Origin of the sequence: Streptomyces sp. NPDC086766 (genome assembly GCF_044746005.1) — a bacterium.
GTDB lineage: Bacteria > Actinomycetota > Actinomycetes > Streptomycetales > Streptomycetaceae > Streptomyces.
The window spans coordinates 1-54,011 of record NZ_JBIVBI010000015.1; the positions used below are offsets into that span (position 1 = coordinate 1).

56 protein-coding genes and 6 pseudogenes (1 of these 62 running past the window's edge) are annotated in these 54,011 nt (G+C 70.6%); 19 read left to right on the forward strand and 43 right to left on the reverse strand.

The genetic code is table 11. The annotated features are described in order from the left end of the window. A pseudogene (locus ACIPM1_RS25195) lies at positions 1–320 on the forward strand (hypothetical protein); the annotation flags it as partial. Positions 321–393: 73 nt separating this feature from the next. Then, positions 394–1,388: pseudogene (locus ACIPM1_RS25200) on the forward strand (IS5 family transposase). Between the two features lie 62 nt (positions 1,389–1,450). Here ACIPM1_RS25200 and ACIPM1_RS25205 read toward each other — a convergent pair. Continuing rightward, complete coding sequence (locus tag ACIPM1_RS25205) at positions 1,451–2,143, reverse strand: maleylpyruvate isomerase family mycothiol-dependent enzyme (RefSeq protein WP_402438398.1); 693 nt, start codon at positions 2,141–2,143, stop codon at positions 1,451–1,453. 55 nt (positions 2,144–2,198) lie between these two features. Further along, positions 2,199–2,759: a nitroreductase family protein gene (locus ACIPM1_RS25210; RefSeq protein WP_402438701.1), complete on the reverse strand. Its 561-nt coding sequence runs from the start codon at positions 2,757–2,759 to the stop codon at positions 2,199–2,201. A 229-nt stretch (positions 2,760–2,988) separates the two neighbouring features. Between ACIPM1_RS25210 and ACIPM1_RS25215 the strand changes: the two are divergent. Next, positions 2,989–4,085, forward strand: a pseudogene (locus ACIPM1_RS25215) (IS630 family transposase); the annotation flags it as partial. Here the strand turns inward: ACIPM1_RS25215 and ACIPM1_RS25220 are convergent. The 5 genes and pseudogenes from ACIPM1_RS25220 to tgmA all read right to left on the reverse strand — a co-directional run. Then, positions 4,086–4,237 (reverse strand): annotated as a pseudogene (locus ACIPM1_RS25220) (VOC family protein); the annotation flags it as partial. A 12-nt stretch (positions 4,238–4,249) separates the two neighbouring features. Next, on the reverse strand, positions 4,250–4,642 hold the full coding sequence (locus ACIPM1_RS25225; protein WP_402438716.1) for a hypothetical protein: 393 nt from the start codon (positions 4,640–4,642) through the stop codon (positions 4,250–4,252). Positions 4,643–4,750: 108 nt separating this feature from the next. Further along, positions 4,751–5,128 (reverse strand): VOC family protein, encoded by a 378-nt coding sequence (locus tag ACIPM1_RS25230; RefSeq protein WP_402438401.1) that lies wholly within the window; start codon positions 5,126–5,128, stop codon positions 4,751–4,753. Between the two features lie 163 nt (positions 5,129–5,291). Beyond that, positions 5,292–5,840 carry a hypothetical protein gene (locus ACIPM1_RS25235; RefSeq protein ID WP_402438404.1) on the reverse strand — a complete coding sequence of 183 codons (549 nt, stop codon included), beginning with the start codon at positions 5,838–5,840 and terminating at the stop codon, positions 5,292–5,294. 14 nt (positions 5,841–5,854) lie between these two features. After that, on the reverse strand, positions 5,855–6,046 hold the full coding sequence (gene tgmA, locus ACIPM1_RS25240) for a putative ATP-grasp-modified RiPP (RefSeq protein ID WP_402438407.1): 192 nt from the start codon (positions 6,044–6,046) through the stop codon (positions 5,855–5,857). A 492-nt stretch (positions 6,047–6,538) separates the two neighbouring features. Here tgmA and ACIPM1_RS25245 point away from each other — a divergent pair, with 492 nt between their 5' ends. Further along, complete coding sequence (locus tag ACIPM1_RS25245) at positions 6,539–7,423, forward strand: alkaline phosphatase family protein (RefSeq protein WP_402438408.1); 885 nt, start codon at positions 6,539–6,541, stop codon at positions 7,421–7,423. A gap of 288 nt (positions 7,424–7,711) precedes the next feature. Here the strand turns inward: ACIPM1_RS25245 and ACIPM1_RS25250 are convergent, their stop codons facing one another. Together ACIPM1_RS25250 and ACIPM1_RS25255 are read right to left on the reverse strand one after the other, a co-directional pair. Beyond that, the gene (locus tag ACIPM1_RS25250; protein WP_402438411.1) at positions 7,712–9,217 is read right to left on the reverse strand and encodes a carboxylesterase/lipase family protein; all 1,506 of its coding nucleotides are present in this window, start codon (positions 9,215–9,217) and stop codon (positions 7,712–7,714) included. Positions 9,218–9,305: 88 nt separating this feature from the next. Continuing rightward, positions 9,306–9,959, reverse strand: a complete 654-nt coding sequence (locus ACIPM1_RS25255; protein ID WP_402438414.1) for a TetR/AcrR family transcriptional regulator — start codon at positions 9,957–9,959, stop codon at positions 9,306–9,308. A 183-nt stretch (positions 9,960–10,142) separates the two neighbouring features. Here ACIPM1_RS25255 and ACIPM1_RS25260 point away from each other — a divergent pair, with 183 nt between their 5' ends. Next, positions 10,143–11,657 (forward strand): long-chain fatty acid--CoA ligase, encoded by a 1,515-nt coding sequence (locus ACIPM1_RS25260; protein WP_402438417.1) that lies wholly within the window; start codon positions 10,143–10,145, stop codon positions 11,655–11,657. Positions 11,658–11,991: 334 nt separating this feature from the next. Further along, positions 11,992–12,681 carry an esterase/lipase family protein gene (locus tag ACIPM1_RS25265; protein WP_402438419.1) on the forward strand — a complete coding sequence of 230 codons (690 nt, stop codon included), beginning with the start codon at positions 11,992–11,994 and terminating at the stop codon, positions 12,679–12,681. Between the two features lie 233 nt (positions 12,682–12,914). Here ACIPM1_RS25265 and ACIPM1_RS25270 read toward each other — a convergent pair whose 3' ends face one another. The 3 genes from ACIPM1_RS25270 to map form a co-directional block, all read right to left on the reverse strand. Beyond that, on the reverse strand, positions 12,915–13,448 hold the full coding sequence (locus ACIPM1_RS25270) for an SRPBCC family protein (RefSeq protein WP_402438422.1): 534 nt from the start codon (positions 13,446–13,448) through the stop codon (positions 12,915–12,917). A 132-nt stretch (positions 13,449–13,580) separates the two neighbouring features. Continuing rightward, a complete protein-coding gene (locus ACIPM1_RS25275; protein WP_402438425.1) occupies positions 13,581–14,432 on the reverse strand; it encodes a phosphotransferase enzyme family protein in 852 nt (283 codons plus the stop codon). 216 nt (positions 14,433–14,648) lie between these two features. After that, on the reverse strand, positions 14,649–15,416 hold the full coding sequence (gene map / locus ACIPM1_RS25280) for a type I methionyl aminopeptidase (RefSeq protein ID WP_402438428.1): 768 nt from the start codon (positions 15,414–15,416) through the stop codon (positions 14,649–14,651). 62 nt (positions 15,417–15,478) lie between these two features. On the opposite strand from map, the gene ACIPM1_RS25285 reads away from it, so the two are divergent. After that, positions 15,479–15,763, forward strand: a complete 285-nt coding sequence (locus ACIPM1_RS25285; RefSeq protein WP_402438431.1) for a helix-turn-helix domain-containing protein — start codon at positions 15,479–15,481, stop codon at positions 15,761–15,763. A gap of 102 nt (positions 15,764–15,865) precedes the next feature. On the opposite strand, the gene ACIPM1_RS25290 is transcribed toward ACIPM1_RS25285, so the two are convergent. From ACIPM1_RS25290 to ACIPM1_RS25305, 4 genes are all read right to left on the reverse strand, one after another. Next, the gene (locus ACIPM1_RS25290) at positions 15,866–16,258 is read right to left on the reverse strand and encodes a VOC family protein (protein WP_402438434.1); all 393 of its coding nucleotides are present in this window, start codon (positions 16,256–16,258) and stop codon (positions 15,866–15,868) included. Continuing rightward, entirely contained in the window at positions 16,255–16,557 is a 303-nt protein-coding gene (locus ACIPM1_RS25295) for an ArsR/SmtB family transcription factor (protein WP_402438437.1), read from the reverse strand. The genes ACIPM1_RS25290 and ACIPM1_RS25295 overlap by 4 nt, the downstream gene beginning before the upstream one ends. A 113-nt stretch (positions 16,558–16,670) precedes the next feature. Further along, entirely contained in the window at positions 16,671–17,537 is an 867-nt protein-coding gene (locus ACIPM1_RS25300) for an alpha/beta hydrolase family protein (RefSeq protein ID WP_402438439.1), read from the reverse strand. 180 nt (positions 17,538–17,717) lie between these two features. Next, on the reverse strand, positions 17,718–18,314 hold the full coding sequence (locus tag ACIPM1_RS25305) for a hypothetical protein (RefSeq protein ID WP_402438442.1): 597 nt from the start codon (positions 18,312–18,314) through the stop codon (positions 17,718–17,720). A gap of 271 nt (positions 18,315–18,585) precedes the next feature. Between ACIPM1_RS25305 and ACIPM1_RS25310 the strand changes: the two genes are divergently transcribed. After that, on the forward strand, positions 18,586–18,933 hold the full coding sequence (locus ACIPM1_RS25310) for a DUF1330 domain-containing protein (protein ID WP_402438703.1): 348 nt from the start codon (positions 18,586–18,588) through the stop codon (positions 18,931–18,933). Positions 18,934–19,092: 159 nt separating this feature from the next. Here ACIPM1_RS25310 and ACIPM1_RS25315 read toward each other — a convergent pair whose 3' ends face one another. After that, positions 19,093–19,806 (reverse strand): SDR family NAD(P)-dependent oxidoreductase, encoded by a 714-nt coding sequence (locus tag ACIPM1_RS25315; protein WP_402438445.1) that lies wholly within the window; start codon positions 19,804–19,806, stop codon positions 19,093–19,095. 101 nt (positions 19,807–19,907) lie between these two features. Between ACIPM1_RS25315 and ACIPM1_RS25320 the strand changes: the two genes are divergently transcribed. Further along, the gene (locus ACIPM1_RS25320) at positions 19,908–20,756 is read left to right on the forward strand and encodes a helix-turn-helix transcriptional regulator (protein ID WP_402438448.1); all 849 of its coding nucleotides are present in this window, start codon (positions 19,908–19,910) and stop codon (positions 20,754–20,756) included. A gap of 178 nt (positions 20,757–20,934) precedes the next feature. On the opposite strand, the pseudogene ACIPM1_RS25325 reads toward ACIPM1_RS25320, so the two are convergent. The 3 genes and pseudogenes from ACIPM1_RS25325 to ACIPM1_RS25335 all read right to left on the reverse strand — a co-directional run bounded on the left by ACIPM1_RS25325 (position 20,935) and on the right by ACIPM1_RS25335 (position 23,401). Next, positions 20,935–21,739 (reverse strand): annotated as a pseudogene (locus ACIPM1_RS25325) (ABC transporter permease). Continuing rightward, entirely contained in the window at positions 21,736–22,698 is a 963-nt protein-coding gene (locus tag ACIPM1_RS25330; RefSeq protein ID WP_402438451.1) for an ATP-binding cassette domain-containing protein, read from the reverse strand. Before ACIPM1_RS25330 ends, ACIPM1_RS25325 begins: the two are co-directional and overlap by 4 nt. A 37-nt stretch (positions 22,699–22,735) precedes the next feature. Next, on the reverse strand, positions 22,736–23,401 hold the full coding sequence (locus ACIPM1_RS25335) for a DUF4097 family beta strand repeat-containing protein (protein ID WP_402438454.1): 666 nt from the start codon (positions 23,399–23,401) through the stop codon (positions 22,736–22,738). Between the two features lie 246 nt (positions 23,402–23,647). Between ACIPM1_RS25335 and ACIPM1_RS25340 the strand changes: the two genes are divergently transcribed. Beyond that, positions 23,648–24,400, forward strand: a complete 753-nt coding sequence (locus ACIPM1_RS25340) for a helix-turn-helix domain-containing protein (RefSeq protein ID WP_356183549.1) — start codon at positions 23,648–23,650, stop codon at positions 24,398–24,400. Between the two features lie 27 nt (positions 24,401–24,427). On the opposite strand, the gene ACIPM1_RS25345 is transcribed toward ACIPM1_RS25340, so the two are convergent. Continuing rightward, positions 24,428–24,949, reverse strand: coding sequence for a TspO/MBR family protein (locus ACIPM1_RS25345; protein ID WP_402438457.1), 522 nt, complete (start codon positions 24,947–24,949; stop codon positions 24,428–24,430). Positions 24,950–25,061: 112 nt separating this feature from the next. Continuing rightward, complete coding sequence (locus tag ACIPM1_RS25350) at positions 25,062–25,295, reverse strand: hypothetical protein (protein ID WP_402438460.1); 234 nt, start codon at positions 25,293–25,295, stop codon at positions 25,062–25,064. A gap of 512 nt (positions 25,296–25,807) precedes the next feature. Between ACIPM1_RS25350 and ACIPM1_RS25355 the strand changes: the two genes are divergently transcribed. Both ACIPM1_RS25355 and ACIPM1_RS25360 read left to right on the forward strand, forming a co-directional pair. Continuing rightward, a complete protein-coding gene (locus ACIPM1_RS25355) occupies positions 25,808–26,938 on the forward strand; it encodes a hypothetical protein (RefSeq protein WP_402438463.1) in 1,131 nt (376 codons plus the stop codon). An 86-nt stretch (positions 26,939–27,024) separates the two neighbouring features. Then, positions 27,025–27,534, forward strand: coding sequence for a hypothetical protein (locus ACIPM1_RS25360; protein ID WP_402438466.1), 510 nt, complete (start codon positions 27,025–27,027; stop codon positions 27,532–27,534). Positions 27,535–27,558: 24 nt separating this feature from the next. Here ACIPM1_RS25360 and ACIPM1_RS25365 read toward each other — a convergent pair whose 3' ends face one another. From ACIPM1_RS25365 to ACIPM1_RS25385, 5 genes are all read right to left on the reverse strand, one after another. Beyond that, positions 27,559–28,056 (reverse strand): DUF3761 domain-containing protein, encoded by a 498-nt coding sequence (locus ACIPM1_RS25365; RefSeq protein WP_402438468.1) that lies wholly within the window; start codon positions 28,054–28,056, stop codon positions 27,559–27,561. Positions 28,057–28,320: 264 nt separating this feature from the next. Then, positions 28,321–29,031: a hypothetical protein gene (locus ACIPM1_RS25370; protein WP_402438471.1), complete on the reverse strand. Its 711-nt coding sequence runs from the start codon at positions 29,029–29,031 to the stop codon at positions 28,321–28,323. Between the two features lie 58 nt (positions 29,032–29,089). Continuing rightward, a complete protein-coding gene (locus ACIPM1_RS25375) occupies positions 29,090–30,520 on the reverse strand; it encodes a selenium-binding protein SBP56-related protein (protein ID WP_402438474.1) in 1,431 nt (476 codons plus the stop codon). A gap of 352 nt (positions 30,521–30,872) precedes the next feature. Then, positions 30,873–31,745, reverse strand: coding sequence for an SDR family oxidoreductase (locus ACIPM1_RS25380; RefSeq protein WP_402438477.1), 873 nt, complete (start codon positions 31,743–31,745; stop codon positions 30,873–30,875). Between the two features lie 35 nt (positions 31,746–31,780). After that, a complete protein-coding gene (locus ACIPM1_RS25385; RefSeq protein ID WP_402438479.1) occupies positions 31,781–32,923 on the reverse strand; it encodes a Vms1/Ankzf1 family peptidyl-tRNA hydrolase in 1,143 nt (380 codons plus the stop codon). A gap of 370 nt (positions 32,924–33,293) precedes the next feature. On the opposite strand from ACIPM1_RS25385, the gene ACIPM1_RS25390 reads away from it, so the two are divergent. Next, the gene (locus ACIPM1_RS25390) at positions 33,294–34,160 is read left to right on the forward strand and encodes a Rieske 2Fe-2S domain-containing protein (RefSeq protein ID WP_402438481.1); all 867 of its coding nucleotides are present in this window, start codon (positions 33,294–33,296) and stop codon (positions 34,158–34,160) included. Between the two features lie 97 nt (positions 34,161–34,257). Here ACIPM1_RS25390 and ACIPM1_RS25395 read toward each other — a convergent pair whose 3' ends face one another. The 3 genes from ACIPM1_RS25395 to ACIPM1_RS25405 all read right to left on the reverse strand — a co-directional run bounded on the left by ACIPM1_RS25395 (position 34,258) and on the right by ACIPM1_RS25405 (position 35,469). Beyond that, on the reverse strand, positions 34,258–34,536 hold the full coding sequence (locus ACIPM1_RS25395) for a DUF5133 domain-containing protein (protein WP_402438483.1): 279 nt from the start codon (positions 34,534–34,536) through the stop codon (positions 34,258–34,260). 376 nt (positions 34,537–34,912) lie between these two features. After that, positions 34,913–35,239 carry a plasmid stabilization protein gene (locus ACIPM1_RS25400; protein ID WP_356183524.1) on the reverse strand — a complete coding sequence of 109 codons (327 nt, stop codon included), beginning with the start codon at positions 35,237–35,239 and terminating at the stop codon, positions 34,913–34,915. A 53-nt stretch (positions 35,240–35,292) separates the two neighbouring features. Further along, complete coding sequence (locus tag ACIPM1_RS25405) at positions 35,293–35,469, reverse strand: hypothetical protein (protein ID WP_402438485.1); 177 nt, start codon at positions 35,467–35,469, stop codon at positions 35,293–35,295. 399 nt (positions 35,470–35,868) lie between these two features. Between ACIPM1_RS25405 and ctaD the strand changes: the two genes are divergently transcribed. Next, positions 35,869–37,539: a cytochrome c oxidase subunit I gene (ctaD, locus tag ACIPM1_RS25410; protein ID WP_402438487.1), complete on the forward strand. Its 1,671-nt coding sequence runs from the start codon at positions 35,869–35,871 to the stop codon at positions 37,537–37,539. After that, positions 37,536–37,940, forward strand: coding sequence for a cytochrome c oxidase subunit 4 (locus ACIPM1_RS25415; protein ID WP_402438489.1), 405 nt, complete (start codon positions 37,536–37,538; stop codon positions 37,938–37,940). The genes ctaD and ACIPM1_RS25415 overlap by 4 nt, the downstream gene beginning before the upstream one ends. On the opposite strand, the gene ACIPM1_RS25420 is transcribed toward ACIPM1_RS25415, so the two are convergent. Further along, positions 37,858–39,405: a cytochrome bc complex cytochrome b subunit gene (locus tag ACIPM1_RS25420; RefSeq protein ID WP_402438491.1), complete on the reverse strand. Its 1,548-nt coding sequence runs from the start codon at positions 39,403–39,405 to the stop codon at positions 37,858–37,860. The genes ACIPM1_RS25415 and ACIPM1_RS25420 overlap by 83 nt on opposite strands. A 436-nt stretch (positions 39,406–39,841) precedes the next feature. Between ACIPM1_RS25420 and ACIPM1_RS25425 the strand changes: the two genes are divergently transcribed. Together ACIPM1_RS25425 and ACIPM1_RS25430 are read left to right on the forward strand one after the other, a co-directional pair. Continuing rightward, positions 39,842–40,261 carry a YciI family protein gene (locus ACIPM1_RS25425; RefSeq protein ID WP_356183513.1) on the forward strand — a complete coding sequence of 140 codons (420 nt, stop codon included), beginning with the start codon at positions 39,842–39,844 and terminating at the stop codon, positions 40,259–40,261. Further along, positions 40,258–41,403 carry an RNA polymerase sigma factor gene (locus tag ACIPM1_RS25430; protein WP_402438705.1) on the forward strand — a complete coding sequence of 382 codons (1,146 nt, stop codon included), beginning with the start codon at positions 40,258–40,260 and terminating at the stop codon, positions 41,401–41,403. The genes ACIPM1_RS25425 and ACIPM1_RS25430 overlap by 4 nt, the downstream gene beginning before the upstream one ends. Before the next feature lie 139 nt (positions 41,404–41,542). On the opposite strand, the pseudogene ACIPM1_RS25435 reads toward ACIPM1_RS25430, so the two are convergent. After that, a pseudogene (locus ACIPM1_RS25435) lies at positions 41,543–41,698 on the reverse strand (IMP dehydrogenase); the annotation flags it as partial. Between the two features lie 187 nt (positions 41,699–41,885). Between ACIPM1_RS25435 and ACIPM1_RS25440 the strand changes: the two are divergent. After that, on the forward strand, positions 41,886–42,815 hold the full coding sequence (locus tag ACIPM1_RS25440) for an SDR family oxidoreductase (RefSeq protein ID WP_402438493.1): 930 nt from the start codon (positions 41,886–41,888) through the stop codon (positions 42,813–42,815). A 2-nt stretch (positions 42,816–42,817) separates the two neighbouring features. On the opposite strand, the gene ACIPM1_RS25445 is transcribed toward ACIPM1_RS25440, so the two are convergent. After that, the gene (locus tag ACIPM1_RS25445) at positions 42,818–43,285 is read right to left on the reverse strand and encodes a MerR family transcriptional regulator (protein WP_402438495.1); all 468 of its coding nucleotides are present in this window, start codon (positions 43,283–43,285) and stop codon (positions 42,818–42,820) included. Between the two features lie 457 nt (positions 43,286–43,742). Here ACIPM1_RS25445 and ACIPM1_RS25450 point away from each other — a divergent pair, with 457 nt between their 5' ends. Beyond that, on the forward strand, positions 43,743–45,233 hold the full coding sequence (locus tag ACIPM1_RS25450; protein ID WP_402438707.1) for a SulP family inorganic anion transporter: 1,491 nt from the start codon (positions 43,743–43,745) through the stop codon (positions 45,231–45,233). 60 nt (positions 45,234–45,293) lie between these two features. Here the strand turns inward: ACIPM1_RS25450 and ACIPM1_RS25455 are convergent, their stop codons facing one another. The 10 genes from ACIPM1_RS25455 to ACIPM1_RS25500 all read right to left on the reverse strand — a co-directional run. Beyond that, complete coding sequence (locus ACIPM1_RS25455) at positions 45,294–46,031, reverse strand: VOC family protein (protein WP_402438497.1); 738 nt, start codon at positions 46,029–46,031, stop codon at positions 45,294–45,296. A gap of 195 nt (positions 46,032–46,226) precedes the next feature. After that, positions 46,227–46,571, reverse strand: coding sequence for a hypothetical protein (locus ACIPM1_RS25460; RefSeq protein WP_402438499.1), 345 nt, complete (start codon positions 46,569–46,571; stop codon positions 46,227–46,229). Between the two features lie 57 nt (positions 46,572–46,628). Next, on the reverse strand, positions 46,629–48,401 hold the full coding sequence (locus ACIPM1_RS25465) for a DUF2207 domain-containing protein (RefSeq protein WP_402438500.1): 1,773 nt from the start codon (positions 48,399–48,401) through the stop codon (positions 46,629–46,631). 192 nt (positions 48,402–48,593) lie between these two features. After that, complete coding sequence (locus tag ACIPM1_RS25470; protein ID WP_402438502.1) at positions 48,594–48,971, reverse strand: VOC family protein; 378 nt, start codon at positions 48,969–48,971, stop codon at positions 48,594–48,596. A 143-nt stretch (positions 48,972–49,114) separates the two neighbouring features. After that, a complete protein-coding gene (locus tag ACIPM1_RS25475) occupies positions 49,115–49,555 on the reverse strand; it encodes a GNAT family N-acetyltransferase (RefSeq protein ID WP_402438504.1) in 441 nt (146 codons plus the stop codon). A gap of 110 nt (positions 49,556–49,665) precedes the next feature. Further along, the gene (locus tag ACIPM1_RS25480) at positions 49,666–50,178 is read right to left on the reverse strand and encodes a GNAT family N-acetyltransferase (RefSeq protein ID WP_402438506.1); all 513 of its coding nucleotides are present in this window, start codon (positions 50,176–50,178) and stop codon (positions 49,666–49,668) included. Positions 50,179–50,262: 84 nt separating this feature from the next. Beyond that, entirely contained in the window at positions 50,263–50,814 is a 552-nt protein-coding gene (locus ACIPM1_RS25485) for a hypothetical protein (RefSeq protein ID WP_402438508.1), read from the reverse strand. A 136-nt stretch (positions 50,815–50,950) separates the two neighbouring features. Next, positions 50,951–51,997, reverse strand: coding sequence for an NAD(P)-dependent alcohol dehydrogenase (locus ACIPM1_RS25490; RefSeq protein ID WP_402438510.1), 1,047 nt, complete (start codon positions 51,995–51,997; stop codon positions 50,951–50,953). Between the two features lie 239 nt (positions 51,998–52,236). Beyond that, on the reverse strand, positions 52,237–53,157 hold the full coding sequence (locus ACIPM1_RS25495) for an NADP-dependent oxidoreductase (RefSeq protein ID WP_402438512.1): 921 nt from the start codon (positions 53,155–53,157) through the stop codon (positions 52,237–52,239). Positions 53,158–53,265: 108 nt separating this feature from the next. After that, positions 53,266–54,011, reverse strand: partial view of an alpha-galactosidase gene (locus ACIPM1_RS25500; RefSeq protein ID WP_402438514.1) — the end only. Its footprint extends 1,405 nt past the window's final position; 746 of the gene's 2,151 nt are visible here — the last part of the coding sequence; its start codon lies off the right edge, out of view; its stop codon occupies positions 53,266–53,268.

Genomic DNA, 54,011 nt, shown 5'->3' on the forward strand with positions numbered 1-54,011 from the left:
CGGTCAGGCCCCCACCCTCCGGATACCTCACCCCACCGGCATACCGCAGGGATCATGAACCGTCACCACCCGACGACAACCCGAAAACCTCAGTACCCGCCTACGCTCCCGAGCTGAACCCGGTGGAACTGCTGTGGTCCTCGCTCAAGAAGCGTGAACTCGCCAACCTCGCCGGCGACCACCTCGCCGATGTCGCCGACGCCACCGAGCAAGGCATCCACCGCATCAACGCCAACCCCCGACTGCCATGGTCATTCCTCGCCCATACCGGCCTGACCCTCCACCCACCACACCCACCGAACTTACGAAAAGATCAGTAGGGGCTGTATCGGGTCGTGATCAGTTTGCGGGATCCGCACTCCTGGCGAGGGCGGACCCGGTAGTCCGGAACGCATGACGCGTGCGCAACTGAGCGACGAGGAGTGGGAGTACGTCGAGTCGTACCTGCCGATCGGCGAGTACGGCCCATATCCCGCCAGGCTGCGGCAGCAGTTCGAGGGCGTAATCTGGAAGTTCCGCTCAGGAGCGCAGTGGCGGGAGATGCCAGCCGAGTTCGGCGCCTGGTCAACCGTGCACAACCGCTTCAGGCAGTGGCGGGACGCCAGTGTCTTCGAGGCCCTGCTGGAGGGCCTGATCGCCGAAGCCGCCAAGCGCGACAGGGTGGACCTGTCGCTGGTCAGCGTGGATTCCACCACCGCCCGTGCCCATCACGACACGGCCGGGATGCACATGGACTACGAGGTCCTGACCGCCCTGGAGGAGGCCGCCGCAGAGCAGGAGAAGGCCCCGCAAAAAGGGGTGGCTCGGACGGACAAGGCGGACAGGACGCCGACCCTCGACGCGAAGAGCGAAGACGCATCCGGCGCCGGCACCGACTCCGGCTGAAGGCAGCCCTTCTGGGGCGCTCGCGGGGCGGCCAGACCAGCAAGGTCCACCTCGCAGCCGACCGCCGCTGCCGCCCGCTCGCGATCATCCTGACCGCCGGGCAGGCAGCCGACAGCCACCAGTTCATCCCCGTATTGAACAAAATACGGGTCCGCGGCCCGGTCGGACGTCCGCGCACCTGCCCCGACGCCGTGGCGGGCGACAAGGCATACTCCTCCCGCGCCAACCGCGCCCACCTGCGCAATCGCGGCATCAAGGCGGTCGTCCCGGAGAAAAGGGACCAGGCCGCCAACCGGAAGAAGAAGGGCCGCCGGGGCGGCCGCCCCATCACCCACGACGCCGAGCTGTACAAGGAGCGCAACACCGTCGAGCGCCTGATCAACCAACTCAAGGCGTGGCGGGGCATCGCCACCCGCTTCGACAAGACCCCCGAGAGCTACCAGGCCGGACTCCACCTGCGCGCCTCCATGATCTGGATCAAGGACCTCACCCGGACCGTATGATGACGACCCGATACAGGTCCTGGATCGCCACAATCCGCCTCTGGCTACGCTCCTGAACAGTGTCAGGGCGTCAAGGTGCCGGCCAGGATGCGCAGCCCCGCCTCCTGGTCGCCGGTCCAGCCAAAGGCGGCATCCGCGCTGCGCATCCGCCCCCACAGGAGCAGTACCAGCTGTTCCGCCGTCGCCGTGAGCGTGGCCACGGCAGCACCGGAGCCGTACACCCAGGATGCCCCGGTGTCCGTCGCGTGCAGTCGCAGGGCGTGCTGCGGATACTGAGCTCGTCCCCGGGCTATCTGCCTGGGCGCCATCGTGTCGAAGACCTCGGCCACGCCTTCGCAGGCCAGGACCGGGTCGAACGGTCGACCATTGCCCAGTGCGTTCTCGGCATCCCAGCGGTGAATGAGCGCCTCCAGCGCACGGCGCCGCTGCCAGAAACCCACCGTGTGCGGCGGATGGAAAGTCCAGGCGCTCGCACTCGGGTCGGTGTCGAGGGCCTTGAGCAGAGTCCCTGAACTCTCCTCGAACCACCGCAGAAACTCATCGGGATCACGCGGAGCCGAGGTGGCCTCGTGCTCGCCGTGCTGCTCGGTTACTGCGGCCGCCGCCCACAGATTTGAGCTGCCCAGGTGCTCGGCCAAGTCGCGGAGCGTCCACTCGCCGCAGTGTTCGACGGGTACAGACAGATCACCATCGAGGCATGCGCGGAACGCGTCGAGTTCGTTGCTCAGGTGCTGCAGCAGAGATTCCGATTCCATGACCAGCGAACCTAATCCAGCCCACTGACATCGCGACCTGGGCCGGCCCCGTCGCCTACTCGTCTGGTGACCAGGGAGCGGAGCGCAAGTGCGCGATGCTACGCCGGCCGCGGACCTCTGACGGTCCATCCGCTGCCTTGCCCACCGCGACCATGGATACGATCACCCAGCCCGGGTTCGGGTCCAGCTCCTTGGTGAGTCCGTCCAGGTCGAAGGCCCGGAATTGGTGCGCGGCGAGTCCCATGGCCTGGGCCTGAACAGTCATGTGGGCGATGGCTTGGCCGAGGTCGTAGTCTGCAAACTCGGAGTAGATCAACTGTGTGTCATCGACGTATCGGCGCGTCAGCGTGACGACGAGCAGGCTCGCATTCGTCGCCCAGCGAGCCGAGCTCGGCGCAAGGTGAGGGAGCACCCGGTCATGCTCCGGCTCACCGGGCCTGCCAATGAAGAAGCCCCACGGCTGGGAGTTCCCTGCCGACGGTGCCCACCGCGCGGCTTCCAGCAGCAGTCCGAGGGCATGGTCGTCGACCACCGCCGACGGATCGAACCGGTAAGGGCTGAAGCGCCCGGCAAGCAGTGGGTGTATGCCGCTGGGCGGCTCCTGAGGATGGTGCACGTTCCGCTGCAACCGGCGACCGTGAGTGCGTATTCCGGCCGGTGCAAGCACAGACACCGGCCACGCCAGACGATCTTCCAGAACGAGGAGCAACGAGGGGAAAGCCCACACATTGATCACGACTCGATACGCGCCCTAGTGCTGTGACCGCATAGGTTCGCCGGGGTGTGTTCGTGGTCCTCGGGCCAGTTGGATGTGACGACACGTCCGATCAGCGCGGGGAGACGGGATGGCAGGGCCGGTCAGGGTCCGCAGGCTGACCCAGCACGAGGGGCAGAAGCTGCAACGGATCGTGCGCCGAGGCAGCACCAGCACGGTGCGGTTCCGACGGGCAATGATGCTGCTGGCCTCGGCGGGCGGCAACGGCGTTCCGGTCATCGCGAGGCTTGTTCAGGCGGACGAGGGCACCGTCCGCGACGTGATCCACAAGTTCAACGAGATCGGGCTGGCCTGCCTGGACCCTCGGTGGGCGGGAGGCCGTCCCCGCCTGCTCAGCGATGACGACGAGGAGTTCGTCATCCAGACGGCCACCACCCGCCCCGCCAAGCTCGGCGAGTCCTTCACCCTGGTCGATCCGGGAAACTCGCCGACCACCTACGGCGCAACGTCGCCCGTCCGATACGCATCGGACGCGAGGACCTGCGGACGCTGCTGATCCGGCGCGGGATCACCTTCCAGCGAACCAAGACATGGAAGGAGTCCACCGACCCGGACGTCGATGCCAAGCTCGACCGGATCGAGTACGCGATCAACGAGCGCCCTGACCGTACCTTCGCCTTCGACGAGTTCGGCCCGCTGGGCATCCGCCCGACCGCCGGATCCTGCTGGGCCAGGCAGGGCCGTCCCAACCGGCTGCCGGCGACCTTCCACCGCACCCTCGGGATCACCTATTTCCACGGCTGCTATTCGGTCGGCGACGACCCCCTGTGGGGCGTAGTCCGGCTCCGGAAGGGCATCGCACCGGTCTGGGCCGCGTTGAAGTCGATCCGTGCTGCGCGTCCGGACGGCGTTCCGATCTACGTGATCCTGGACAACCTGTCCGCCCACAAGAACCGGCGCATCCGCCGCTGGGCGGCCAGGAACAAGGTCGAGCTGTGCTTCACCCGGACGAACGCCTCCTGGGCGAATCCGATCGAGGCGCACTTCGGGCCGCTGCGGCAGTTCACCCTCGCCAACTCGGATCATCCCAACCACACCGTCCAGACCCGGAAGTTGCACCGTTACCTGCGCTGGCGCAACGCCAACGCCCGCCACCCCGACGTCCTGGCCGCCCAGCGCAGGGAACGCGCCCGCATCCGCAGCGAGAAAGGCGTCCGGTGGGGTGGCAGCGACGTCGAGGCAGATCGCGACGAGGCCGGAGTCGGCGAGCACGCCGGGATGACCGGGACGCGGCACGCAGAACTCGTTGCCCCCTCCGGATCGGCCAGCACGTCCCACGGGACGTCCCCCTGGCCGATGTCGAGCCGCGTCGCATCGAGTTCGCGGACACATCATCTCGAGACGGCGTCCTCGCAGCTCTCCGAGACTCTCACCACCTCGAAGACCACCGGGTAATCGGTGATCTGCTGGTTCGGGCCCGGCTGCGAGTCGCAGATCTTCCACGCATCCGGGTCGTCCACCGGACGGCCCTGTCCGCTCGCGTCCTTGAAGGTCAGGTCGATTTCGGAGCTCATCTGCTCGTGCGCGCGCCCGGCGTTGCCGCCGATGACATCGGGCATGACGGCGGCGACCGGCTCACGGTCTGCCGAACGACGCGTCTTCGCGGCCTCGGGGCCGGTCGTGGTGCTCGCCGAATCGTCCCGGACCGACGACGCCGCGCAGGCGGTGACCGAGGTCAGGAGCAAGAGGGAAAGGACGGGTCGCAGAAACTTGGTGACGGTCATGTTCCCCCCAGGTGACGGCAGTCCGGACAGTATTCAGGCTGAGACAAGCGGAAGCACCGCCTTATTGATCAACCCGCACCACCCAATGGCCCCCTGCGGTGCTGCCCGTCAGTCCCGGACCAGACAGAACGGGTGTCCTGCCGGATCCGCGAAGATGCGCCAACTCCGCCTTTCGTCACCCGCGTCCACCAGGGTGGCGCCCAACTCGAGGACGTCTTCCTGTGCCTGGTCCAGGTCGTTGACCCCCAGGTCGAGGTGAAGCTGCTGGGGCCGAGCGGGATCCGACCACCGCGGCGGCTGATGGTCTTCCACCCGCTGGAAGCACAACACGAACCCACCGACGGTGTGGAGCGTGGCCCAGCCGTCGCCGAGCGACCACCGGGGATCCGGCTGGTTCACCTCGCCGCCGAGAAGCGACTGGTAGAACTGGGACAGTTCAACGACGTCGGCACAATCCAGCACCACACACTGCAGGTTGGCGATCATGAGGGGCAGGGTAGGACACCCTCGCGCGTCTGCTCCAGAACGAGCCTGATCAAGATCTCCTCCTGTGGTGCTCACACCGCGCACGCCTCAAGGCGTGAAACCATAACGCCGCCATCGAGCGACCGTGGCTCTGAGACGCCGCACAGCGAGGGAAGCGGCCGAGTCATAGGTGGATCTCCGGTCTACGGCCGGCTGCTGGGTGCTGTGACAGCCAGAGGGCGACCGCCTCCGACACCGGCTGCCCGGTCTCCAGCTCGACGAAGCCGAACTGGCCACCCTGATTGCACTCCAGGAACCACCAGGCGCCCTCCTCGTCCACGGCGAAGTCGAAGGCGGCGTAAGCCAGTCCGGCGCGGGCGAGGTACTCCTGCACCGACCGGCCGATGCGTTCGGGTACCGGGGTCGCCTCCCAGGTGTGCGGGGTGTCGCCGTAGCGCCCGTCGATCTGGCCCGGCTCTGCGGTCTTCTGCGCGGCGAACAGCCGATTGCCGACACAGGTCAGACGGATGTCGGCGCGCTTGGGTATGTACCGCTGCAGCAACGCGGGGCCGGCCGCGACAGCGTCGCCGTGGGCGTAGTGAGCGGACAGCACTACCTTGTCAGGCAGGTCGGCAGGGTCCAGCCGCACGACGGGCGTCCCCATCCGGTGCAGCTTGGCCACCACCATGTCGGCGGTCACGTCCTCCTCGGACGTGAGGATCAGTACGGTCATTCGATTACGGAGCGTCAGTCGTCGAAGTGCGTCTGGGAGCCGGCGGTGGACGTGGTCGTACCGACGGCGAGCAGCAGGTCCGGGTCACTGACGGCGGCGCGGCCATCGGGGAGCACGTTCAACTGACGCGACTCGTCGAAACGATACGGGGTCATCGAGGTCGGAAACGCTTTCGGCAAGGCGTAGTTGAGGGTGAACGGTCGCACTCGGAACCTCCACGGGTGCAGTTGGGCTGTACGCAGTGCTCATGTGTCCCTACGTAAGGACCTTCTGCTTTCTGTTGCATGAGGGACAGGGTCGTCACATATCAGCCGCATGATTCGCATCATCTGCATCACTGCGCTCACCTTGCCCACAAGTCACACATCGGATGGCGCATCAGATCTGTCACACCGTTACGCACAGTGACTACACTTTCACGTGGCCACTGTCTGATGCTTCGGCCGTTCATGAGGTACAGGAGCCTGCCAATCCGGCTTGATGCGGGGCGCGGGACCGGCGGCGACCAGCCCGCATACGGCGTACAGCGCGCCCCCACTCGGCAGCAGAGCACGCAGCCGCCGCTTACAGTTCGACGACCCTTCACCCGCAGACACCTGAGGGCACCCGGAGCGCGCCTCTACGCTGCTACCGCCTGATCAGAACGGGCCCGATCAGTGGGCAACCTCCCCGCTCACCGCTTACACAGGAGGTCCACCATGTCCATGCTGTCCCGCATCAAGCGCTCGGGCCGGGCGCTCTCCCTCGTCGCCACCCTCCCCACCGCCCTCGTCGGAACGTGGGCCGCTGCCCCGGCTGCCCAGGCCGCCGCTCTCCCCGCCCCCGACCATGTGGTCGTCGTGGTGTTCGAGAACCACGCCTACGAACAGATCATCGGCAGCGCGAGCGCCCCTTACCTCAACAACACGCTGAAGGCCGGAGGCGGCAACCTCACCAACTCCTACGCCGTCACTCACCCGAGCCAGCCGAACTACCTGGATCTGTACTCCGGCGGCAACCAGGGCATCACCACCGACAACTGCTACACCCCACAGTTCAGCAGCGCCGCGAACCTCGGCTCGGAGCTCATCGCCGCCGGTAGGACCTGGGGCAGCTACAACGAGGGTCTTCCCTCCGAGGGCTCCACTGTGTGCACCAACTCCGCCACCAAGTACGCCCGCAAGCACAACCCCTGGTTCGCCTTCAACAACGTCCCGCTGAACACGGCGCACACCTTCTCGCAGTTCCCGGCGGACTACACGACCCTGCCCAAGGTCTCGTTCGTCATCCCGAACCTGTGCAACGACATGCACGACTGCTCCATCAAGACGGGTGACGACTGGCTGAAGAACAACCTCGGCGCCTACGCCACCTGGGCTCAGTCGCACAACAGCATCCTGGCCGTCACCTTCGACGAGGACGACAGCTCGCACAGCAACCACATCGCCACCGTGTTCTACGGCGCACACGTCGCGCCGGGCAGCTCCGTGTCAACCCACTACAACCACTACGACACGCTGCGCACCCTCGAGGACCTGGCCGGGCTGACCACCCACGCAGGGGCCGCGGCCAGTGCCTCCGACATCACCGGCATCTGGAACTGATTCTGAGCAGGCTTCCCGCCGCACCGCCCACACGGGTGAGAACAGGCAGCGGAGCAGCGCAGCCCCCCGACCGGTGCCCTCCGGCCGGGGGGCTTATGCGCGTACGGCAGCAGGCCGACCGCGACCGCACGCTTCATCCGCACCGGCGGGTTGGCCGAGGATTTCGAGAACTTCGCCCCACTGATGAGCGCCCCTACCGCTACAGGGCGAACTGGCTGATGAAGAGCCACTCTGTTCCCCTCACCGGGCGAAGGAGCTCTGCCGCAGGTTGGTGGTCGGTGACGAGGTTCAGCGACGGCCCTGCCAGAGTTCGCGTCGCTCGCTGTGCGGGTCGTGGAGGACCTCGGACGTGGTGTCGAAGTGCATGGTGGTGCGGTGGTGGGGTTCGTACGCGGGCCAGCCCGGGTCGCCGGTGGTGGCGAAGGCGGTCCAGGCGGCGTGCATGGTGTCGGCCAGCTGTCGCGGGGGCTCGGTGCCGATGAGGCCGGTGAAGCCCTGGTCGTGGAGGTTGCGGAGGTTGTCGAAGACGAAGGGGAGCTCGATGGCGTGGCAGGCGCCGAGCCGTCCGTCGTAGGTGGGCGGCTGCCAGGCGAACTCGTAGAGGTGCGTCGCCCCGGCGGCGTGGCGGGCGTGGGCCTCGGCGAGGCGGATGGCGGGGATGCGGTAGAACCAGTCGGTGGCGATCGCGGCCAGGACGTCGCCGGGGCCGGCCTCGGGGTGTTGAGCGCGGTAGACGGAGAGGAGGGCTTGAGTGTCCGGTTCGAGGCCGTAAGCCGTCGCGGCCCTGTGCAGTGCCTGTTCCGGGATCAGATCCAGTGCGCCGGTGGGAACGAGGAACAGCCGGAACTCGTCGGTGTTGGTGCCGATGAGCACATCCACGTCGGCTCCCGCCCCGGCGGTGATCGCGTCGATGGGCGGAGCGGGGAGGACGTCCCCGTCCACCACGGGCTCGAAGGGCATCAGGTTGAGGGCGGCCTCGCCCCAGCGGGCAGGGTCGGGGTCGGCGGAGATGGCGGCGCGCAGCTGCTGCTGGGCCTGGAGCAGCGCCTGTGTGGGCACCTCGGCGATGGCCGGACGGGTGGGCGGGACGTCGAGCACCTCGGCCAGCCGCTTGCCGACCAGCTGCGCGGTGGCGGGGGCAAGGGTGTGGTGGGCGGCGCCGCTCTGCAGGATGGCGCGGCGGAAGAGGCCGGTGGCGCGCGGGGCGGCCAGGAGTGCGCCGATGCTCATCGCGCCCGCGGACTCGCCGAAGACGGTGACCGTGCCGGGGTCGCCACCGAAGGCGGCGATGTTGTCGCGGACCCACTCCAGGGCCGAGATCTGGTCCAGCAGGCCGAGGTTGGAGATGCCGTCGCCCAGGTACAGGAAGCCGTCCGCGCCGAGCCGGTAGTTGAGGGTGACCAGGACGACGCCGTCCTGGGCGAAGCGGGTGCCGTCGTAGCCGGGGACCGAGCCGGAGCCGTTGGCGAAGGCTCCGCCGTGGATGAAGACCATGACCGGCCGGGACCCGGTGGGGTCCGGGGTCCAGATGTTCAGGTTCAGGTAGTCGTCGCCGGGGTTGTCGACTTCCGGGATGAGCTGGTCGAACGGCGCGGCGTAAGGGGCCTTGGGCGCGGTGGGGCCGTAGCCGCCGGCGTCCCGTATGCCGTCCCACGGCGTAACGGGATGCGGCGGCTGAAAGCGCGAAGGGCCGACGGGGGGCGCGGCGTAGGGGATGCCTTTGAACGAGGCGACGCCGCCTTCGTCTCGCCGGCCGCGTACCGATCCCTGGCGGGTGTGGACGACGGGGTGCAAGGGCGTGCTCCTTTGTCGACGGGGCAAGGTCGGCGGGCGGGGTGGGCCACAACGCGCCGGTGCGGGCGTGGCCGGGCAGGGCGGGGGGTCAGGGGGCGGTCGCACCCGCGAGGCGCAGGGCGAACTGCGCGTAGGAGTCGGCCACCTGCTCGCGGGGGTAGGGCTGGTCGGGGCCGAACCAGTGGGCGACCTGCATGCCCATGCTTCCGATCGCGGTCGCGGCGAGCGGAAGATCAGGGACGTGGAAGTCACCGTCTTTGACGCCGTTTTCGAGAATGTCGAGAAGCAAACGACGGCAGATGCCGCGCAGTTCCAGCGACGGGGCAGCCAACTCTGCTGACAGCGCGTGCAGTTCCGAGTTGGTCACGACGGCCAGCAGGGGGAAGTCGGTGTGCACGAGCACGTGGGCCCGGACCAGGGCGGTGAGCCGGGCGGCCGCTCCCCGCGCGGCGGGTACGGAGGCCACGGCTTCGGACAGGCGGGTGTGCAACTCCTCGTGGCCGATGCGCACCAGTTCCGCCAGCACGTGCCCCTTGGACGGGTAGTGCGCGTACAGGGTGGCGGAGTTGATGCCGACCCTGTCGGCGATCTTGCGGATCGAGGTGCCGTGGAACCCCGACTCCGCGTACAGGCCGAGGGCCTCGCGCAGGATCCGCCCGCGCGTGCCGTCAGGGGTGACCCCCCGGGGCAGGACGATGTCCACGACGGCCACCCGCCGCGGCTCCCAGACCGGCACGTCCACAGGTTCCTCCTCGCGCCATGACACCGGCGACGCGATGGCAACCAATCGATTGGTTGACACCGTGGCGCTGAGGGCCGATCGTACTGCGCAACAGCACGAAAGCAACCAATCGATTGGTTGGAAATCTTTCGGGTGGTCGGTCCCCCTGCCGCTCTCGCCCGGGCAGCGTCGAAGGAGACGTGCGTGACCAGCCCCAACGCCAACCTGGCAACCCTCCTGGCAGACTCTGCCGCCCGCTTCCCCAGGCGTCCGGCGGTCCGCCTCGACGACGCGGTGCTCGAGTACGCCGAACTGGAGGAGGCGAGCGCACGCGCGGCTCGCCTGCTCCACGGGGCGGGCGTGCGGGTGGGAGACCGGGTCGGGCTGATGCTGCCCAACACGCCCGCTTTCGCCGTGTTCTACTACGGCATCCTGCGGGCCGGCGCGGTCGTGGTGCCGATGAACCCGCTGCTCAAGGCGCGCGAGGTGGAGTACTACCTCGCCGACAGCGAAGCCTCACTGCTGCTGGCCGACGCCGCGACGGCTCAGGAGGCGGTCAAGGGCGCGCTCGCCGCGGGCACGCCGTGCATCGACGTCCCCGCCGACGGCACGGACCGACTGCTGGTGGACGGCGAGCCGCTCCCGGGCGTGGTGGCTCGCGAGCCCTCCGACACGGCCGTCATCCTCTACACCTCGGGCACCACCGGCCGCCCCAAGGGTGCCGAGCTCACCCACGCCAACCTGCGGGCGAACACCGACACCACCCGACGCACCCTGCTGGAATCGACCGAGCAGGACGTCGTCTTCGGCGGCCTCCCCTTGTTCCACACCTTCGGCCAACTGGTCGGTCTGAACTGCGCGGTGGCGGCCGGGGCCTGCCTGACGCTGCTGCCCCGCTTCACCCCGGCCAGGGCACTGGAGATCATCGAACGGGACCGGGTCACCGTCTTCGTGGGCGTGCCCACCATGTACGCCACGCTGCTGACGGCCCCCGAACGCGAGAACCACGACGTCGGCTCGCTCCGGATCTGCGTCTCCGGCGGCGCCGCGCTCCCGGTGGAGGTCCTGCGCGACTTCGAAAGGGCCTTCGGCTGCGTGATCCTGGAAGGCTACGGGCTGTCCGAGACCTCCCCGGTGGCCTGCTTCAACCACCCCGGCCGCCCGCGCCGGCCCGGCACCATCGGCACGCCGATCGACGGGGTCGAGATGCGCGTCATCGACAAGGACGGCACCGACCTGCCGGACGGCGAGCCGGGAGAGGTCGCGGTCCGCGGCCACAACGTCATGAAGGGCTACTGGCGCCGCCCCGACGCGACCGCCGAGGCCGTCGTCGACGGCTGGCTGCGCACCGGGGACATCGGAGTGAAGGATCCCGACGGCCACTTCCGGATCGTGGACCGCAAGAAGGAGATGATCATCCGCGGGGGCTTCAACGTCTACCCGCGCGAGATCGAAGAGGTGCTGTACGAGCACCCCGCCGTCGCCGAAGCGGCAGTGATCGGAGTGCCGCATCCGACCCACGGCGAGGAGGTCGTCGCCGTCGTCGCGCTCAAGCCCGGCGCCGAGGCGGAGCCGGACGGACTGAAGCAATTCGTCAGGACGCAGGTCACCGCGTACAAGTACCCCCGCCAGGTGTGGATCGTCGACGCGCTGCCCAAGGGGCCCACGGGAAAGATCCTCAAGCGGGAGATCAAGCCACCCGCAGCGAACAGGGCCTGACGACACATCACGTTGGCAGCTTCGGAACGCCCTGATCCCGGGGACTGTCGGCGGGCCTTCGGCCCGAACCACGCGCATCACCCGATGTCCCCAAGGGCACCCCCCTGCCCGGCAGATGACATGGAAGCCGACGAACAAATACTCCTCGCACGTGTCTTGACGCCCCATACCAACCGGTCAGTACGATCACGCCACCCCTCGAACGACACCGGTGCCCTCCCCATGAAGGGGCGAGCCGTCCCTACGACGCGCCCCCACCGCGCCCAGCGCGGGCCTTCCCTCCCCGTCTGACCCACCCCGAGTTCCTTCCGAACCCCACCCTGGGAGACTCCCCATGAAGAGATCCGTCGTGATCTCGGCCGTCGCCGCGGCCGGTGCCCTCCTCGCCATGCAGGCCTCCGTGCCCGCCGAAGCGTCAAGCGCCTCCACCTTCAGCTCTTCCAGCAACCCGGTCCTGTTCGTGCACGGCTACACCGGGGACGGCAGCAGTTGGAACACCATGGCCGGCCGCTTCAAGACCGACGGCTGGCCGTCCTCCTACCTGGACCAATGGTCGTATGACTGGCACCAGTCGAACGCCACCACTGCCCAGCAACTCGCCTCGGAGGTCGACAAGCTCCTCACCGCCACCGGTGCCTCCAAGGTCGACATCGTCAGCCACTCCATGGGCGGACTCTCCTCGCGCTACTACCTGAAGAACCTCGGCGGGACGTCCAAGGTGGACGCCTGGGTGTCGCTGGGCGGCCCGAACCACGGGACCGACAGCGCCAACGCCTGCTTCGACACCTCCTGCACCGAGATGCGCGTCGGATCCGATTTCCTGAACGCCCTCAACGCGAGCGACGAAACCCCTGGCTCATCCCGCTACGCCACCTGGTGGTCGCCGTGCGACACGGTGATCAATCCGGACAGTTCCGTGTCCCTGTCCGGGGCGTCCAACACCAAGACCGCCTGCCTCAGCCACACCGCCCTGCTCACCGACACGACGGTGTACGCACAGACCCGCGACATGATCAACAGCTGACCTGGCGGATCACCTGGCAGGGACCTCGAACCCCACACCCGCTCACCGCAGGTCCCTGCCGGGGCAGAACAGTGCGGCCGGCGTTCCCCAGTCAGGGCTCGCTCCCAGACGCTATGGCGCAGTCTCAGCCGATAAGCACAGGAGGCGGGGTTCTCAGGCGCTGGTGCGGCGTATGTGCAGGTGGCCGTCGCGGGGAAAGGAGGGCGGCGTCGCGGGCACGCCCCCGCGGCAGGTCATGCGCGGCCGCTCTCCGCAAGCGTCTTGATGCCGCGAAGGGTGGCCTCGATCCCCGCGCGCAGTTCCTTCATCCGGAGGGCGACGATCTCCTCCTCCCGGTCCGGCCGGCGCTCGATGGCCAGAGTGACCCCGCTGCGGCCCGGCCCGACGAGGGCCGACTGCCGCAAGCGGGTTCCCCCGCCCTCGGCCTGGAGTTCGTAGCGCCAGGACGCCAGGGACTTCGCCGGATCCAGCGTCGGTTCGCCGTACCGGCCATCCGCATCCGTCACCGCCCAGGCGAAGACCCGTTGCTCGTCCAGTTCGAGCACGTGGGAGACGGTGCGCCATTCGCCGAGCTGCGGATGATGGTTGAAGCCCTCGAAGCGCGCCCCCGGCACGGGACGGTCCGCGCCGTCGAGCCACGCCACGCGCTGCAGCTCCGGGCTGAGCCGGGCGGGCAGGCGAATGTCCGTCACCAGCTCCCAGACCCGCGACGGGTCTGCGTCTATGTGCACATCACAGTGCACGCTGGGACCCTCGGCAAATCGCATGTCGCCCCCTCGGTCTCGGACTGCTGTGTGATCATCCACAGCTTTGCTCCGCTTGCGCAACTCACCTTTCATGGTGGATCCCGAGATCGACAGTCGGCCGGCCACTACCTCGAAGGTCCGCGGTCAGCCGGATCAGCCATGCGTGTCGAAGCCGTTGCGGTCCAGTGCCGCTCGGATCCGGCCGAGCCACTCCGTCCCCAGCCGACGCCCGCCGGGGAGTCGGTCGTCTCGATCCCAGCGCCACGATGTGACCATCGCCAGCACGAGGATCCGGCACTCGCGCAGCAAGTCCTGGTCGACACCCGGATAGTGCTCGCTGACTTCCTCGGGGGCATGGGCCAGGTCGAATTCGACGGGCCCACGGCAGCACGTCTCGAAGTCTATGAACAGCAGCCCGTCCTTCGTCATGAGTACGTTGCCCGGGTGCGGCTCGCCGTGGAGCAGTTGCTCGGCGCCGCCGCGCTCGCCGATCGCTCGCCCCAGGGTTCGTAACGTGTCGCCGAGCAGCTCCCGGTCCGCGTCGGCGAGCGCCGGAGTGCGGTCGCGGTTCGTCACGAGGTCTTGGGCCTGCTCGACTCGCTCCGTGAATCGCGGCGTCGGGACATCGAGCTTGCGCATACCGGCGTGCAGCCGCTCCAGCGCATGGGCGTAGTCGGCTGGTGAGACCTCTCGGGGTGTCGCAGGTTCGTAGTAGGTCCAGAGCGTGACCACGAAGCCGTCACGCTCATGGACGCGTGGCTCGACTCGGGGGTCGAGAGCCGCTACAGGGCACCCCGATGCGGCCAGCCGCTGAGCAATGTCGACTTCGAACTGGGCGACCTGATGCGCTACGGGTGCCACCCGGGCCAGGACGTCGCACGGCAGCAGCCGCAGAGTGAGTTTGTTCGAGTCATGAAGAACGATCACGTCGTCGGCTGTGAGACCGAGTGAGGAGGCGGTCGACACGGCCGCGGCCGTCGCACGCGGGACCATGGACGCCTGCATCGTCGCCTGGCCCCTCTCCCCTTGAGATCCGCCGCCACTCTCCCAGCAGTGAACCCACGCACCGTACCAAGGCGTTCGGTTGACAGCCGCGGGGACGCGAGGGCCGGGCGCGACGGAATCGGCGGTCTGCCCCCTTCGGCTGCTCGGCCGACAACCATCAAAGAGGGCGAACGTGGGGCCGATGTGTCTGGCTGCCGGGTGCGAGCGGATTCGAGGTCAGGGCAGGGTGAGGATGCGGGGGCCGTCCTCGGTGACGGCGATGGTGTGTTCGATGTGGGCGGCTCGGCTGCCGTCGATCGTGCGCAGGGTCCATCCGTCGGGGTCGGTGCGGTACTCGTTGCGGCCTCCGGCCATGAGCATGGGTTCGATGGCGAGGGCGAGACCGTGGCGCAGGGGGAAGCCGCGGCCGGGTCGCCCGTGGTTGGGGACATGGGGGTCTTCGTGCATCCGGCGGCCGATGCCGTGGCCGCCGAAGTCGGCCGGCATGCCGCAGGCGGCCCTGCGGGCGACCGTGCTGATGGCATGGGCGATGTCGCCGATGCGGTTGCCGACGGTGGCGGCGGCGATGCCGGCGTCCAGGGCCTGCCGGGTGGCCGCGATGAGTTCCAGGTCCGCGGGACGGGGGGTGCCGACGGTGAAGCTGATCGCGGCGTCGCCGGTCCAGCCGTCGAGTTCGGCTCCGCAGTCGATGCTGACGAGGTCGCCGTCGCGCAGGCGGTAGTCGCCGGGGATGCCGTGCACCACGGCGTCGTTCACGGAGGCGCAGATCACGGCGGGGAAGGGGATCGGGGCGAAGGCGGGCCGGTAGCCCAGGAACGGAGAACGCGCTCCCGCCTCGGTGAGGACGGTGCGGGCGGCTTCGTCGAGTTCGCGCAGACGTGCTCCCACGGATGCCGCTGCCCGGGCGGCTGCGAGTGCGTGGGCCACGACACGTCCGGCTTCTCGCATCGCCTCCAGTGCCGTGTCGGTCTTGATCTCCACCATGTGTCGGGACTCCCTGCCCTGCGACGCTGCCCAATACTTATACCGGTATTAGTATCACGGACATGGTGAGAGTTCCTTTGAGTCCGCAGGAGCGGCAGCGCGGAGAGCGCTTCGGGATCCTGCTCCGTCAGGCCCGCGGGGACCGCAGCATGGTCGACGTGGCGGCAGCCGCCGGGGTGTCCGCCGAGACACTCCGCAAGATCGAAACGGGCCGGGCCCCGACCCCGGCCTTCTTCACCGTGGCGGCCCTGGCCCAGGCGCTGCACCTGTCCCTCGACGACCTCGCCGCCGCCTGCGCGGAGGACGCCGAGGGCGGCGAGGGCGGCGAGCAGGCCATGTCGGCGTGAGCGTCGGGTCCGGGCCCGCGCCAGGCGGCTGAGAGCCGGATGTTCCCGAGCAGGGCGCGGACCCGTCGCCACAGCGGCCGGACCGCGCCCGCCGGCAGCGGCCTACCGCGGCGTGGTCGCGATCTGGATCAGGTTGCCGCAGGTGTCCTCGAAGACCGCGGTGGTGACGGGTCCCATCTCCACGGGTTCCTGGGTGAAGCGGACGCCGAGGCCGGTCAGGCGCTCGTACTCCGCCTTCACGTCGTCGACCGCGAACTGGGCGAGCGGGATGCCGTCCTGCACGAGCGCGTCACGGTAGGGCTTGACGGCCGGGTGGCCGGCGGGTTCCAGGAGGAGTTCGGTGCCGTCGGGCTCGTCGGGTGAGACCACGGTCAGCCATCGAGCCTCCTCGCCCAACGGGACGTCGTGCTTCTTCACGAAGCCGAGGATCTCGGTGTAGAAGTGCTCGGCCTTGGCCTGGTCGTCGACGAAGACGCTGGTCAGGTGGATCTTCATGGGCTGCTCTCCTCCGGTCCGGACGGGTCGGGCACGGGCCACCGCTCGGTGATCTGCCGCAGCGGGGCTGTGTTCAGGTCGTGGAACTTGTAGCGGCCCTCCCGCCTGCTCTCGACGAGCCCTGCGGCCTCCAGGATGGCGAGGTGCTGGGAGACCGCCTGGCGCGACATGCCGAGCTGGTGCTTCATGCTCAGTCGGGAGCAGATCTCGAACAGCGTCTGGCCGGATTTCTCCGTGAGCTCGTCGAGGATGGTACGGCGGGTGGGGTCGGCCAAGGCTTTGAAGAGGTCGTCGGCCACCACCACAGAATAGGCAACCAATCACTTGCCTATCAAGGAAGGGCGCGCCGGGTCCCGAGTCCACCCTCCAGGGCGCAGGTCAGGCGTTCCTGACCCCGAGGCAGCCGAGGGGTTCAGTCGAGGTGGTGCCGGAAGAAGGTGGCCGCCTCCCTGCCCACCCGGACACGGACAGCGGAGTTCGCGGGTTCCGGCGCGAAGAAGTCCTCGTGGCGGACGTCGGCCCCGGCCGAGCAGCCGGTCGCTCCGGGGATGTGTTCCAGGTACGGCCGGGTGTCGACGTCGTAGGGGTTGACCGAGTCCGCTCCGCCCCAGCGGATGTCCACGGGTACCTGGACGGCTGCCAGGCTCTCCGGGGTCACGAGAGCACCCACTCCGGGGGCCACCTGGAAGACCGCCCGCACCCGGGGATCCGAGAGGTCCGCCCCGGCGGTGTCCAGCGCACGCCGTGACGACTCGTCCAGCGCGTACTTCTTCCGCAGAACCTCCAGCGCGCCGGGGAATTCGGGGATCTCGGGTAACGGGACAGCCCCCGTCATCACCGCCCGGACGATCCGCGGATCGACACGAGCACCGGCGAGGGCCACCGCCGTGTAGCCGCCCAGGGAGAACCCCGCCGCGCCGACAGGGCCGAGGGGCCGCTCACGAGCGAGCGCGTCGAGGACGAAGGAGACGTCTCGGGGCCGCTCCCACACGTGCAGGAAGCCCTCCGGCTCGTAGCCGTCGACGAAGTTGTTGCCGTGGTGGTCCAGGGCCACGACGCGGAAACCCGCCTCGCGCAGCGGTCCTGCCAACCACCCCATGCCGCTGCCGGAACCCCCGGTGCCGTGCGAGACGACGATCAGCGGGGCGGAGAGAGCGAGCGGTGGGTCCGGCTCCCACAGGTAGAGCCGGATGGGGCGTGGGCGAGCCGGATCCCGGAGGTCACCGCGGGACTCGTCGTGCACCACGCGTATCAGCGGCTGTGGCCCGCAGATCGTCATGGCGCCATCGTAGGGAGGCGATGCCCGCGCGTACGGCGGTTCTGGTCCCCCGCCCGGCAGCCGGCGACCGGTCGGTTGCTCCGCGGTGAGCAGTCGGAGAAGAACTCTTTCGACGCCGTCCGCCGACGAGGTCGCCGAGGCAGAGGGGGCCCGTCCGTCGGCTGGAGGCCGATCAGGGCCTCAGCCGAACGGGGAGGCGCTTCCCGGTCTGCATCCACGGGGGACGCTGTTTCCGCTGATGTCGAAATCCCCGCAGGTCAGGAAAACGTGGTTCAGTCTGCCGAGCGTGAAGGCGAGTACTCCGACAGCCAAGATCGCACCGACGACTCTTCTCTGCTGACTCGCGGAGAGCTCGGATCCCCCGAACAGCAGGATCTGGAGGAGCAGCCAGGTCAACAGCGGTGCGCCGATGATGCTGAGGATCCCTCCGGCCAGGAACAGCACCTCTCGCGACAGCCCGCCGTCGCGGGGCACGACGGCCGCGAGGGCGAGCCAGCCGCTGGGCATCGCCAGACAGGCCAGGTACACCCATCCGTGCCGCGGCAGGCGTTCACGGAGCAGCAGGGCGCTGATCAGCACACCGGTCGACACCGCCCAGAGGGTGAGCACCTGGTAGTAGAAGACGACGTGGTAGGCGCCGAGCGTGAAGGCCGGCTCCCAGACCGTGAGCGCTCCGCCGCCCGCGACGACGGCCGCCGTTGCTTCCCAGCGTTCGCTGTCCGGCCCGCGCCGACTACTCGCGGACGCTCGATCCGGGGGGCGGTGCTCCTCATCCATGACGGTCCGTATCCGATGTGGCGGGATGTTACGGACATCGTAGGATCAAGTGCTCCGGGGCCTGGGGCTGATGGCCCGTATGTTCCCCCGTTTTGCAGTCGATGGGCGTATGCGCGCACTGTGCCGCCGGGCCAGGAGCCGAAACGGCCACGCAGGCTCTTGGCTCGTACTCGCCCTCTGGGGCGGGCGCTTACCTGTCAGGTCATCGACCGCGGCACGGCCGCCTGCCATGATCGCAGGCATACGCAGCCCCGTCGGCCGAGAGGACACCATGCCCGCCTACGCCATCGCGCATCTGCAGGAGGCCGCTCCGCACCCGGAGATCGCCGAGTACATCGAGCGCATCCCCGCCACCTTCGAGCCGTACGGCGGCCGTTTCCTCGTGCACGCCACACCGCACGAGGTCAAGGAAGGCAGTTGGCCCGGGCACGTCGTGGTGATCTCCTTCCCCGGTATCGCCGAGGCACGGGCCTGGTGGGACTCCCCCGCCTACCAGGCGATCGCACCGCTGCGCTCACGGCACATCGACGGCGACATCATCCTGGTCCCGGGGGTCCCCGACGACTACGACCCGGTCGCCACCGCGAAGGCGATGCGGGAAGCGCTGCCTGCCGAATAGGGGTCGCGCTCTGCCCTGTGTGATCAGGGCCCCGGAAACATCCTGGACAGCGCCTCTGTCCGGCACGAACCGCGTGCCTTCAGGAAGCCGGGCATCGCCTTGCGGTGACGCCACGTCAAGTGCCACGTCACAGTGGCATCACACCGACGGTTCCGCCGCTCACCAAGGCAGCGGCCCCGTCACGTCGAAGTACCCGCCACTGGGGCCGTCCGGGCCCGGCTCTGCCATGCGGACGATGATCTCGGCGCCCTCCTCGACCGTCTGGATCCCGGTATTGCCGTTGAGGTCCGTCTTGGTGAAGCCGGGTTCCACCGCGTTGACGCGCATGGCCGGGAACGCCTTCGCGTACTGCATGGTGATCATGTTGACCGCGGTCTTCGAGGCCGGGTAGGCGACGCCTGGGTAGGCGGCGGCCGGGTGGTCCGGGTCGGCCATGTGCGCGAGCGAGGCCAGGCCGCTGCTGACGTTGACCACGACCGGCGACGCGGATCGCCGCAGCAGCGGCAGGAACGCGTGGGTGACGCGTACCGTGCCGAAGACGTTGGTCTCGAACACCTCCCGCATCATGGCGGCGGTGACGTCCGCCGCGCCGATCACCTCGTTGTTCGGGCCGCGCCCTTCGATGCCGGCGTTGTTGATCAGTACATCGAGGCCGCCGTCGGCCTCGATCACCTTCACCGCGGCCGCGACGGAGGCGTCGTCGGTGACGTCGAGCTGCACGGCCCGCGCGCTCCCGCCGAGTCGTTCGGCCGCCTGGCGGCCCCGGTCCGCGTCCCTGCTGCCGATGTAGACGGTGTGACCCGCGGCGATCAGGCGGCGGGCGGTCTCGTAGCCGAGACCCTTGTTCGCTCCGGTGATGAGTGTGTTCGTCATGCCTTCACGATCCGTCCCGCACACCCGGACAGCCAGGCGTCCCGTCTTCCTGGGACCAGCGGTACCAGGCTGACAGGCGGGGGGCGGGACACACTGGTCGCATGGCAACAGCGGAGTTCGGCAAGGCGGTGCGCCGCTGGCGAGACCGGGTCCCTCCCGAGGCGGCAGGTCTGCCAGCGGGCGGGCAGCGGCGTGCGGCCGGGCTGCGCCGCGAGGAGCTGGCCCTGCTGGCCGGGATCTCCGTCGACTACGTCACCCGGCTCGAGCAGGGCCGCGCCACCAGCCCCTCGAGCCAGGTCGTCGAGGCGCTGGCCCGGGCGCTGCGGCTGTCGCGGGAGGAGCGTGCGCACCTGTTCCGGCTGGCCGGGCTCGCGCCGCCGGGCCCGGAGACGGTGCCGGCGTACATCACCCCGAGCGTCCAGCGGCTGCTGGACCGGCTGACGGAGACGCCCGTCGCCGTCTTCGACGCCTCCTGGACCCTGCTCGTGGCCAACGCTCCCTACGCGGCCCTGATGGGCGATCCGTCCGGTCGGCGCGGCAACGAACGCAACGGTGTGTGGCGCCATTTCCTCGGCCCGGGAAGCGGGGCCCGGCGCACGCCGCAGGCACAGCGCGATCACGAGGCCGCGCTCGTCGCAGACCTGCGCGCGGCCGCCGAACGCTACCCCGCCGACCAGCGGTTGCAACGGCTGATCGCCGAACTGCGTGCGGGCAGCGATCGGTTCGCCGAGCTCTGGGACACGAGCGCTGCCGGCCGCCACGAGGCCTCGCCGAAGACCATCGACCATCCCCGGGTCGGGGCCGTGACGCTGGACTGCGACATCCTCACCGTGTCGGGCAGCGACCTGCGGATCATGGTCTACACGGCCGAGCCGGGCACGGATGACGCCGAGCGTCTCGCCCTCCTCACCGTTCTCGGGACCCAGAACCTGGGCAGCCCCACCGCCTGACACACCCCGCCCGGGCAGCCGCACTCGTAGCAGGGCGAGGGTGACCAGGCCCGAGGGTGGCGTGGCCTCCGTGCGCGCCCCCTTGCACACGGACGGGGCGGCGTGCGCCGACGGAGTGCCGGTGTACGCCGCCCCGGGTGGGACGGGTTGCGGGAGCGGGCCCGCGTGGTCATGGGCGCTACTTCGGGTCGTGGTCGAACTTCGAGGTCGACCAGAGGTGGCCGAGCACCGCGAGGCCCAGGCACCAGGCGACGGCGATCCATCCGTTGTCGCCGATCCCGGTGCCGAGCAGCAGGCCGCGCAGGGTCTCGATGGCGGGGGTGAAGGGCTGGTACTGGGCGATGGGCTGGAACCAGCCGGGCATGGAGTGCAGCGGGACGAAGGCGCTGGAGAGCAGTGGCAGCAGGATCAACGGCATGGCGTTGTTGCTGGCGGCCTCGGCGTTCGGGCTGACCAGCCCCATGCCGACCGCGATCCAGGTGAGCGCCAGGGCGAACAGGACGATCAGTCCGGACGCCGCGAGCCATTCCAGGACGGTGGCGTCGGTGGAGCGGAAGCCGATGGCCACGCCGACGGCGCCGACGAGGACCACGCTCATGACCGACTGTCAGGACGCTGCCGATGACGTGCCCGATGAGGATGGAGCTGCGGTGGATGGCCATGGTGCGGAAGCGGGCGATGATGCCCTCGCTCATGTCGGTGGAGACGGACACCGCGGTGCCGATCACGGTGGAGCCGATGGTCATCAGCAGGATGCCGGGCACGATGTAGGCGATGTAGGCCGATCGTCCCGCGCCGCCGCTCATCGCGTCGCCGAAGATGTAGACGAACAGCAGTAGCAGCATGACCGGGGTGAGCAGCAGGTTCAGGGTCAGGGACGGGTAGCGCCGGGCGTGCAGGAGATTGCGGCGCAGCATCGTGGACGAGTCGCGTACGGCGAGGGACACCCGGGACGGGCGGGTGGCGGCGAGAGGGGTGCTCATCGCAGGCTCTCCTTGGGCTGGTGGGGGACGCCGCCGCCACCGGTGAGGGCGAAGAAGACGTCGTCGAGGTCGGGGGTGTGCACGGTCAGCCCGTCGGCCTCCACGCCGGCCGAGTCCAGCCGGTCGAGGAGGGAGCGCAGGTCGCGCTGGCTGCCGTCGCCGGGAATCCGCAGCGCGAGGGATTCGTCGTCCCGCGAGGCCTCCCGCAGGGCGGAGGCGGCGCTCCGGTACGCGGCCGGGTCGGTGAAGCGAAGCCGGACGTGCCCGCCGGGGATGAGGCGCTTGAGCTCGTCGGCGGTGCCCTGGGCGGCGATCCGGCCGTCGTGGAGGACGGCGATGCGGTCGGCGAGTTCGTCGGCCTCCTCCAGGTACTGGGTGGTGAGGAAGACGGTGACGCCGTCGGCGACGAGCTCGCGGATGATCTGCCACATGGTGTGACGGGAGCGCGGGTCGAGGCCGGTGGTCGGCTCGTCGAGGAAGATGATCCGCGGGTCTCCGACCAGGGTCATGGCGATGTCGAGGCGGCGCTTCATGCCGCCGGAGTAGGTGGAGGCGGGCTTCTTCGCGGCCTCGGTGAGGTCGAAGCGCTCCAGCAGCTCGGCGGTGACCCGCCGCCCCTCGCGCTGGGAGAGGTGGTGCAGGTCCGCCATGAGGAGCATGTTCTCCTCGCCGGTGATCAGGCCGTCGACGGCGGAGAACTGTCCGGTGACGCCGATCGAGGCGCGCACGGCCTGCGGGTCGGCGGCGAGGTCGTGGCCGCCGACGCGGATCCGGCCACTGGCAGGGTCGGGGGAGACGAGGGTGGAGAGGATCTTGACGGCGGTGGTCTTGCCGGCGCCGTTGGGGCCGAGCAGGGCGAAGACGGTTCCTTCCGGGACGGCCAGGTCGACGCCGTCGAGGACGGTGTGGTCGCCGTAGGACTTGCGCAGCCCGTGCGCCGCGATGGCCAGGTCGGTCATGAGGATGCTTCTCCTTGTGTACGCGGGGGCCGCGGGTTCACAGGCTGCGCGCGGTGATGTCGCCGTGGGAGGTGGTGGCGCGGATGTCGAGTTCGGCCGTGCCGTCGTTCTTGAGGGCGTTGCTGACACGGCCGTGGGCGGTGCCGGCGTCCAGGGATGCGGAGACCCCGTGGGCGGCGGCGACCGAGATGTCGCCGGACTGGGTGCTGAGCGCGACCGTGCCGCGCACGGCCTCGCCGATCCGGATGTCGCCCCGTGCGGTGCTGATCTCCGCGGGGCCGCCCAGCCGGCCGACCTCGACGTCGCCGTCGACCGCGGTGAGGCGGACGCCGGCGGCCTCGTCGATCTTGATCTGACGGTACGCACCGTCGACGGCGACGTCGCCGAGGCGGCCGACGCCGCGCAGTTCGGAGGCCGAGGCCTTGACCTCGACGCGGGAGCCGGCGGGCAGTTGGACGGTGACCTCCACGGCTCCGGAAGAACCGAAGAGGTGGTTCTCGGGCTCGGGGGTCTGGATCCGCAGGACGCCCTCGGCGTAGGCGACGGTGGTCTGTTCCGCGGTCTGGACGTCACGGCTCTTGGACGGGTTGGCGGGCAGGACTTCGACGGCGGTGTCGGCGCGGTCGGCGGCGATCAACTGGACGCGTCCGGCGGGGATGTCCAGGACGGCGGCGATCGGGGCGGGGGTCTCGAACTTCTGCATCGTGCTCTCCTTCATCCACAGGGCGCGCCCCCATCGGGCCCACCCCTTTCCGACGACGGAAAAGCTACGTTGCATTCATAGATATGGCAACGAGTTCATTGCACATCAAAGACATCAGTGCAGTTCAAGTGCATTAAATCGTTGCAACATCCTGACGCCTAACGCAACGACCTCGATCCCGCACGTTGCAATGAACTGCGGGTGAACGCTATGCTGGAGCTACCACGGACCACGAAGGAGAGCGCGATGCCGGGAGGCAGACTCACCCAGCAGGAACGCCAGCAGATCGCGCTGGGACTGGCCGACGGACTCGCCTACGCGGAGATCGCCAGACGCCTCGACCGCCCGACCTCGACCATCACGCGTGAGGTCATGCGCAACGGCGGGCCCACCGCCTACCGAGCCGACCTCGCCCACCGCGCCACCGAACACCGCGCCCACCGGCGCAGACAGGCCGCGCCCCGAGGGCCTCAGGCGCCCCCGCAGGCCCCCGGACGCGACGCCGAGGCCGTACGCGCGTACGAGGAGACACTCACCACGGTCATCATGGCTTCGGGCACGCCCACGATGATGGCCCGTGTGCTGGCCTGCCTCCTCGTCAGCGACTCGGGCAGCCTCACCGCGTCCGAACTCGTCCAGCGCCTCCAGGTGAGTCCGGCGTCCGTCTCCAAGGCGATCGCGTTCCTCGAGAGCCAGGGACTCGTCCGCCGGGAGCGCGACGACCGCCGCCGCGAACGCTACGTCGTCGACGACGACATCATGTACCAGTCCATGTTGGCCAGCGCCCGCGGCACCGCCCACGTCGCCGAGACCGCACGACAGGGCACCACCGTCCTCGGCCCCCACACCCCCGCCGCCACCCGCCTCGAGAACATCGCCCGCTTCCTCGACTTCGTTTCCGAGAGCATCACCCGCGCCGCGGAACAGGCCCGCGACGTCCTCTACAGGAAACCCGAAACGGCGCCGGACGGCGCCGCCGAGCCGGGTCCGGACCGCTGACGGACAGCCGCCTTCACGGCCTGCCCCTCAGCGGGACAGGCCGTGGCCGGGACCGCGATTGCGCCGGGCCAGCGAGCCGTTCAGAGCCGTGGCGAACAGACACCAGGCGGTGTACGGGGCCAGTGCCGCGGCGGCCGGACGGTCGGTGCGGGCCATCTGCCGCATGAGCTGAGCGTTGCTCAGATCCAGCGCGACGGTGCCGAGCAGGCCCGCCCCCGGGCTGCGGCGGCCGAAGAAGAGATGGTTCCAGGCGGCGTTCAGCCCCAGATTGACCGCCAGGCCGGCCGCCAGCGCCGTTCGTTCGCGGCCGCGGGCCCGGCTCAGCGCCCGCCCGGCGGACCAGGCGATCGTCGCGTACAGCGGCGTCCACACGACGCCGAACGCCCAGGACGGGGGCTGCCACGCCGGCTTGTCCAACGCCCGGTACCAGCCGCTGTCGGCGTCGACCGCCCGAGCCCCCGCCACGGCGGTCGCCGCGACGGCGGCAGCCGCTCCCACCGTCCACCCACCGCGCCTGCCGGGCCGCTCATACTCACTGGTCGTCTTCACGGGAACACCTATACCCGCACCTGTCCCGATACGCTCCTTCCCTCCCCCAGGGAGCCCCGTCACGGCTCCGGGCGCCTCCGCCGCGGCTCCGCGGACAGGCCGCGCATCCCGATCACGGTCCGGAACCGGCGGACACGCGTGGATCGGTCGTGTCGAAGTAGACCGTGTCCGTGCCCGGATCGAGAAAAAACGCACCCGGGTACCTCCCGCCCGTCATGTCACGGTCGAAGGCATCGCTGCGCACCCACCTGGCGCCGGCGGGCACGAACCCGACCAGTTCCTCGGGAACCCGGCTCGGCGTCCCCGGCTGAAAACTCCGGTGCGGTGCGGCCGTGAGGGCGGCCACGGCACCCGCTCGCAGCCGGGCCGTTCCCACGACCCGGACGTCAGTGGGCCCCGGAACGGACCCCCTCGAATCCGTGCCCAGCGCGGTGCCGAGCCAGTGCGCGCGGGAGAGCGGGCCGAGCGCGGGGAACCGACGCTCCAACGGCTTCACCTCCGTGCGGACCTCGCCGCCACCGTCCGCGCCTTTCGTCGTCGACGTGCATGCCGCGAGCACCACCGCCACACCGAGCGAGAGCACCCCTCGCCGTCCGAGACCCGCCATTCCGCCCCCCAAGCACTCCTCGAACCCCCACACCTGAGCCAGACCATAACGCTCCACCCGCGCCCCCCTGCGCTCCGGCGCCGAGGACGCGTCGCCGGAGTGCAAGACCGGCTTCCGGATAGGTGGGAGGTGTGTGAACTACGCACCCATACAAGCCAGTTGAGCAAGAAGCGATTGACCTGTGGGTGGTCGGGTGGTCGGCTTGCGGGGTTCGCGTCCAACCCCGACTGAGGAGAGGAAGCAACACCGCCATGCGCAAAGGATCATTACGGGGGCGGGTCCTGCCGGCCGCGATCGGCGCGGCCCTGCTGATACCCGTCAGCTTCGTCGGCCAGGCGCACGCCGACAGCCACCAGCCCGTCACGGGCAAGCAGTCCGGAACGCGGATCGTGCTCGGCACACCGGATACGCCGAAAACCGTCGAAGCACCGGGGGCCAAGGCCGTCGACTGCGCCGAGGGCACGTCCGTCCACGACCGCACATCGTCCTGCTCCCACTACCGCATCCCGGTGCAGTTCCTGGTCGACGGCCAGCCCGCCGGGTCCGCCGTCCTGCACAGCAAGGCGACCGCGCAGCTCGACACCCGCGACCGCTACCAGTGGAAGCAGCGGGTCGAGCTGAAGCTCACCGATCCGACCACACCATCGGCCGCCGAGGTGTCCGCCACGGTCAAGTACCAGACTGGACACGCCACCGCGTCGACGGCACCCACCCGCATCCTGATCCCGTACGTCACCCAGACGTTCGACTTCACCCTGTCGTCGCCGGGCCGCGACCTGGTCAACGAGAACATCGTGCCCTACGGCGATTTCTCCGCACCGGGCTTCGACGACGGCAGCGCGTTCCTGGGCGACACCTTCCGCCCGCGCTGCGACAGCACCCCGCGCGTCACCCCCGTCGTCTCCGGCGGCTGTGTCTACCCCGACGTCCCGGGCCTGTGGCAGATCGACGTCACCGACTGGCGTGTGGACAGCGTGGGCTGGCACGTGCTGTGGGCGCAGAAGAACCTGGCCCATCCGTGGGGTGTCAAGGGCACCCGGTATCCGCTGCACCGCACGTTCGACCAGTCGCTGATAGCGGACAACCGGCGGACCGCCTGCGGTCCTGACGTGCCCCGCCCGCCAAGGCCGGGACTGGCCTGCGACGAGTACCCTTTCGCCCAGTCCCACGAGGGCGCCAGTCGCAACTCCGACTACTCCTGCGAGTTCCTGAACGGCCGTGACAACAGCCGTGAGGGCAGCTACCGCAAGGCATCGCTGAACGGGCAACGCGTTCTGGAGAACGACCCGTTCTACGTCCAGGTGACCAACGTCCCGGCGACGCTGACCCCGCAGAAGCTGGACCGGCTGCGCGGCCCCGTCGGCTGCGGCGTCGAATCCTGAACCACGCCCGGTCCGTGACACCGGCGTGCCCGGCCTCCCATCATGGAGGCCGGGCACGCACCCGTGTGACGAGAGGAAGCAACCGCATGACCGGCCTCGTACGCGAGACGTCCAGCCGGGTCCACATCGACGCCGCCACCGTGGACCTCCTGGGCGCCGACCTGTGCACCGACTACCAGCCCGAAAAATGGGTCGGCGGACTGGTCGCCGCCGACCCCTCCGGGGAGGCGGTTCGCATCGTCTGCGGGCAGGAGGTCGCCGTCATCGACGTCACCGCCCAGCTGTGGGAAGGGCCTCCCCCGCTCACCGGTCCGGAGGCCTGGCAGGACATCGCCGAAGTGTCCGTCGGCTGGCGTTCCCCGACGCTGGACTTCGGCACGACCGGGGACGGGGAGGACCTGACGCAGCAGCTGGTGCTGCCCGGCCCCGGCGGCTACCGGATTCGGGTGTCCGCCCGCAACCGGGACGACGGCGATCCGCGTGAGGACGGCGACCCGCTCGAGGCCCTGCTGATCCAGGTCTGGCGGGCGCCCGCGGAGGCGGACCGGGTGATCAAGCGGTCCAGCCGCACCGGGCGGTTGTGGACCGAGCCATGACCGCCGACTTCTGACACGGCGGGCCTACCGGTAGAAGACGGCCACGCCTCCGTGGTGCGAGCAGGCGCCCTGGTGGTGGGCCGCGTAGGAGTAGGTGCCGTCGTTGCACCGCGCGGTGGCGCCGCTCGCGGCGCCGCCGGACCCTCCGGAGGAGCTGGAGCCGCCGCTGCCGGTGCTGAGGCCGGTGCTCCCCGAGGACCCGCCGCTGCTTCCCGAGCCGGCGGCCGCGGCCCTCGCGGTGACGGTGACCTTCACCTTGACCGTCTTCGTGGCCGTCACCGTCGGCGCGGGCCTGGGTGTCGCGGTCGCCGTCGCCGTCGCCGTGGATGTCGCGGTGACCGTCGCGGTCGGCTGGACCTTGTCGGCCACCGCTTTCGCGTGGGTCCCGTTCCCCTGGTCGCCGGCGCCCGCGCCGATCCCGAGGAAGAAGGCGAGTCCCATCGCCGGCAGGACGTAACGCTTCCGCGCCCATCTGGGAGCGGGCCGGGGCGACTGCGGCGGCATCGTGTACGGGTTGCTCATGTGTCCCCCCAGGGCATGGTGGCAGCGCGGACCGGGGCGTCGGCCGGCAAAGGGTCCGCCCCGATCGCGGCAGCCATGCTCGTGCCGCGGGTCCGTCACGAAGTGTGCGTACTACATTCACATAGTTCACCGCGTCTTCACAACAGGGAGTGCTGTCACCGCCGTTGGAAGGACCAGGACGAGCCCAGGCCCGACTCGCACCATCGCGCGGCATCGGTCGGCCGGCCGGGCAGGAATGGCGGATGGCCAGGACGGCCGCGAGAGTCACGGCCGTGGCTGCCGGGGCCGCCACGCGGGGCCGCGGTCCACGGGCCGTAGCCGGTGGGCGAGTCGGAGCGCCACCCACGCCGCCTGCGCGAGGACGCCCCCGGCGCAGGCGAGCAGCAGCGGCATGAGGGCGTCCGGAATGGACAGCGCGCCCGTCACGAGGGCTCCCGCGACCGGGCTCAGGCAGGCCAGTCCGATCCAGGGAGCGACGCGCCGCCCCGGTCGCACCGCCAGCAGAGCGGCCAGCGCCAGCCCCTCACCCGCCGCGTGCACCAGGAGTGCCGTCACCACCGCGGCCGAAGCGGTCAGCGCAAGGGTCGCCCCCTCCAGAAAGCGGTGCGCGGCGAGCGCCGACACCGCACCGATGCCGCCCGCGCGACCCGGTGCGCACGGGCAGCCGGCCCGGACGACGGCACCCATCGCCCCGTACGCGAGGAGCGCGGTGAGAGGCACCGCCCACTGCGGCACGCCCGCCTCTTGTGCCTCCTCCCACGCGTCGGGCAGAAGATCGAAAACCGCGGTGACCAGCAAGATCCCCGACGCGGCGGCCGGCAGCAGCGCCGAGCGGCCGGATCCGCGCCGCGCCAGCCAGGCGCCCACCGCCGTGGCCGCGGCCACCAGGGCCACGGCCACCAGCGTCTGGGTGGAGGGCGCCTGCCACCCGGCCCCGGGAGTGTGCGTTCCTGCTGCGGGGAGCACGGAGAGCATGTCCCCTCCCTGCGAGGGTGGCGGACCGGTGTGCGGTCACCCGGGCGAGCCGGCTGCGTCAGCGGCGGTAGCAGTACGAGTCCGAGGAGGCGTCGCCGCCCTGCAGGCGCGTCTGGTGCACGCGCAGGCCGAGGAAGTCCGGACCGTGCGGGAAGAAGCGACTGTCGACCTGGAGGCCGCCGTGCGTGGTGTCGGCGTCGAGTTTGACCATCCACGGGTCGATGCCCGCGGGATAGAACTGCGCGTCCCAGGCGGCGTACAAGGAGTTCGTCAGGTAGACGCGCCGGCCGTCGCGGCTGAGCTCGACCATCTGCGCTCCGCCGGTCAGCGGGACGTCCGGCTCGGCGGGGTGCGGCTGCCGGCTGACGATGCCGCCGAGGCGCACGGAGGCGGTCTGCCGGGGATGGAACGGGTCGCTCACGTCGTACTGGAGCAGGTCCCCGGTCCCCCACGCGGACACGTACAGCCACTGGTCGTCCACCGTCAGATCGATGTCGGTGATCAAGGGAGGCACGGCGCCGAACGGCTGCAGCGCCGGGGGCAGGTCCTCGGCCCGCGCGGGCTCGGCGGGGACGGTGATCACCTTGCGGACGACGAAGTCCTCGCCCTCCCGGTTCCACAGCCACACCGAGGCCGACAGGTCCTCGACACTGACCACGGTGTTCGTGAAGCCCCACGTCGCCTCGGGGTCGTGCGCGGGGCGCAGTTCCAGCACCATCTGGTTCTCGTCCCCCAGATCTACGCGCTGCAGGTGCCGGCCGGAGTCCAGCTCCCAGAAGTGCAGTGCGTGGCCGTACTGGCGCCCCAGCAGCAGCTCGGGGACCAGTCCGTCCTCGATCATCGAGGGCGTCCCCCACTCGCTGGTGACGGCGATGTTCTGCCGCAGATGCCACCAGACGTCGTAGGCCAGCCGCTGCGGCCCGTGGTCGCTCTCCCAGGGCCGCAGGACCTCGAAGCTCTCGTGGTCCAGCAGGGCCACGCCGCCCGGGCCGTCCGCGCCGTCCGCGCCGCCCAGACAGGACAGGAACATCCCGTCCGGGCCGCAGTGGAGTGTGTGCGGGCGCGAGTACCCGGCCTTGGCGGCCAGCTCCTCCGCCTCGATCACCTTGATCAGGTGGGGGCGGGCGGGATCGGGGCCGGTGTCGAAGACGTGCAGCCGGGAGGAGCGCAGTCCGGGGACGATGAGGTAGCGCCGGGCGGCGTGATGGTGGCCGGCGTGGGCCAGCGCGCTCGAGCAGGCGTTCCAGCCGAAGTGGTGCAGTTCGTTGCCCAGGTCGGGCAGGTCCGCGTGGGAGATCACACGGCCGTACGTAGGGGATTCGGGGTCCGTGCCGACGGTGAACAGCGCGTCCGGGCGCTGTGCCGTCGGGTCGAAACCGACGACATAGGCGAGGCTCTCCGCGGGCGCGGCAACGGCGTCCGCCGGAGTGCGGTACAGGGTGGGGTCAGTGGGTTCGTCGCGGTCGAGAGCGCGCTCGGTGGTCGTCATGGCCGGTCCTCACTCCCGAACGGGAGCCTGGAGTCCGAGGGACTCCCCAGCAGGCAGCCGGGCTCACTCGTTCGAGATCGGTGTGCAGACGGGAGACAGACATGCCATGGAGCGAGCCTTTCACAGCCCTGGAGCGCTGCCAAGGCGAGGGCGCGGCGGTGCGGGCGGCTGCCGCGCGGAGCGCACGGAGTCGGAGCGGCACGAAGTCCGGACCCGGGCCGGCGGCGACGGCGCGGCCCCCGACACACGCCGCGCCGCCGCGTCCCGGGGCCGCGGTGCCGCCGCGCCGCCGTGCCGCCGTGCCTGACGGTGCGCGGCGGTGCGCGGCGGGCTGCCCCGGCCGGGCGGGCGGTCAGGGCAGCGGGGTGCCGCCGGTGGCGTTCAGGATCTCCGCGGTGATGAAACTGGCCCGCTCCGAGGCGAGGAAGACGTAGGCGGGTGCCATTTCGGCGGGCTGGGCGGGCCGGGCCAAGGGGGCCTGCTTGCCGAACTCCCGGGTGTCCGGGAGCGTCGCCGGGATCAGCGGAGTCCACACGGGCCCGGGAGCCACCGCGTTGACCCGGACCCCGTCGGACGCCACCATCTGGGCCAGCCCCTGGGTGAAGGTGACGATCGCGCCCTTGGTGGTGGCGTAGTCGAGGAGATGAGGACTCGGCTTGTAGGCCTGCACGGACGTGGTGTTGATGATCGATCCGCCGGCCGGGATGTGCGGAAGGGCCTCCTTGCACAGCCAGAACATGCCGTAGAGGTTGGTCCGGAGGACCCGGTCGAACTGTTCCGTGGTGATCGCCAGGATGCCGTCGGGCTGCGACATCTGGTAGGCGGCGTTGTTGACGAGGACGTCGATCCGCCCGAACTCGGCGACGGCGCGTTCGATCAGCCGTTTGCACTGTTCCTCGTCGCGGATGTCGCAGGGGACGGCGACCGCCTTGCGGCCGGCTTCCTCGACGAGCCGCGCGGTCGCCCGGGCGTCCTCGCCCTCCTCCGGAAGGTGCGTGAACAGGACGTCGGCGCCCTCGCGGGCGAAGGCGAGGCACACGGCGCGGCCGATGCCCGAGTCGCCACCGGTCACCACCGCCTTGCGGTCGTCGAGCAGCCCGCTGCCCCGGTACGTCTCCTCACCGTGGTCGGGCGGAGGGTCCATGGGGCCGGTCCAGCCGGGATGCTCCTGCTCCTGGCCCGGGAAGTCCGGCTGGGGATGCTTGTGTGTCGGATGCTCGCTCATGGGACTTCTCCCGTTGTGGGGGTGCGTGCTGTTCGTCAGACCGCGCTCGGCTCGTAGGTCCACCGCAGCAGGGCCCCGAGGCCCCCTGCCGGAAGGTGGTGGTCGTCCGCCTCGTCGGAGGCGACGACCATGACCTCGGCCCCGGTGGTGGCGGCGGACCTCAGGAGCGCGTCGTCCGCGCGTGCGGGCCAGGGATCGCTCTCGCCCAGGGTCCTGGCGTTGGTACGGCGCACGGCCAACTGGTCCGGCCGGCCCCCGATCCAGGTCTCACTCGCCAGAGCCGGACCGTCGGGTCGGATCAGCAGAGTGTCGATGCGGTGCTCCCGGGCGGCTTCGATAAGGGCCGGCACGCCTTCCACGGCACCCGCGGGCGACTGGCCGCCGCTCCGGCCGGTGCGGAAGCGGTCGAGCGCCTCCTGGGCACGCCGGTGCACGTGCCGCTGCCGGGCCTCGGCGATGGCCTCCTCCAGCGCGGCGGAGGACGAGCCAGGGGCGCGACCGCCGTGGGCGGTCTCGACCGCGGCACCGCGGACCGGCTCGGGGAGCTTTTCGTGCACGGCGCGTCGTTCCCGCGCGTCGCCCACCAGCACCACCAGATCGGCGCCGGTCTCCTCGTAGGCGGAGGCGAGTGCTTCCGCGACGGCACCGGCGTTGTGCTGCCAGGTGTTCTCGACCTTGAGCTGGAAGTGCCGCTCGCTCAACTGGTCGGACGCCGTGCGGTGCACGGGATGCCGCCGCCCGGCGACCTGGCCGGCGTGGTGGGACACGGCCTCGGAGCGCAGCTCGAAGTCGGCACCGGTGCGGTCGATGTACGCCACGAGGCACAGCGGGTCCCGGCCGGACAGTTCCAGCAGCGGTGTCAGACGCGGCAAGGGGGCCCAGACGGAGATCGGCCGTTCCGGCGGCCGCGCGAGGGCGTGGCTCAGCACCACCTCGCCGTCCGTGGCGAAGTAGACGCGGCCCGCGGGGTCTTCGGCGGGAGAGGCCGCCAGCAGTGCCTCCCGCACCGCCCGCACGGTCGCGGCGTCGGCGCCCTCTTCTTCCAGCGTCCGGCAGGCTTCCCCGACGGACAGCTCATGCCGCTTGGCACCTGCCTCGTCCTCGTGCGCCGCGTGGAAGTACACGGTTGCCCAGGGGCCGTCGCGATCAAAAAGCTGCCGCAGAAACGACAGACGCATGTTTCCTCCTTCGGTGAGTCCGGGCGGTCTTCGGCGAGTCCGGCGGAAGCGCCCTTCGCGGGCGACGACGCGGCCCGCGCGGCGTACAGGGAGCGGCTCCCGCCGGCCACGATCGGCGCTCCGGCGGATTTCCGCGGGCCGTTCGGACGCGGCAGGTCGGCCGCCTCCGCAGGTCCGGGCGGCCGACCTCATGACCGTGCTCTCCGATGTATGACCGTGGTCTCCGAGTGCCCTCGGGAGGCACTCCAAACGGTCTGTGATCCAGCAGCCGCAGCGAGCGTCCGTCTCGGGCGCGGCCTCCCGGAGTTTCCCGGGGGACGGGCAGGGCTACTCGTCTCCTGCTCGGCGCGAGACGACTCGGGAGGACCGGATGAAGCAGCCAGGTTCCGAAGCTGTCCTGAAGGCGGTCGATCGCCTGGAGCAGTGGAGTGGGGCCGACCGTGTGATCGACGCCCTGCGCAAGGCGGTGCGGTCGGTGCCGCTGGGCGCGGGGCGCGACGCGTTGCACGGGCGATGGCTCGGGCACCCCGTGCATCCGCTGCTGGTGCAGGTGCCCGTGGGTACGTGGTTGTCCGCGGGCGTGCTCGATCTGCTGCCGGGGGCGCGCCGGGGATCACGTGTACTCATCGGGGTCGGGCTCGCCGCCGCGCTTCCCGCCGCGGTGTCGGGCTGGGTCGACTGGGCCGAGCTTCACAGCCGGCAGCAGCGCGTCGGCTTGGTCCATGCCCTGGCCAACAACGCGGCCGTCTCCCTGTTCACCGCATCCCTCGTCACCCGCCTTCGTGGCCGGGAGGGTGCGGGCAAGGCCCTCGGCTTCGCCGGCCTCACGGCCGTGGGGCTCGGCGGCGCACTCGGCGGTCACCTGGCCTACCGGCAGGCGGCGGGCGCCAACCATGCCGAATACGTGCCCCAGGCGGTGGCGTCCGGATGGCACCGGCTCGCGGATCTGGCCGACATTCCGGTCGGGAAGCCGATACGCCGCCAGGTGGGCGACGTTCCCGTGGTGATCGTGCGCGAGGACGAGGACCAGGTGCACGTCCTGGCCGACCGGTGCAGTCACCTGGGCGGCCCCCTTTCGGAGGGAGACCTCACCGACGGCTGCATACGCTGCCCCTGGCACGGCAGCGTCTTCCGGCTCACGGACGGGTGGAACGTGCAGGGCCCCGCGACCGCGCCGCAGCCCGCCTTCGAGGTGCGGATCGAACAGGGCGTGGTCGAGGTCCGGTTGGAGGCCTGAACACGTCCCACGCGAGGCCCGGCGCGGATCGGCGGCGACGGCTGCCGATCCGCGCCCCTCCGCGCCCGAACGGACTGCGCCACGGACTGAGAGGGGATCAGGCGACGGGTGGGGCGCAGCGGGTCGCCGACCGTTCCGCGACGAGCCCGTCCTGTGCCGACGGGGCCGCCGAATCCGCCGCTGTGCGGTCGAGGTAGGCGCGGGCGGCCTTCAGAGCGTCGGTGACCTCGCGGGTGCCGGTGGACACGCACAAGGTGTAGGCGAGGTCCCGCAGGCGGGTGCTCGGGGCGCCGGGTCCGGTGAGGCTCTCCCGGACGGAGAGCGCCTCGTATTCCTTGACCAGCCGGCGCAGGGTGGTGGGCAGGGGCATCAGCATCGGGTGGTCTCCTCGGGTCGGACGGCGCCGGGACCTACGGCGCTACGGGCCGAAGGGCCCTGTCACGGATCACCGCAACGGAGAGAGCCCGGATCACTGGAGGGAGCCGGCACCCGGGGGTTCCCGCTGGGCGCGCGCCTCCAGTCCGAAGCACGAACTCCCGACTGCCCCTGGGCCGTAGGCCGCAAACACCAGGCCGATGGATTCGGCGACCAGCGCCGGATCCCTGGAGCGCCGGATCCCTGGGAAGCAATGAGCCTTGCGCCGCCTTCGGGCCCGCTCCGGCGGAAGGCATCGTGCCCGGGTCGCCGGCCGACCCGGCACCGAGCCACCCGGGCAGCCACCGCTCGGGCGGAACCTCGTCGTGATCGGCCTGTCAGCGGCCGAGCGCTTCCTTGAGCTGCTGCTTCGACATGGACGAACGACCCTGCACGTTCTTCTTCCGGGCCTCGGCATACAGCTGATCGCGCGTAGGTCCCTGTGCGCCCGAATGCGAACGCTCACCGCCTCGCTGGGAGGCGGACTTCTTGTCGCCCGTGGAGACGCTGCTCTTCTGCCGCGCTTCCCCGGAACGTGCCCGCTCCTTGTTCACCGTCCGCGCCGCGATCTCCTCGGCCCGCTTCGGCGACTCACCGCGGCTCCGAGCACTTTCCTTGACGTGCTCGTACTGACGTTCCCTCTTCTTGCTCGATCCCGCCGGCATGGCACAGCCTCCTCGTGAGAAACGAAAACCGCTCCGACTCCTTCATCCTCGTATCAGCCGCCCTCGGATTCCTGCTGGGCTCCGGTGTTGGGCGTGATCGCGTCCGCGGCCTCGCCCTCGTGCCCGCGCTCCCCTGGCTTCCTGACGGCGTCGCGTTCCTCGGCGTCCGAGATCTCGCGGAACACCTCGCCGAGCGCGGTCTCGCCCTTGCGGTCCCCTTCGCCTGGCACGTCGTCTCCTCTCTCGAAAGCCCGAAGGCGTGTGGCGGCTTCGCGTGGCGGTCCGCCTCGTACAGGGGTACCCATCGACGTCTCCTCACGCGTGCTTCGTGGCTTCGCGGACTCCGAGCCCCGTCGTGAGCGGGCCGGGCGGTCATCGCGGCGGTGTCCGGGCAGGTCGCGCCGGCGCCGCGTGCCCGCCACTCGGCGCCGGACTGTCGGTCGGCGAGGCGTGGCGGACGCGGCATCCGCCGCATCACCGGTAGCGTCGCCGGTGAACGCACCTGTCCGTCGTGCCGGCTTCCGTCGTCCTGGTGGGCGGCGTCCGCCGGCGGGAGCCGGCGGTTTTCCCCGGCACCGACGGGGGCACCCGCGAGGCGCTTCCCGCACTCGGCGCGGCTGAGGAGGATCATGAGCGAACTGTCGGAGCGCCTCGACGAGCCCGCGCCTCCCGTCGCTCCGACGCCGCTGGGACGCAGGCTGCTGGCCTGGTCCACCACCACCGACCACAAGGTGATCGGCCGGCTGTACATGGTGACGGCGTTCTGCTTCTTCCTGCTCGCGGGGCTGCTGGCCCTGGGCATGCGCGCCGAACTGGCCCGTCCGGGGCTGCAGTTCATGAACGCGCACACCTACAACCAGTTCGTCACCATCCACGGCACGATCATGATGCTGCTGTTCGCGACCCCGATGTTCGCCGGGTTCGCGAACGCCGTGATGCCCCTCCAGATCGGCGCCCCGGACGTGGCGTTCCCCAGGCTCAACGCTCTGTCGTACTGGATGTACCTCTTCGGCGGCCTGACGGTGGTCTCCGGCTTCCTCGTCCCGGGGGGCTCCGCCGCCTTCGGCTGGTTCGCCTACGCGCCGCTCAACAGCGCGTACTACTCCCCCGGCGCGGGCGGTGACCTGTGGGTCATGGGGCTGGTGGTCACCGGTGTGTCGACGACACTGGGCGCGGTCAACTTCATCGCGACGATCCTGTGTCTGCGCGCCCCGGGCATGACCATGTTCCGGATGCCGATGTTCACGTGGAACGTGCTGTTCACGTCCATCCTGGTGCTGCCCGCGTTCCCGGTGCTCACGGCCGCGCTCCTGGCACTGGAATGCGACCGGAAGTTCGGCTCGCACGTCTTCGACGCACACAACGGCGGCGCTCTGCTCTGGCAGCACCTGTTCTGGTTCTTCGGGCATCCCGAGGTGTACATCGTCGCGTTGCCGTTCTTCGGCATCGTCACCGAGATCCTCCCGGTGTTCTCCCGCAAGCCGCTGTTCGGCTATCTGCCGATGATCGGGGCCACGACCAGCATCACCATGCTCTCCGCGGTCGTATGGGCGCACCACATGTTCGCGACGGGGGCGGTGCTGCTTCCGTTCTTCTCCCTCATGTCGTTCCTGATCGCGGTGCCGACCGGGATCAAGTTCTTCGCGTGGATCGGGACGATGCACCGGGGTTCGCTGTCGTTCGAGACCCCGATGCTGTGGTCGATCGGCTTCCTGGTGTCGTTCCTGCTGGGCGGGCTGAGCGGGGTGCTGATCGCGTCGCCGCCGCTCGACTTCCATCTCACCGACTCGTACTTCATCGTGGCGCACCTGCACTACGTGCTGTTCGGCACCGTGGTCTTCGCCATGTTCGCCGGGTTCTACTTCTGGTGGCCCAAGTTCACCGGGAAGATGCTCGACGAGCGCCTCGGCAAGCTGCACTTCTGGCTGCTCTTCCCTGGCTTCCAGCTGACGTTCCTCGTCCAGCACTGGCTCGGCGAGGCGGGGATGCCACGCCGCTACGCCGACTACCTGCCCGCCGACGGTTTCACCTTGCTCAACACCCTCTCCTCCGCGGGCGCCTTCCTGCTCGGCGTCTCCACGCTGCCGTTCCTCTACAACGTGTGGCGTACGGCCCACAAGGGGCGGCGGGTCGAGGAGGACGACCCCTGGGGGTACGGACGCGGCCTGGAGTGGGCGACCGCCTGTCCGCCGCCGCGGCACAACTTCGTGGCGCTGCCCCGGGTGCGGTCGGAGTCCCCGGCGTTCGACCTGCACCATCCGGAGGTCGTGCAGCGGCCGGAGAAGGAGGCGCAGCGGTGAAGGTCGAGGCACTGCTCTTCGGCGGCGTGGCCGTCTTCTTCGGCGCCGCGGCCGCGCTCTACGGTGTGTGGTCGGATGCCGAGCCCGCCGGTACGGCCGCGCTGATCGTCGCGTTCGGGATGGCGGCACTGGTGTCGTTCTTCTGCGCGACCCAGTACGTGCGCCGCGGCCCCCGCCCCCAGGACCGTACAGAGGCCGAGGTGGCGGACTCCGCCGGACCGCTGGAGTTCTTCCCGGCGCACAGCCCCTGGCCGGTGGTCACCGCTCTCGGGTTCGCCCTCGCGGCGCTCGGCGTGGTGTTCGGGCTGTGGCTGTTCCTCATCGGCTTCGGCGTTCTGGCTCGTGGTGTGGCCGGGATGGTGTTCCAGTACGCGAGCCGGGGGGCCGGTCAGGAGGACTGAGCGGTGCGCGCGGGGCGCCCGGCCGGAACGACGTCACCGGCCGGTGGCCGCTCTCGTAGCCCCCGGCGAGGGTCTGCCGTACCTCGCCGGTCTCCTCGCCCTCGATCAGCCGCTGCTGTTCCGCGTGCAGCAGGGCACGGCACAGCGCGCGGGTGACGAAGAAGGCGACGACGGGCGCCACGATCAGGGAGACCCGCAGGATCCAGGTCAAGGCGTTCACCGAGATCCGGAAGGTCACGGCCACGATGTCGTTTCCGCCGGCCAGCAGCAGCACTCCGAAGAAGGTGACGCCCGCGGCGCCGAGCCCGGTCCGCACCGGCCGTTCGCGGGGGCGGTCGCAGAAGTGCTGCTCCTGCCGCCCCTCCCCGGTCCGCCGCTGCTCGGCGAAGGGGTAGGCGTACAGAACGGCGAAGAACAGCGCGGGCAGGACGACGGCGGGCAGCAGCACGTTCCACATGAGGGTGTGCCCGGCGACGTTCGTCTCCCAGGGTGGGACGAGGCGCAGCGCTCCTTCCAGGAAACCGACGTACCAGTCCGGCTGGGAGCCGGTGGAGACCTGGTCCGGCCGGTAGGGACCGTACGTCCACACCGGGTTGATCTGCACGAGCCCGGCGAGCAGCACCAGCAGGCCGAAGACGGTGAAGGACAGGCCGATCGAGGAGGCCATGAACCGCGGGTACAGGGGCTTGCCGACGACGTTGGCGTTCGTACGGCCCGGGCCGCGCCACTGGGTGTGCTTCAGATGGAAGACCAGAATCAGGTGCACGGTGACCAGGGCGATCAGCGCGCCCGGCAGCAGCAGGATGTGCAGGCCGTACAGCCGGGGCACGATGTCCTCGCCGGGAAACTGGGACCCGAACACGAACATGCTCACGTACGTCCCCAGCACCGGGATCGACAGCATGATGCCCTGGGCGATCCGCAGGCCGGTCCCGGAGAGCAGGTCGTCCGGCAGGGAGTAGCCGGCGAAGCCCTCGGCCAGGGCGAGCGCGAAGAGCGTGACGCCGATGACCCAGTTCATCTCCCGCGGCCTGCGGAAGGCGCCGGTGAAGAAGATCCGCATCAGGTGCAGGCCGATCGCCGAGACGAAGACCAGGGCGGCCCAGTGGTGGGTCTGCCGGATCAGCAGGCCGCCGCGTACGTCGAAGCTGATGCGGAGGGTCGAGTCGAAGGCGCCCGACACGAGCGTCCCGCGCAGGGGCCCGTAGGAGCCCTCGTAGACCAGTTCCCGCATCTCGGGCTTGAAGAAGAACGTCAGCCACACGCCGGTCAGCACCAGCACGATCAGGCTGTACAGGGCGATCTCGCCCAGCAGGAACGACCAGTGGTCCGGAAAGGACTTGCGCAGCAGCAGGCCCGCACCGTCGTGGACGGGCAGCCGGGCGTCGGCCGCGTCCGCGAGCCGCTCACCGGGACGGCGGCCGTCGGCCGGTCCCGTGGCCCGGGGCCGACGCGGTCCCCTCACGTCAGATCCGCGGCGTGACGGGCGCACCCCTGGGACCGCGCAGGGTGGTACGGCTCAGGACCCACGGAACGCCCTCCTCCTGACAGCGTGCTGCCGTGTTCTCCCCATGCCTTGCCCGGCAGGCACGCGGCGAGTACCCCGCCGCCGCGAAACACTCCCGCGGCAGGTCCGGGACACCCGATCGGCTGGCGCGGGGAGCACCGCTGCGGCTACGGCCTGACGCAGCGCCCCGCGTCAGCGCCCGGGGCGCGGAGGTACCCGTGCCGTTCCGCCCCCGCGCCACGCCGCGGGCCCGCCGTCACGGGACGGGCTCACCACGCCTCTCCGCGGACGTCCGGAAAAAAAATCGGGCGGCGATGTCGAGAACCCGCTTCCGGCTCCGTCCCCGGGGTGAAGGCGGCCACAATGGGTCGCACCAGCACCGAGGAGAAGCACGATGGCGAAGTACCTGCTGCTCAAGCACTACCGCGGCGCTCCGGCGGCGGTCAACGACGTGCCGATGGACCAGTGGACGCCGCAGGAGATCTCGGCGCACATGCGGTACATGAACGACTTCGCGGCGCGGCTCGAGAAGACCGGCGAGTTCGTCGACGGCCAGGCGCTCGCCCCCGAGGGGACGTTCGTCCGCTACGACGGTGAGGGGCGCCCGCCGGTCACCGACGGTCCGTTCGCCGAGACCAAGGACCTCATCGCCGGCTGGATGGTGATCGACGTCGACAGCTACGAGCGGGCCGTCGAGCTGGCCGGGGAGCTGTCGGCCGCACCGGGGGCGGGCGGCAAGCCGATCCACGAATGGCTCGAGCTGCGCCCCTTCCTCGCCGCGCCGCCCACCATCACGGAGTGCCCCCACCAGTGAACGAGGCCCTGCTGAGGAGCCTCACGCCCAGCGTGCTCGCCGTCCTCGTCCGCCGCGGAGCCGACTTCGCGGCGGCCGAGGACGCCGTGCAGGACGCGCTCGTCGAAGCGATCCGCGTCTGGCCGGCCGACCCCCCGCGGGATGCGAAGGGCTGGCTGGTCACCGTCGCCTGGCGCCGCTTCCTCGACGCGACCCGGGCGGAGGCCGCCCGCCGCCGGCGTGAGGACCTCGTCGACCAGGAGCCGGCGCCCGGGCCCGCGACCACGGTGGACGACACGCTCCAGCTCTACTTCCTGTGCGCCCACCCGTCGCTGACGCCGTCGTCCGCGGTCGCGCTGACGCTGCGCGCCGTCGGTGGGCTGACCACCCGCCAGATCGCCCAGGCCTACCTGGTGCCCGAGGCGACCATGGCGCAGCGCATCAGCCGGGCCAAGCGCACCGTCTCCAACGTTCGGTTCGACCGGCCCGGCGACGTCGCCACCGTGCTGCGCGTCCTCTACCTGGTCTTCAACGAGGGCTACTCGGGTGACGTCGACCTCGCCGCCGAGGCCATCCGTCTCACCCGGCAGCTGGCGGCCGTGATCGACCACCCCGAAGTGGCGGGGCTGCTCGCGCTCATGCTGCTCCACCACGCCCGGCGAGCGGCCCGTACCGCGCCCGACGGCAGCCTGGTACCGCTCGCCGAGCAGGACCGCGGCCGGTGGGACACGGAGTCGATCGCCGAGGGCATCGCGATCCTGCAGGCGGCCCTCGCCCGGGACCGGCTCGGCGAGTTCCAGGCCCAGGCCGCCATCGCGGCACTCCACGCCGACGCCCCCACCGCCGAGGAGACCGACTGGGTCCAGATCGTCGAGTGGTACGACGAACTCGCGGGCCTGACCGACAGCCCGGTCGTCCGGCTCAACCGGGCGGTCGCCGTCGGCGAGGCCGACGGAGCGCGTGCCGGGCTGGCGGCGCTCGCAGCGCTGGACCCCTCGCTGCCCCGCCACACCGCGGCGGCCGCCTACCTCCACGAGCGCGACGGCGACCTGGTGACGGCGGCACGACTGTACGCCGAGGCCGCCCGGAAGGCGCCCAACCTCGCCGAACGCGACCACCTGACGCGCCAGGCCGCCCGGCTCAACACCCGCGGGTGCCACTGACCGGCCACGCCCCGACGACTCCACGGCACGACACGATGCCTTGGCGTCGTGGGTGGGCACAGCGCCGGCCCTGCGTGTCCGCCCGGCCGCTCCGCTGCTCGACGGCGTGCTGGTCGCAGGAGGGGCGGGGGCCGGGTCGGGGCCGGATGAGGACCTTCAGCGCCTCGCGGTCGTTCACGGCCCGGTAGCCGTCGGCGGTGTCCTCCAGGCCGAGCGTCCGCTCGAAGACGTGGCCGGGGCGGACGGAGCCGTCGAGGATGTGCGGCACGAACTCCTCGATGTAGGCGCGGGCCGGGGGGCGCGCTCGGGCGGGCGCGGCCTCGTCCCGTCGTGAGGTGCCGGGTCCGCGAGCCCCTCGCGTTCACCTGCGGCATTCCGGCCACTCCCCCGCCGAAGCGGATCAGACAGCCCGGACATAACCTTATTTTCGGACATAACGGACCCAGGGCGTCTTCGGCGGCCGGTGAGCAGTGAGGACGGACATGCGCGACATCCACAGAACCGGCGCACGCCGCTCCGCCCCCGGCACGCCGCTGAGCGGACGGGTCGCGGTCGTCACCGGCGCCGCACGCGGAGTCGGTGAAGGCCTGGCGCGGCGCCTGTCCGACGCCGGCATGCTCGTCGCACTGCTCGGACGGGAGCAGGAGACCCTCTGCCGGGCGGCCGCCCTGCTGCCGAACCGGAGCGTCTGCATCGAGGCCGACGTCACCGACCGTCAGGCGCTGGAGAGTGCCGCCCGCCAGGTCGAGGAGGAACTGGGCCCGGCGAGCGTGGCCGTGGCCAACGCGGGCATCGCCGCCGGCGGCCCCTTCACCCACACCCCGGCCGACCTGTGGCAGCGCGTCATCGACGTCAACCTCACCGGATCCGCCAACACCGCCAGAGCCTTCCTGCCGCAACTGGCCCGCACCCGAGGCTACTTCCTCCAGATCGCCTCCACCGCCGCCTTCGGCTCCGCCCCCATGATGAGCGCCTACTGCGCCTCAAAAGCCGGCGCCGAATCCTTCGCCCAGGCGCTGCGCGGCGAGGTCGCACCCGACGGGGTCACCGTCGGCATCGCCTACCTCCACTGGACCGGCACCGACATGGTCGCCGGCATCGACGACCACCCCGTGCTCAAGGCCCTGCGCCGCAACCAGCCCCGCTTCGCACGGCGCGTCCACTCCCCCGCCCAGGTCGCCGACTGGCTCACCCAGGGCATCGCCCACCGCGCCCACCACATCTACGCACCCCCCTGGCTGCGCTGGTGCCAGCCGCTGCGGCCCCTCTTCCCCACCCTCGTCGCCCACACCGCCCGACGCGAACTGAGAACCCACGCGCGCGGGGAACTGGCAGCCGACGTCGCCGTCCTGGGCGCCGGCGGCCGCGCCGACTGGAACTCCTACCGGTCCACCACCCGCCCCGGCGGCTAGCGTCACCGCTCCAGGCGGGCACGCAAGGTGCCTTCGAAGTCCTCGGCGCGGGCGAGTTGGACGCGGAGCTGCTCCACCTGTTCGGCGGCGGCCTGCTGGTAGGTGCGCACACGCTCCAGGAGGGCCTGGCGTTCCTCGGCGCCGAGCCGGCCGTGTGCGTCGGGCAGCCGGTCGTGCGCCCCGGGCCGGCTGTGGGCGTCCGGGTGGTCGTGCCCCCCTGACCGGTCGTCCGCGTCGAGGCGGTCGGTGGCGTCGAGCAGGTCGCGCATCTGGTCCAGGGTGAAGCCGAGCGGCTTCATGCGGCGGACGACCATGAGGCGGGCGACGTCGTTCTCGGTGTAGAGGCGGAAGCCGCCCTGGGAGCGGGCGGAAGGAGTGACCAGGCCGGTCTCCTCGTAGTGGCGGATGGTGCGCAGGGACAGCTCGGTTCGTGCGGCGACCTCGCCGATCTGCATGTGCTTGCCGTCCACGCCGTTGCCCCTCCGAACCCCTTCTCCACGTCGGCGGCCTCGGCCCGGACCGGCGCCGCCGATCTCTACTCTAACGTTAGGGTAGAGTTGCCGGTGGCGAGGACGGCCTGCCGCTGCCCCGCTGTCGTCGTGTCGGGGCCGATGGCGCCCCCGGCGAAGTTCCAGATCTTGCGGGAGAGAAGCGTGCGCGAGCCCATGCCGCCCGGCGCCGCCGCCTGCCCGCCGTGACGCTTCGCCCCGGTGCGTGAGCCCGGCCGCCCCTCGCGCGGCCCCTGCTCCGTCCACGTCCTCCTTCTACGCCCGCGTCCTCCTCAGACTTCCGGTTCCGCGTCTCGCGGGGCCGACCGCGGGGTGCCGCCCCGGCCCCTCCGCGTCTCCCCCGCACGCCCCGGCCTGCCGAACGGGGTGTGCCCGAGCACGACAGGTTCCGTCTCCCTTGTCTTCCGCTGCTTCCACCGTGTCCCCGGCCGCGCGCCTGCGCGGCCTGAAGCCCCGCTGGCTGAACGATCCGAAGGTGTGGCGCACCGAGGTTCTGGCCGGCCTGGTCGTCGCCCTGGCGCTGATCCCCGAGGCGATCTCGTTCTCGATCATCGCCGGTGTCGATCCGGCCATCGGGCTGTTCGCCTCCTGCACCATGGCCGTGACCATCGCGGTCGTCGGCGGCCGGAGGGCGATGATCTCCGCCGCCACCGGCGCCGTCGCCCTGGTCATCGCTCCGCTGAACCGTGAGCACGGCCTCGGCTACCTCGTATCGGCGGTGATCCTCGCCGGTGTCTTCCAGGTCGTCCTCGGTGCGCTCGGGGTGGCGAAGCTGATGCGGTTCGTCCCGCGCTCGGTGATGGTCGGCTTCGTCAACGCGCTGGCCATCCTGATCTTCATGGCCCAGGTCCCCGAGATGCGGAACGTGCCCTGGGCCGTCTACCCGCTGATCATCGGCGGTCTGGCGCTCATGGTCTACGTCCCGAAGGTCACCAGGGTGGTCCCGGCCCCGCTGGTCTCGATCGTCATCCTGACCGTGATCACCGTGGCAGCGGGGATCGCGGTGCCGACCGTGGGCGACAAGGGCGCCCTGCCGTCCTCCCTCCCCGTGCCCGGGCTGCCCGACGTGCCGTTCACCATGGACACGCTGACGACGATCGCGCCGTACGCGTTCGCGATGGCGCTGGTCGGCCTGATGGAGTCGCTGATGACCGCCAAGCTGGTCGACGACATCACCGACACCCGCTCCTCCAAGACCCGCGAGTCCGTCGGCCAGGGCATCGCCAACATCGTCACCGGCTTCTTCGGCGGCATGGGCGGCTGCGCGATGATCGGCCAGACGATGATCAACGTGAAGGTCTCCGGCGCCCGCACCCGGCTGTCCACGTTCCTCGCGGGCGCGTTCCTGATGGTGCTGTGCATCGTCTTCGGCCCGGTCGTCTCCGACATCCCCATGGCCGCCCTGGTCGCCGTCATGGTCATGGTGTCGTTCGCGACCTTCGACTGGCACTCCATCGCGCCGAAGACCCTGAAGCGGATGCCCGCCGGCGAGATCACCGTCATGCTGGTCACCGTCGCCTGCGTGGTCGCCACCCACAACCTCGCGATCGGCGTCGTCGTCGGATCGGTCGTCGCCGTGGTCATCTTCGCCAGGCGCGTCGCCCACCTCGCCGAGGTCACCGTCGTCACCGACCCCGACAACGCCACCGCCGTCTACCGGGTGACCGGCGAGCTGTTCTTCGCCTCCTCCAACGACCTGATCGGCCAGTTCAACTACGCCGGCGACCCGGACAGGATCGTCATCGACCTGAGCGCGGCCCACATCTGGGACGCCTCCTCGGTGGCCGCCCTCGACGCGATCGAGACCAAGTACGCCCAGCGCGGCAAGACCGTCGAGATCACCGGCCTCAACGACCCCAGCGCGCGGCTCCACGGCAAACTCAGCGGCGAACTGGCGGCGAGCCACTGACCAGCCGCCGGCCGACCACGCAGCAGGCCCCCGGCCCGTGACCGGGGGCCTGCTGCCGCGCTACGCGGGCCTCAGCAGACAGAACTCGTTGCCGTCGGGATCGGCCATCGCCACCCGGTCGGCCGTGTCCTGGCCGGTGTCCTCTTGGTCGGTGTCGATCCGGGTCGCTCCGAGGGAGAGCAGGCGCTCGATCTCTGCCCGCCGTTCAGCGAGAGTGGGCGGAACGAGATCGAAGTGCAGCCGGTTCCTGCCCGTCTTCGGCGCCACCGGCGGACCACCCCATGTGATCTTCGGACCGCCGTGCGGCGAGCGGATCGCGGTCTCCTGGTCCTGATCCCAGACCAGGGGCCACCCCAGCGCTTTGCTCCAGAAGTACCCGACCTCCTGCGAACCGTCGCAGGCCAGTGCTCCGATGAAGCCGCAGTCGGCAAGGAAGTCGTTGCCCGGCTCGATGACGCAGAACTCGTTGCCCTCCGGGTCGGCGAGCACCACGTGCCCCTCTTCGGGGCGTTGGCCGATGTCGATGTGCCGTGCGCCGAGCCGCAGCGCCCTGGCCACCGTCTGCTGCTGGTCCTCCAGGGACGTACTCGTCAGATCGAAGTGCATCCGGTTCGGGCCGGCCTTCGGTTCCCGGGTCGGAGAGAAACGGATGCGAAAGCCGGTGTCGTCGCTGGGCAGGAGCATGACGCCGTCGTGCGGATCGTCGACCGTCTCCCACCCCAGCACCCCGGACCAGAACTGCGCGAGCCCCAGCGGTCGACTCGCGTCGAAGCACAGCGCGAAAAGTCGTGAAGGCATGTCCTGTGCATCTCCGATCAGCTGACTGATCACTGCCACAGGGCGCGCGCCGGCCCCGCGAAGGGAGAGCCTACGAGCGCGCCGGTGTCACCCGCAGCCGAGTTTTTGGTCGGCAGCCGCAGAGACCGGCGAGGCGCGGGGCAATGCGCATCCCTTCGCGTCCTCCGACGCGAAATCGCGAGATCCTCTGGTGTCTCAGTCGACCAGGAAGGACAGCACCTCGCCGAAGGTGGGGGCCGAGCCGGGTTCGAGGCGCTTGACGTCGCCCCGGAAGGACCGCACCTCCATCCAACTCTGCGGAGACGCCTGCGGCAGCGCCTTCATGAGCACCTCGAGGTCGGCGGACCGAAAGACCTTGAACGTCCGCGTGGGCGAGTAGAACGACGGCTGGACGTCGAAGCGCAGGTCCACCACGGGATGCGGCGCCCGACGCCAGTCGCTGTGGGGCAGAGCGGCGTGACCGCGGATTCGGGCGTCGACCAGCACCTCCGCGTCCTCGTCGCCGATCTCGCAGTCGAAGATGGGGAAGGCTGTTGCCACGCGAGCGGCGATGGCCGGGTAAGGCGGCCGATCGCTCATCGGGCCGCGGCCCGGCGCTCACCAGGAGCCGCCGCCACCGCCTCCCGCGCCGCCGCCGACCCCACCGCCACCGGAGTTGCCGCCGTCGGAACCGCCACCGCCGGAGGAGGGGGATGTCGCGGACGCCGCCGCCGAACTGACCAGGGCGACGGCTACGGCCGGGCCGAAGAGGGACATGCGTTGCGCGCGGTGGGCGGAGCGGCCGGCGGGCGGGGCGGCCGTCGAGTCGGTCATCGCCTGCGACCAGCGGTCGTTCACGCCGAGGGCCACCGCCCAGGCCGTGTACAGGTCCAGCCTTCCGCCATCGGCGGCCTCGTCCACCTGACGGGGAGCGGAGTCGAGCAGGTAGCGGCGGAACGCCTCCACCCGGGTCCACAGGGCCGTACCGCGAGGGGAGCGGATCTCCAGCTCCCAGCCGCGGATCGCGCCTGCCAGGCCGCCACCCGCAGCGACCGCGCCGGGCACCAGGGTCACCCACCACGCAGGGCCGACCTCGTTGTCGCTCAGTACGGCGCCGACGACGACGGCGATCACACCCGCCAGCGCGGCGACCAACCCGCCCGCTTGCGCCCGGAAGCAGCGCTCGGTGCCGGCCGGATCCCACAACCCGGAGTCGCGCCGCCAGATCTCCAGGTGACCCTGAAGAGTGTTCCAGCCCTTCTGGAACCACGGGTCGTACAAGCCCAGGGTCACGCGGTCGCGGCCGGGGAACACGTGGTCGAGCACGTCCTTGACCGTGGGGTCGACTTCCCCGCCGTCGGCGGGTGTACGACGGGTCAGCGTCGGGTGGTGCTGATTGTCGTCGATGTCCAGGTGGCCGTCGAGGGCGGTGGTCATCAGCCAGGCCACCTGGTGCTGGGGAAGGACGGATTCGGCGAGCAGGATGCCGCCCTGCGCCGGGGTGAGTTCGGCCGGAGGGGCCGAGACCGGCGTCAGGGACCGCCCGAGTTTCCCGACGTCGACGCGCTTGCCCCTGCCGTCCCCGTCGTCGGCCGTGACCCGCTCGCGCCCCATGAAGCGCAACACCAGCCCTGTCACCAGCGCGGCGAGCAGTGCGATTCCGGCGGCCAGGAGGCCGGGCACCAGCGTGCCGACGCCCACGTCGCTGCCGGTCGCCGGGCCCGAGGGCGGTACGGGCGTGGCCGCCTTGTCGGTGAGCGTGCCGCCGGTGCGGGTCGCGTACAGGGTGGCGCCCCTGCCCGCGTCGAGCTTGCCGAGGTCGACGACGAGGTGACCCGGCTCGGGGCGCGTGAGCGCGCAGCGCTGATGGGAACCCTTGGTGCCCTGGACACAGCGCGCGCGGGCGAGGTCGTACGGCGTCACCACGTGGACCTGGACGTTGTCGACATCGACGTTCCAGCCCGTGCCGATCGCGTCCCAGGCGAGCCTGCCCCCGCGGGCGACGTTCTGGAGTGTGTACTGGACGCGGTAGCGGTGGACCCCGGTGACCGTGTCGTGGGGGTCGCCCACGCGCAGGCTCAGGATGTCCTCGGTCCACAGGTCGCGGTTGTCGGGGATGGTGACCTCGTAGGGCACCGTGCCGCCGTCCATGGTGACGCGGGGCTTGGATTCGTCCTCGTAGCCGAGTCCGGGGATGTCACGGTAGATGCCGTGCCGTGGGTCGATGCCGACGCCGAAGTCGTAGTCGATCACCTCGGTGATACGGGCGCTGCCGTCCTTGCTGATCACGGCGCTGACCCACATACCGGTGACCCGCTCGGTGTTCCCGGCCACCGCGCCCAGCGTCGCGACCAGGCCCACCAGCGCGGCGGAGACGACCAGCCACACCATGCCGGCGCGTCTGCGCCGCCGTACAGAAACCTTCGATGTGCCGCTCACAGCCCCCACCCGCTCTGGACACCACTACCGCGTGATCGCGATGAGGTCATCCCTCGCCGCCTCGGCATCGTCGCGGTCCTCGGCGTCGCAGATGTCCGAATGCCTTCTTCGCGCCCGGCTGCGCGGACTTCGCACGGCGTCGCGTCACGTGTTCGCCCGCTCCGCCGCGCTGCGTTCCACGCAGAACTCGTTGCCCTCGGGGTCGTGCAGCGTGACCCATCCGGTGCCGTCAGGCCTTCGGTGGTCCTCCTGGAGCGTGGCGCCGAGCGCCAGCAGGCGCTCGACCTCCTCGTCCCGGGTGCGGTCCTGCGGCTGGAGATCGACATGTACGCGGTTCTTCACCGTCTTGCGGTCGGGCACCCTCACGAACAGCAAGACGGCCTTAGCCGACGTGACCATGGCTTCCGGATCCCCCGGAAAGTCGTCGTCGGCGAGCGAGCCGTCCAGTACCTGGGCCCAAAAGCCCGCCAGCGCATAGGGATTGACGGAGTCGATGGTGAGATGACGGATCAAGGAGGTCATGCGCGGAATACGATCACGAGGGCTTCCGGCCGTCCAGAGGCGGCGCGCCTCGGCACGGCGGTGGCGTCGAGGTCGGCTTCGATACCGCCGGGGCGAAGTGGCCGGTCGGCCGCGTGTGCCTCGCGCCCGAGGATAGGTCCGCGTCAGGAAAGCCGCAGGTCGATCCAGGGGATCGTGTCACCGGGCAACAGGTAGCGCTCGGTCTCGGCGAACCCGTGCTTCAGCGCGAATCGCAGTCCGTCCTCGTTGGAGGACAGGACCACCGTCTCGATCACCTTGGCCCCGAGCCGTCGCGCCCGGTCCAGCCCTCGGGCGTAGAGCTCCCCACCGAAGCCCCTTCCACGGTGAGGCGGGAGCACACGGGCGATCACTGTGGCCGTCGAGGTGTCGTCCACCGGCGGGCGCACCGTGCTGCAGCCCACGAGCACGTCACCGAGGTAGGCGACTTCGAGGTGGTTGCGCACGGCACGTTCCCGGACCTCGTCCAGGGAAAGAGCGTGGGTGGGAATGATCACGTTGTGGACGTGTCGCCAGTCCCTGAGCGCGGCGTCGTCGCCCGGCTGCTGGATACGGAGATCAGACATCGGAACAGGACACCCGAGTGATCCCCCGGGATCAACCCGGTTCGGCCACTGACCCGTTTCGGGGAGACCCTGAAGTGGCGCCGCGCGGTGTGGGGTTGCGGGTGGACGCGTCAGCTCGGACGACGGCCACGGGGCACCAGGTCGCGCTGATACCAGTCGCCCGGCTTGCCGCTGAGGTCGGCAGGGTCCGCCGGGCCGATCAGGACGAACCCTGCCTTGGTCAGCACCTTCTGAGAAGCGGCGTTGTCATGGGCGGCGGCCGCCTTGAGCGTGCGCAGCCCGTACCGCTCCGCCGACAGCCGACACAGCTCGCGGACGGTCGCGCTCGCCACCCCGCGACCGGTGGCGTGCTGCGCGACCCGGTAGCCGAGTTCCGCGGTGTCCTCCTCGATGTCCACCAGGTTGAACCTGCCCAGTACCGAGCCGTCGTCGTCGACGAGCACATGGAAGGCGCAGACGCCGGCCTCCTGTTCAGCCAGCAGGGCGCTGTACCGTTCGGTGAACCGGTCGAAGAAATCGTCGCCGCGGTCGGGTACCGAGGCGGCGAAGTAGGCGCGGTTCGCCAGCTCGAACGCCAGGACCGCCGGGGCGTGGTCGGCCTGCAGCCGCTTCAGCTCGGGCACGGCCCCACTCTAACCTCCTGGCTTCGAGCCGGTGGGCCGAGCCGTGGACGGCTCGGCCTTCCCATCGGGCGGAAGCAGGGTCGGTCAGCGGTCGAGGTCGATCGTGAAGCGCCTCGTGCCCGTACCGATCGTGTCGGCGTGGACCGAGCCACGAGCCCGGTCGAATACCCCGGTGCCGCCGGTGATCGCGTTGTCGAACGAAGGCGGAGGGCCCGGGTTGAGAATGCCGAAGACCATCCCCTGCACGGTCAGCTGGCCGCCCGGGAGGTTGTAGTTCACGACGCACTCCTCCGCTCCGCCGTTGTCGACCCGGGTGGTGACGCAGGTGCCGCCGGTGTCGCCGACCTGGTTGCCGTACTGGTCGAAGAGGTCCGAGCGGAAGACGGTCCGATCGCCCTGGGCGGGGGGCCGCCGGGGTTGACCGGGAAGCGCGTCTGCTCCGCGAGACGGCCGATGAGTGTGATGACTCTGTCTCCGCCCGTGGCGTGGGCGGAATCGGTGTCCGTCGCGGCGGCCGCGACAGGGGCGCAGGCGAGAAGTGTGACCAGCGCGGCGGCCGTGCCGAGACGGGCTGCCCTGATGGGGCGCATCGTGTGGCTCCTGAGGTCGATGTTCATGGATGGTCAGGTGCCGCATTCATAACCTCGGCTCTGCCGCCGCCCGGTACGCTCCGGCCCGACCCCCCGTCAGATCCGACCGATCGGACCCACCCGGGACGAGGGACGGCCCCACCGACCGCGCACTGCGAAGATCTCGATCTGCAGCTGGAGTACTAGCCGAGGGTTGCCGCGTCGATGACGGCGCGGTAGCGGACGTCGCCGGCGACGATCCTGTCGTAGTACTCGTCCACCTGGTCGGCGGAGACGACCTCGACGGTGGCCGCGATGCCGTGGTCCGCGCAGAAGTCGAGCATCTCCTGCGTTTCCGGGAGTCCGCCGACCAGCGAGCCGGTGACGGAACGGCGCCGGGCGAGCAGGGAGAAGGCTCCGATCTTGAGCAGGTCACTCGGTGCGCCGAGGTTGACCATGACGCCGCCGCGCCCCAGCGTGCCGAGGAACCGGTCCAGCGGAATGCCGTCCCCGACGGTGTTGACCAGCAGGTCGAAACGATTCTGCAGACTGTCGAAGACGGACTCGTCCCCGGTCGCGTGGTACTGCCGAGCGCCGAAGGCCAGCGCGTCGTCCTTCTTCGCGTCGGTGCGGCTGAGGACGCTCACGTCGGCGCCGAGCGCGGCGGCGATCTTCACGGCCACGTGGCCGAGGCCGCCCATGCCGATGACGCCCACCCTGGAGCCGGGGCCGGCGCCGTGACGCTTCAGGGGCGCGTAGGTGGTGATGCCCGCGCACAGCAGCGGCGTGAAGCCCGCGAGGTCGACCCCGTCGGGGATCTTGACCACGAAGTGGTCGCGGACGACGATCTGGCGGCTGTAGCCGCCGCGGGTGACCTCGCCGTAGTAGTCCTCCTGAGCGTAGGTCTGCACCACACCCTTGGCGCAGAACTGTTCCTCGCCGTCCGCGCAGGCCTCGCACTCCAGGCAGGAGTCGACGAAGCAGCCCACCCCCACGGTGTCGCCGACCCGGTGCCGGCCGACGTCGGAGCCGACCTCGGTGACGGTGCCGACGATCTCGTGGCCGGGAGTCATCGGAAAGATGCCCACGCCCCACTCGTCGCGGGCCTGGTGGATGTCGGAGTGGCAGATCCCGGCGTACCTGATGTCGATGCGCACATCGTCCGGACGCAGGTCCCGGCGCTCGATGGAAACGGTCTCGAAGGGGGCGCCGGCGCTCTTCGCGGACAGCGCGGAAACGGTGACGGTCACGACGTGCTCCTCGCTCGGATCGACGAGGCCGGTACGCCATGAGCGGTCCTCCGGTCCCGGCCGGTGGCCGGCCGGGACGCGGGGTGTCGGTCACGTGAGTGCACCGCTGCTCGGCGGCGCAGGACGTCGCGGCCACGTCGGGGGGCGGTGTACCGCATCGATCTGCGGACGTGAGGTTCTTCCGCTCCCCACGGCCGGCCGGATGCAGCCCGCTCCGCCCCGTGCGCGGCGCTCGCGACTCAGACCGTCAGGACGATCTTCCCGCGGGTGTGGCCCGCCTGGCTCAGCCGCCATGCCTCGGCCGCCTCCGCCAGCGGCAGGGCGTGTTCGACATGCACCGTGAGTTTCCGCGCGTCCGCCAGCTCGGCGAGGTCCGCGAGGTCGGCCGCGCTCGGGCGGACCCACACGTAGTGGCCGCCCTTCTCCTCGACCTCGCCCTCGGTGATCGACGCGACCCGCTCGCGGTTCTTGAGCAGCTGTTGCGACACGTCCACCGCGCCGTCACCGACGAAGTCGAGGGCCGTGTCGACGCCCTCGGGCGCCAGTTGCCGGACCCGGTCGGCCAGGCCGTCGCCGTAGGTGACCGGTTCCGCGCCGAGCTCGCGGAGGAACGCGTGGTTGCGCTCGCTCGCGGTGCCGATCACGCGGGCCCCGAGCGCGACGGCGATCTGCACGGCCAGCGAGCCGACACCGCCCGCGGCGGCGTGCACGAGGAGCGTCTCCCCTGTACGGAGCCCGACCCTCTTGATGCACTGGTAGGCGGTGAGCCCGGCGAGGGGCAGCCCAGCGGCCTGCTCCCAGGTGAGGGCCGCGGGCTTCCTGGCCAGGGTGCGGACGGGGGCCGAGACGCGTTCCGCGTACGTACCGTTCTGTGCCCAGTCCTTGCGTGCGTAGCCGAAGACCTCGTCTCCCACGGCGAACTCGCCGGCGTCGAGCCCCACGCGTTCGACCACGCCCGCGACGTCCCAGCCGGAGATCAGCGGGAAACGGACCTCCATGATCGGGTCGAGATATCCGGCGGCGAGCTTCCAGTCGACCGGGTTGACCCCGGCCGCCTTCACCCGGATCAGCACCTCCGCGGGCGCGACCTTCGGGTCGGGCACGTCGGTGAGTCGCAGGTCGTCGGCTGAACCGTACTTGTCGAGCGTGATGGCCTTCATGCTTCTCAGGATCTCCCGGAAAGCCCGGTGCAATCCGGCCGACACGCGTGCTCGGAGGTGAAGGCACCGTGACGCAGGGCGGCCGGGTCGTGCGCGTCTGGAGCCGAGTCACGCCACCCGGCGCAGTCCGACCAGGGCGCTCGCGCAGTCGCCGTCCGGCAGGGCCGGCACCGGCAGGCCGTAGCCGGTCAGGGTGGCCCCGGACCATTCGGCGCCGGTGGCGTCGTCCCGGTAGCGTCCCGCCGGGTCCAGGCCGCGCAGCCGCAGCGGCGGGTGGGCGGGGCCGAAGGAGGTGCCTGCCCGCCACACGAGCACCGCTGCCCGGCGGGCCTCGGCGTCGGTGTACTGGACGGCCGTCAGCGGCCCCTCCCCCGGCGCGAGCAGCCGGTACTGGCGGCCGTGCTGCACCAGCGGACGGATGTCCTTGTACCTCTCGACGAGCCGGGCGGCCTCCTCGATCTCCGCCGCGGTCCACCGCGTCAGGTCTCCGCCGATGCCCAGGACTCCCGCCATGGCCGAGTGGAAGCGGAAGGCGAGCGGGACCGTCCGGCCCGTCAGCGGGTTGGGGCTGTCGGTCACCCACGCCGACATGACTCCCGCCGGGTACACCTGGCTGAAGCCGTGCTGGATGGTCAGCCGGTCCACCGCGTCGGTGTTGTCCGAGGTCCACACCTGGTCGGTACGGCCGAGGATGCCCAGGTCGATCCTCCCGCCGCCGCCCGCGCACGCCTCGATCCGCAGCGCGGGGAAGGCGGCTCGCAGCCGGTCGAGCAGCCGGTACACCCCGCGGGCGTGCTCGGTGTACACCTGACGGGCGGCCCGGCCGCCGTGGCCGCCCGCTTCCGTGAAGGAGC

What these genes read in the sequence shown, in the direction of transcription:
- ACIPM1_RS25230 (WP_402438401.1), bottom strand. Translation starts at nt 5,128, where the DNA reads ATGATCGCCAACCTGCAGTGTGTGGTGCTGGATTGTGCCGACGTCGTT.
- ACIPM1_RS25275 (WP_402438425.1), bottom strand. Translation starts at nt 14,432, where the DNA reads ATGCAGGCGTCCATGGTCCCGCGTGCGACGGCCGCGGCCGTGTCGACC.
- ACIPM1_RS25310 (WP_402438703.1), top strand. Translation starts at nt 18,586, where the DNA reads ATGCCCGCCTACGCCATCGCGCATCTGCAGGAGGCCGCTCCGCACCCG.
- ACIPM1_RS25440 (WP_402438493.1), top strand. Translation starts at nt 41,886, where the DNA reads ATGCGCGACATCCACAGAACCGGCGCACGCCGCTCCGCCCCCGGCACG.
- ACIPM1_RS25355 (WP_402438463.1), top strand. Translation starts at nt 25,808, where the DNA reads ATGCGCAAAGGATCATTACGGGGGCGGGTCCTGCCGGCCGCGATCGGC.
- ACIPM1_RS25270 (WP_402438422.1), bottom strand. Translation starts at nt 13,448, where the DNA reads ATGCGATTTGCCGAGGGTCCCAGCGTGCACTGTGATGTGCACATAGAC.
- ACIPM1_RS25375 (WP_402438474.1), bottom strand. Translation starts at nt 30,520, where the DNA reads ATGACGACCACCGAGCGCGCTCTCGACCGCGACGAACCCACTGACCCC.
- ACIPM1_RS25290 (WP_402438434.1), bottom strand. Translation starts at nt 16,258, where the DNA reads ATGAAGATCCACCTGACCAGCGTCTTCGTCGACGACCAGGCCAAGGCC.
- ACIPM1_RS25360 (WP_402438466.1), top strand. Translation starts at nt 27,025, where the DNA reads ATGACCGGCCTCGTACGCGAGACGTCCAGCCGGGTCCACATCGACGCC.
- ACIPM1_RS25330 (WP_402438451.1), bottom strand. Translation starts at nt 22,698, where the DNA reads ATGACCGACCTGGCCATCGCGGCGCACGGGCTGCGCAAGTCCTACGGC.
- ACIPM1_RS25495 (WP_402438512.1), bottom strand. Translation starts at nt 53,157, where the DNA reads ATGAAGGCCATCACGCTCGACAAGTACGGTTCAGCCGACGACCTGCGA.
- ACIPM1_RS25395 (WP_402438483.1), bottom strand. Translation starts at nt 34,536, where the DNA reads ATGCTGATGCCCCTGCCCACCACCCTGCGCCGGCTGGTCAAGGAATAC.
- ACIPM1_RS25465 (WP_402438500.1), bottom strand. Translation starts at nt 48,401, where the DNA reads ATGGTGTGGCTGGTCGTCTCCGCCGCGCTGGTGGGCCTGGTCGCGACG.
- ctaD (WP_402438487.1), top strand. Translation starts at nt 35,869, where the DNA reads ATGAGCGAACTGTCGGAGCGCCTCGACGAGCCCGCGCCTCCCGTCGCT.
- ACIPM1_RS25475 (WP_402438504.1), bottom strand. Translation starts at nt 49,555, where the DNA reads ATGTCTGATCTCCGTATCCAGCAGCCGGGCGACGACGCCGCGCTCAGG.
- ACIPM1_RS25225 (WP_402438716.1), bottom strand. Translation starts at nt 4,642, where the DNA reads ATGACCGTCACCAAGTTTCTGCGACCCGTCCTTTCCCTCTTGCTCCTG.
- ACIPM1_RS25340 (WP_356183549.1), top strand. Translation starts at nt 23,648, where the DNA reads ATGCCGGGAGGCAGACTCACCCAGCAGGAACGCCAGCAGATCGCGCTG.
- ACIPM1_RS25470 (WP_402438502.1), bottom strand. Translation starts at nt 48,971, where the DNA reads ATGACCTCCTTGATCCGTCATCTCACCATCGACTCCGTCAATCCCTAT.
- ACIPM1_RS25305 (WP_402438442.1), bottom strand. Translation starts at nt 18,314, where the DNA reads ATGGATGAGGAGCACCGCCCCCCGGATCGAGCGTCCGCGAGTAGTCGG.
- ACIPM1_RS25455 (WP_402438497.1), bottom strand. Translation starts at nt 46,031, where the DNA reads ATGCCTTCACGACTTTTCGCGCTGTGCTTCGACGCGAGTCGACCGCTG.
- ACIPM1_RS25245 (WP_402438408.1), top strand. Translation starts at nt 6,539, where the DNA reads ATGTCCATGCTGTCCCGCATCAAGCGCTCGGGCCGGGCGCTCTCCCTC.
- ACIPM1_RS25285 (WP_402438431.1), top strand. Translation starts at nt 15,479, where the DNA reads ATGGTGAGAGTTCCTTTGAGTCCGCAGGAGCGGCAGCGCGGAGAGCGC.
- ACIPM1_RS25235 (WP_402438404.1), bottom strand. Translation starts at nt 5,840, where the DNA reads ATGACCGTACTGATCCTCACGTCCGAGGAGGACGTGACCGCCGACATG.
- ACIPM1_RS25335 (WP_402438454.1), bottom strand. Translation starts at nt 23,401, where the DNA reads ATGCAGAAGTTCGAGACCCCCGCCCCGATCGCCGCCGTCCTGGACATC.
- ACIPM1_RS25205 (WP_402438398.1), bottom strand. Translation starts at nt 2,143, where the DNA reads ATGGAATCGGAATCTCTGCTGCAGCACCTGAGCAACGAACTCGACGCG.
- ACIPM1_RS25370 (WP_402438471.1), bottom strand. Translation starts at nt 29,031, where the DNA reads ATGCTCTCCGTGCTCCCCGCAGCAGGAACGCACACTCCCGGGGCCGGG.
- ACIPM1_RS25265 (WP_402438419.1), top strand. Translation starts at nt 11,992, where the DNA reads ATGAAGAGATCCGTCGTGATCTCGGCCGTCGCCGCGGCCGGTGCCCTC.
- ACIPM1_RS25380 (WP_402438477.1), bottom strand. Translation starts at nt 31,745, where the DNA reads ATGAGCGAGCATCCGACACACAAGCATCCCCAGCCGGACTTCCCGGGC.
- ACIPM1_RS25300 (WP_402438439.1), bottom strand. Translation starts at nt 17,537, where the DNA reads ATGACGATCTGCGGGCCACAGCCGCTGATACGCGTGGTGCACGACGAG.
- ACIPM1_RS25485 (WP_402438508.1), bottom strand. Translation starts at nt 50,814, where the DNA reads ATGCGGCACCTGACCATCCATGAACATCGACCTCAGGAGCCACACGAT.
- ACIPM1_RS25315 (WP_402438445.1), bottom strand. Translation starts at nt 19,806, where the DNA reads ATGACGAACACACTCATCACCGGAGCGAACAAGGGTCTCGGCTACGAG.
- ACIPM1_RS25320 (WP_402438448.1), top strand. Translation starts at nt 19,908, where the DNA reads ATGGCAACAGCGGAGTTCGGCAAGGCGGTGCGCCGCTGGCGAGACCGG.
- ACIPM1_RS25400 (WP_356183524.1), bottom strand. Translation starts at nt 35,239, where the DNA reads ATGCCGGCGGGATCGAGCAAGAAGAGGGAACGTCAGTACGAGCACGTC.
- ACIPM1_RS25390 (WP_402438481.1), top strand. Translation starts at nt 33,294, where the DNA reads ATGAAGCAGCCAGGTTCCGAAGCTGTCCTGAAGGCGGTCGATCGCCTG.
- map (WP_402438428.1), bottom strand. Translation starts at nt 15,416, where the DNA reads ATGGTGGAGATCAAGACCGACACGGCACTGGAGGCGATGCGAGAAGCC.
- ACIPM1_RS25385 (WP_402438479.1), bottom strand. Translation starts at nt 32,923, where the DNA reads ATGCGTCTGTCGTTTCTGCGGCAGCTTTTTGATCGCGACGGCCCCTGG.
- ACIPM1_RS25425 (WP_356183513.1), top strand. Translation starts at nt 39,842, where the DNA reads ATGGCGAAGTACCTGCTGCTCAAGCACTACCGCGGCGCTCCGGCGGCG.
- ACIPM1_RS25365 (WP_402438468.1), bottom strand. Translation starts at nt 28,056, where the DNA reads ATGAGCAACCCGTACACGATGCCGCCGCAGTCGCCCCGGCCCGCTCCC.